This window comes from Kitasatospora sp. NPDC054939 (assembly GCF_053610105.1).
In genome coordinates this window covers 1-57,671 of record NZ_JBSGXP010000029.1, presented here as the reverse complement: position 1 = coordinate 57,671, position 57,671 = coordinate 1, and the positions used below count along the sequence as shown (strand labels likewise).

At 72.0% G+C, this 57,671-nt stretch carries 49 protein-coding genes and 4 tRNA genes (1 of these 53 running past the window's edge); 41 read left to right on the top strand and 12 right to left on the bottom strand.

Features of this window, described 5'->3' with window-relative positions; translation table 11 throughout:
• Positions 1-492, top strand: partial view of a response regulator gene (locus tag ACWGB8_RS11635; RefSeq protein WP_452212590.1) — the 3' portion only. 141 nt of this gene lie to the left of the window's left edge; only the last 492 of its 633 coding nucleotides appear in the window; its start codon lies off the left edge, out of view; its stop codon occupies positions 490-492.
• An 84-nt stretch (positions 493-576) separates the two neighbouring features.
• On the opposite strand, the gene ACWGB8_RS11630 is transcribed toward ACWGB8_RS11635, so the two are convergent.
• From ACWGB8_RS11630 to ACWGB8_RS11610, 5 genes are all read right to left on the bottom strand, one after another.
• Positions 577-1,887, bottom strand: a complete 1,311-nt coding sequence (locus tag ACWGB8_RS11630) for a DUF2254 domain-containing protein (RefSeq protein WP_452212588.1) — start codon at positions 1,885-1,887, stop codon at positions 577-579.
• 13 nt (positions 1,888-1,900) lie between these two features.
• A complete protein-coding gene (locus tag ACWGB8_RS11625) occupies positions 1,901-3,019 on the bottom strand; it encodes a M24 family metallopeptidase (RefSeq protein ID WP_452212587.1) in 1,119 nt (372 codons plus the stop codon).
• 66 nt (positions 3,020-3,085) lie between these two features.
• Positions 3,086-4,438 carry a M20/M25/M40 family metallo-hydrolase gene (locus tag ACWGB8_RS11620; protein ID WP_452212585.1) on the bottom strand — a complete coding sequence of 451 codons (1,353 nt, stop codon included), beginning with the start codon at positions 4,436-4,438 and terminating at the stop codon, positions 3,086-3,088.
• A gap of 68 nt (positions 4,439-4,506) precedes the next feature.
• Complete coding sequence (locus ACWGB8_RS11615) at positions 4,507-4,944, bottom strand: hypothetical protein (RefSeq protein ID WP_452212583.1); 438 nt, start codon at positions 4,942-4,944, stop codon at positions 4,507-4,509.
• Positions 4,941-6,485 carry an APC family permease gene (locus ACWGB8_RS11610; RefSeq protein ID WP_452212581.1) on the bottom strand — a complete coding sequence of 515 codons (1,545 nt, stop codon included), beginning with the start codon at positions 6,483-6,485 and terminating at the stop codon, positions 4,941-4,943. The genes ACWGB8_RS11615 and ACWGB8_RS11610 overlap by 4 nt, the downstream gene beginning before the upstream one ends.
• Positions 6,486-6,763: 278 nt before the next feature.
• Between ACWGB8_RS11610 and ACWGB8_RS11605 the strand changes: the two genes are divergently transcribed.
• Together ACWGB8_RS11605 and ACWGB8_RS11600 are read left to right on the top strand one after the other, a co-directional pair.
• Positions 6,764-7,252: a hypothetical protein gene (locus ACWGB8_RS11605; protein WP_452212579.1), complete on the top strand. Its 489-nt coding sequence runs from the start codon at positions 6,764-6,766 to the stop codon at positions 7,250-7,252.
• A gap of 206 nt (positions 7,253-7,458) precedes the next feature.
• Positions 7,459-8,220 (top strand): hypothetical protein, encoded by a 762-nt coding sequence (locus tag ACWGB8_RS11600; protein WP_452212577.1) that lies wholly within the window; start codon positions 7,459-7,461, stop codon positions 8,218-8,220.
• 97 nt (positions 8,221-8,317) lie between these two features.
• Here ACWGB8_RS11600 and ACWGB8_RS11595 read toward each other — a convergent pair whose 3' ends face one another.
• A complete protein-coding gene (locus ACWGB8_RS11595) occupies positions 8,318-8,806 on the bottom strand; it encodes a YajQ family cyclic di-GMP-binding protein (RefSeq protein ID WP_452212575.1) in 489 nt (162 codons plus the stop codon).
• A gap of 216 nt (positions 8,807-9,022) precedes the next feature.
• On the opposite strand from ACWGB8_RS11595, the gene ACWGB8_RS11590 reads away from it, so the two are divergent.
• Positions 9,023-9,103, top strand: a tRNA-Tyr gene (locus ACWGB8_RS11590).
• 537 nt (positions 9,104-9,640) lie between these two features.
• The gene (locus ACWGB8_RS11585) at positions 9,641-11,680 is read left to right on the top strand and encodes an APC family permease (RefSeq protein WP_452212573.1); all 2,040 of its coding nucleotides are present in this window, start codon (positions 9,641-9,643) and stop codon (positions 11,678-11,680) included.
• A gap of 355 nt (positions 11,681-12,035) precedes the next feature.
• On the opposite strand, the gene ACWGB8_RS11580 is transcribed toward ACWGB8_RS11585, so the two are convergent.
• Positions 12,036-13,301 carry a hydrolase gene (locus ACWGB8_RS11580; RefSeq protein WP_452212571.1) on the bottom strand — a complete coding sequence of 422 codons (1,266 nt, stop codon included), beginning with the start codon at positions 13,299-13,301 and terminating at the stop codon, positions 12,036-12,038.
• Positions 13,302-13,500: 199 nt separating this feature from the next.
• Here ACWGB8_RS11580 and ACWGB8_RS11575 point away from each other — a divergent pair.
• The 6 genes from ACWGB8_RS11575 to ACWGB8_RS11550 all read left to right on the top strand — a co-directional run bounded on the left by ACWGB8_RS11575 (position 13,501) and on the right by ACWGB8_RS11550 (position 16,040).
• A tRNA-Thr gene (locus ACWGB8_RS11575) sits at positions 13,501-13,573 on the top strand.
• A 42-nt stretch (positions 13,574-13,615) separates the two neighbouring features.
• A tRNA-Met gene (locus ACWGB8_RS11570) sits at positions 13,616-13,688 on the top strand.
• An 83-nt stretch (positions 13,689-13,771) separates the two neighbouring features.
• On the top strand, positions 13,772-13,936 hold the full coding sequence (gene rpmG, locus ACWGB8_RS11565) for a 50S ribosomal protein L33 (RefSeq protein WP_006604855.1): 165 nt from the start codon (positions 13,772-13,774) through the stop codon (positions 13,934-13,936).
• A 118-nt stretch (positions 13,937-14,054) separates the two neighbouring features.
• Positions 14,055-14,510 carry an FAS1-like dehydratase domain-containing protein gene (locus ACWGB8_RS11560; protein WP_452212569.1) on the top strand — a complete coding sequence of 152 codons (456 nt, stop codon included), beginning with the start codon at positions 14,055-14,057 and terminating at the stop codon, positions 14,508-14,510.
• 5 nt (positions 14,511-14,515) lie between these two features.
• A complete protein-coding gene (locus ACWGB8_RS11555; protein ID WP_452212567.1) occupies positions 14,516-14,938 on the top strand; it encodes a MaoC family dehydratase in 423 nt (140 codons plus the stop codon).
• Between the two features lie 61 nt (positions 14,939-14,999).
• The gene (locus ACWGB8_RS11550; RefSeq protein ID WP_452212566.1) at positions 15,000-16,040 is read left to right on the top strand and encodes a UDP-N-acetylmuramate dehydrogenase; all 1,041 of its coding nucleotides are present in this window, start codon (positions 15,000-15,002) and stop codon (positions 16,038-16,040) included.
• Here ACWGB8_RS11550 and ACWGB8_RS11545 read toward each other — a convergent pair.
• Together ACWGB8_RS11545 and ACWGB8_RS11540 are read right to left on the bottom strand one after the other, a co-directional pair.
• A complete protein-coding gene (locus ACWGB8_RS11545) occupies positions 16,030-17,133 on the bottom strand; it encodes an adenosine deaminase (protein WP_452212565.1) in 1,104 nt (367 codons plus the stop codon). The two genes, ACWGB8_RS11550 and ACWGB8_RS11545, sit on opposite strands and share 11 nt — an antisense overlap.
• A 104-nt stretch (positions 17,134-17,237) precedes the next feature.
• On the bottom strand, positions 17,238-18,485 hold the full coding sequence (locus ACWGB8_RS11540) for a pyridoxal phosphate-dependent aminotransferase (protein ID WP_452212564.1): 1,248 nt from the start codon (positions 18,483-18,485) through the stop codon (positions 17,238-17,240).
• A 245-nt stretch (positions 18,486-18,730) separates the two neighbouring features.
• Here ACWGB8_RS11540 and ACWGB8_RS11535 point away from each other — a divergent pair.
• The 19 genes from ACWGB8_RS11535 (at position 18,731) to ACWGB8_RS11445 (ending at position 41,941) form a co-directional block, all read left to right on the top strand.
• Positions 18,731-18,803, top strand: a tRNA-Trp gene (locus ACWGB8_RS11535).
• A 150-nt stretch (positions 18,804-18,953) separates the two neighbouring features.
• Complete coding sequence (gene secE / locus ACWGB8_RS11530; protein WP_452212562.1) at positions 18,954-19,286, top strand: preprotein translocase subunit SecE; 333 nt, start codon at positions 18,954-18,956, stop codon at positions 19,284-19,286.
• Between the two features lie 209 nt (positions 19,287-19,495).
• Positions 19,496-20,392 carry a transcription termination/antitermination protein NusG gene (gene nusG, locus ACWGB8_RS11525; RefSeq protein ID WP_452212560.1) on the top strand — a complete coding sequence of 299 codons (897 nt, stop codon included), beginning with the start codon at positions 19,496-19,498 and terminating at the stop codon, positions 20,390-20,392.
• Between the two features lie 161 nt (positions 20,393-20,553).
• Positions 20,554-20,988: a 50S ribosomal protein L11 gene (gene rplK, locus ACWGB8_RS11520; RefSeq protein ID WP_350511356.1), complete on the top strand. Its 435-nt coding sequence runs from the start codon at positions 20,554-20,556 to the stop codon at positions 20,986-20,988.
• A 77-nt stretch (positions 20,989-21,065) separates the two neighbouring features.
• Positions 21,066-21,788: a 50S ribosomal protein L1 gene (rplA, locus tag ACWGB8_RS11515; protein ID WP_452212557.1), complete on the top strand. Its 723-nt coding sequence runs from the start codon at positions 21,066-21,068 to the stop codon at positions 21,786-21,788.
• A 184-nt stretch (positions 21,789-21,972) separates the two neighbouring features.
• Positions 21,973-22,836: a hypothetical protein gene (locus tag ACWGB8_RS11510; RefSeq protein ID WP_452212556.1), complete on the top strand. Its 864-nt coding sequence runs from the start codon at positions 21,973-21,975 to the stop codon at positions 22,834-22,836.
• Between the two features lie 146 nt (positions 22,837-22,982).
• Positions 22,983-23,942 (top strand): hypothetical protein, encoded by a 960-nt coding sequence (locus ACWGB8_RS11505; protein WP_452212554.1) that lies wholly within the window; start codon positions 22,983-22,985, stop codon positions 23,940-23,942.
• An 88-nt stretch (positions 23,943-24,030) separates the two neighbouring features.
• A complete protein-coding gene (locus ACWGB8_RS11500) occupies positions 24,031-24,921 on the top strand; it encodes a hypothetical protein (protein WP_452212552.1) in 891 nt (296 codons plus the stop codon).
• 343 nt (positions 24,922-25,264) lie between these two features.
• On the top strand, positions 25,265-25,828 hold the full coding sequence (rplJ, locus tag ACWGB8_RS11495; protein ID WP_452212551.1) for a 50S ribosomal protein L10: 564 nt from the start codon (positions 25,265-25,267) through the stop codon (positions 25,826-25,828).
• Positions 25,829-25,916: 88 nt separating this feature from the next.
• Positions 25,917-26,300: a 50S ribosomal protein L7/L12 gene (rplL, locus tag ACWGB8_RS11490; RefSeq protein ID WP_452212549.1), complete on the top strand. Its 384-nt coding sequence runs from the start codon at positions 25,917-25,919 to the stop codon at positions 26,298-26,300.
• A gap of 734 nt (positions 26,301-27,034) precedes the next feature.
• Positions 27,035-30,511 (top strand): DNA-directed RNA polymerase subunit beta, encoded by a 3,477-nt coding sequence (rpoB, locus tag ACWGB8_RS11485; protein ID WP_452212547.1) that lies wholly within the window; start codon positions 27,035-27,037, stop codon positions 30,509-30,511.
• A 101-nt stretch (positions 30,512-30,612) separates the two neighbouring features.
• Positions 30,613-34,512: a DNA-directed RNA polymerase subunit beta' gene (locus ACWGB8_RS11480; protein WP_452212545.1), complete on the top strand. Its 3,900-nt coding sequence runs from the start codon at positions 30,613-30,615 to the stop codon at positions 34,510-34,512.
• Positions 34,513-34,705: 193 nt separating this feature from the next.
• Complete coding sequence (locus tag ACWGB8_RS11475) at positions 34,706-35,377, top strand: DUF4097 family beta strand repeat-containing protein (RefSeq protein WP_452212544.1); 672 nt, start codon at positions 34,706-34,708, stop codon at positions 35,375-35,377.
• An 82-nt stretch (positions 35,378-35,459) separates the two neighbouring features.
• Complete coding sequence (locus tag ACWGB8_RS11470; protein ID WP_452212542.1) at positions 35,460-36,632, top strand: sensor histidine kinase; 1,173 nt, start codon at positions 35,460-35,462, stop codon at positions 36,630-36,632.
• Complete coding sequence (locus ACWGB8_RS11465; protein ID WP_452212540.1) at positions 36,629-37,318, top strand: response regulator; 690 nt, start codon at positions 36,629-36,631, stop codon at positions 37,316-37,318. Before ACWGB8_RS11470 ends, ACWGB8_RS11465 begins: the two co-directional genes overlap by 4 nt.
• Positions 37,319-37,385: 67 nt before the next feature.
• Positions 37,386-38,141 carry an SIR2 family NAD-dependent protein deacylase gene (locus tag ACWGB8_RS11460; RefSeq protein WP_452212538.1) on the top strand — a complete coding sequence of 252 codons (756 nt, stop codon included), beginning with the start codon at positions 37,386-37,388 and terminating at the stop codon, positions 38,139-38,141.
• Positions 38,142-38,227: 86 nt separating this feature from the next.
• Positions 38,228-39,439, top strand: a complete 1,212-nt coding sequence (locus ACWGB8_RS11455; RefSeq protein ID WP_452212536.1) for a cytochrome P450 — start codon at positions 38,228-38,230, stop codon at positions 39,437-39,439.
• A gap of 94 nt (positions 39,440-39,533) precedes the next feature.
• Positions 39,534-40,532: an ADP-ribosylglycohydrolase family protein gene (locus ACWGB8_RS11450; protein WP_452212534.1), complete on the top strand. Its 999-nt coding sequence runs from the start codon at positions 39,534-39,536 to the stop codon at positions 40,530-40,532.
• Between the two features lie 83 nt (positions 40,533-40,615).
• The gene (locus ACWGB8_RS11445) at positions 40,616-41,941 is read left to right on the top strand and encodes a serpin family protein (protein ID WP_452212532.1); all 1,326 of its coding nucleotides are present in this window, start codon (positions 40,616-40,618) and stop codon (positions 41,939-41,941) included.
• A gap of 15 nt (positions 41,942-41,956) precedes the next feature.
• Here ACWGB8_RS11445 and ACWGB8_RS11440 read toward each other — a convergent pair whose 3' ends face one another.
• The 3 genes from ACWGB8_RS11440 to ACWGB8_RS11430 all read right to left on the bottom strand — a co-directional run bounded on the left by ACWGB8_RS11440 (position 41,957) and on the right by ACWGB8_RS11430 (position 45,353).
• A complete protein-coding gene (locus ACWGB8_RS11440) occupies positions 41,957-43,069 on the bottom strand; it encodes an ADP-ribosylglycohydrolase family protein (RefSeq protein ID WP_452212530.1) in 1,113 nt (370 codons plus the stop codon).
• A gap of 161 nt (positions 43,070-43,230) precedes the next feature.
• Complete coding sequence (locus tag ACWGB8_RS11435) at positions 43,231-44,538, bottom strand: DUF2786 domain-containing protein (protein ID WP_452212528.1); 1,308 nt, start codon at positions 44,536-44,538, stop codon at positions 43,231-43,233.
• Positions 44,539-44,645: 107 nt separating this feature from the next.
• Positions 44,646-45,353, bottom strand: coding sequence for a prepilin peptidase (locus tag ACWGB8_RS11430; RefSeq protein WP_452212526.1), 708 nt, complete (start codon positions 45,351-45,353; stop codon positions 44,646-44,648).
• Between the two features lie 335 nt (positions 45,354-45,688).
• On the opposite strand from ACWGB8_RS11430, the gene ACWGB8_RS11425 reads away from it, so the two are divergent.
• From ACWGB8_RS11425 to ACWGB8_RS11375, 11 genes are all read left to right on the top strand, one after another.
• Positions 45,689-46,324, top strand: a complete 636-nt coding sequence (locus ACWGB8_RS11425) for a DUF1707 and DUF4190 domain-containing protein (RefSeq protein WP_452212524.1) — start codon at positions 45,689-45,691, stop codon at positions 46,322-46,324.
• 424 nt (positions 46,325-46,748) lie between these two features.
• Positions 46,749-47,120 carry a 30S ribosomal protein S12 gene (rpsL, locus tag ACWGB8_RS11420; RefSeq protein WP_014144289.1) on the top strand — a complete coding sequence of 124 codons (372 nt, stop codon included), beginning with the start codon at positions 46,749-46,751 and terminating at the stop codon, positions 47,118-47,120.
• Positions 47,121-47,122: 2 nt separating this feature from the next.
• Positions 47,123-47,593: a 30S ribosomal protein S7 gene (rpsG, locus tag ACWGB8_RS11415; RefSeq protein ID WP_148644378.1), complete on the top strand. Its 471-nt coding sequence runs from the start codon at positions 47,123-47,125 to the stop codon at positions 47,591-47,593.
• Between the two features lie 39 nt (positions 47,594-47,632).
• Positions 47,633-49,738 (top strand): elongation factor G, encoded by a 2,106-nt coding sequence (gene fusA, locus ACWGB8_RS11410; protein WP_452212522.1) that lies wholly within the window; start codon positions 47,633-47,635, stop codon positions 49,736-49,738.
• Positions 49,739-49,933: 195 nt separating this feature from the next.
• Entirely contained in the window at positions 49,934-51,127 is a 1,194-nt protein-coding gene (tuf, locus tag ACWGB8_RS11405) for an elongation factor Tu (protein WP_452212520.1), read from the top strand.
• A gap of 176 nt (positions 51,128-51,303) precedes the next feature.
• Positions 51,304-52,263, top strand: a complete 960-nt coding sequence (locus ACWGB8_RS11400; protein ID WP_452212518.1) for a glycosyltransferase family 2 protein — start codon at positions 51,304-51,306, stop codon at positions 52,261-52,263.
• Between the two features lie 2 nt (positions 52,264-52,265).
• On the top strand, positions 52,266-52,694 hold the full coding sequence (locus tag ACWGB8_RS11395; protein ID WP_452212516.1) for a GtrA family protein: 429 nt from the start codon (positions 52,266-52,268) through the stop codon (positions 52,692-52,694).
• A gap of 266 nt (positions 52,695-52,960) precedes the next feature.
• A complete protein-coding gene (locus ACWGB8_RS11390) occupies positions 52,961-54,937 on the top strand; it encodes a hypothetical protein (RefSeq protein WP_452212514.1) in 1,977 nt (658 codons plus the stop codon).
• Between the two features lie 123 nt (positions 54,938-55,060).
• Positions 55,061-56,401, top strand: a complete 1,341-nt coding sequence (locus ACWGB8_RS11385; RefSeq protein ID WP_452212512.1) for a hypothetical protein — start codon at positions 55,061-55,063, stop codon at positions 56,399-56,401.
• A 103-nt stretch (positions 56,402-56,504) separates the two neighbouring features.
• Entirely contained in the window at positions 56,505-57,194 is a 690-nt protein-coding gene (locus ACWGB8_RS11380) for a glycosyltransferase family 2 protein (RefSeq protein ID WP_452212511.1), read from the top strand.
• Complete coding sequence (locus ACWGB8_RS11375) at positions 57,191-57,565, top strand: DUF2304 family protein (protein ID WP_452212509.1); 375 nt, start codon at positions 57,191-57,193, stop codon at positions 57,563-57,565. The genes ACWGB8_RS11380 and ACWGB8_RS11375 overlap by 4 nt, the downstream gene beginning before the upstream one ends.
• Positions 57,566-57,671: the final 106 nt, after the last annotated feature.

Genomic DNA, 57,671 nt, shown 5'->3' with positions numbered 1-57,671 from the left:
ACCGACGTCCGGATGCCGCCCGGCCAGACCGACGAGGGCCTGCGCGCCGCCGTCGCGCTGCGCGAGGCGCGGCCGGGGCTGCCGGTGCTGGTGCTCAGCCAGTACGTCCAGCGCTCGTACGCCGCGGAGCTGCTGGACTCCGGTGACGGCTCGGGCGTGGGCTACCTGCTGAAGGACCGCATCGGCCAGGTCGAGGAGTTCCTGACGGCGGTCGGCGCGGTCGCGGCGGGCGGCACGGTGGTGGACCCGGAGGTGGTGCGCCAGCTGCTGCGCCGCCGCCGCGACCCGCTGGAGCGGCTGACCCCGCGCGAGCGGGAGGTGCTGGCGCTGATGGCGGAGGGCCGTTCGAACGCGGCGATCTGCCGGGAGCTGGTGGTCTCCGAGGCGGCCGTCGGCAAGCACATCGGCAACATCCTGATGAAGCTGGACCTGCCCCCGGCGGCGGAGTCCCACCGCCGGGTGCTCGCCGTCCTGGAGTTCCTCCGGGCCTGACGCCCCGACCCCTGACGCCCCGAGGCCTGACGCCCCGAACCCCTCCCGGCCCGCCGGCCCGCGGCCCGAGCCGGCTGCCGGTGCTCACGGCAGCCCCAGCCGGGCGGCCAGCTCGCGGACCGCGACGAGGTCGGCCGGCTGGTGGATCCGGTCCCCGGCGTCCGCCAGGACGAGCCGGGCCTGCCCGGAGATCGCGGCGCGCCGTTCGCCGTCGGGGGGCACGGCGGTGGCCGCGGAGCCGAGCAGCCGCAGGAGGGCGAGGCAGACCGCGGGCTCCGCGCAGCCGTACCGGCGGGGCTGGGCGCAGGCGAGGTCCAGGTACTCGTCGAAGCGGTGGCCGGAGACGGCCACCCGCAGCACCCCGGCGCCGTCGTGGTACAGCCGGTCGCCGAGCGGCAGGGCGGCCAGCCGGTGCAGGACGGGGGTCAGCCGCTCCAGCAACTGGACGGCGCTGTAAGGGTCGTTGATGGCCGCGGAGAGCGTGCGCAGGGCGATGTCGACGAGCTGGCGGATGCCGAACGCGGTGTCCTGCTGGAGGGTGCGCTCGGCCCCGATCCGTACGCTGCGGCGCAGGGCGTGGGCGAGTGCCGCGGGGTCGGCGGGGGCGCCGCCGGACCGGCTCCAGACGACGGCGAACGGGAACGGACCGGTCACCAGGTGGTCGCCGACCCGGGGCAGTACGACGACCACCGCGTCCTGCCGGGCGGCCTCGGCGAGCAGCCGCTGGGGGTGGACGGTCTGCAGGTAGCCGGAGCGCGGGACGGCGAGCGCGGTGGCCCCGGGCGGTGGCCGCGGCCCCTCCAGGTCGGGGGCGGGGGCGCCGGGTTCCGGGACGGGCAGGGCGCGCAGGGTGTTGCCGGCCGTGGTGGTCATCACCGAGTCGATCCGGATCGAGTGCGCCACGTGGTGGACGAAGTAGACCAGCATGCCGAGGCTGACGAAGACCAGCACGATCGCCCCGGTGACGGCGATCCGCGGGAACTCCCCGCCCTCGGAGCCGTCCCGGACGCCGACCGTGTAGAGGCCGGCGGTGCTGTACGCGAAGGTGGCCACGAACACGGCCAGCACGACCTGGTTGGGGCGGTCGCGCAGGAAGTTGCGCAGCAGCCGGGGCGAGAACTGGGTGGAGGCGACCTGCAGCGCGACGATCGTCAGGCCCAGGACCAGCGCGATCACCGTGACCATGGTCGCGGCGATGGCGGTGAGCACCTGCCGGGCGTCGTCGGCGCTGCCGGCGAAGGCCAGCGGGTGCAGCCAGGAGTCCTCGTCGACCCCGAGCCGCGAGAGCACGCTGCCGGCGATCAGCGCCAGGACGACGGCCGCCAGCGGCAGTGGCCAGAGCGCACCGCGCAGGTACTCGCCGAGGGCCTCGCCCCGGTCGCGGATCGGACGCATCGGGCAACCTCCGCTAGGAGACGATCCCCAGCTCGTGCGGGGTGTTGTTGAACCGCCGCCCGCCGGTGGCGGTCACCGTCACGATGTCCTCGATGCGCACCCCGAACCGTCCCGGCAGGTAGACGCCGGGCTCGATCGAGAAGCACATCCCCGGCACCAGCGGCTGCTCCTCGCCCTCCACCAGGTACGGCGGTTCGTGCGTGGTGATGCCGATGCCGTGGCCGGTCCGGCGGACGAAGTACTCGCCGTACCCGGCCCCGGTGATCACCTGCCGGGCGATCCGGTCGATCTCCTGACAGGTCACGCCGGGCCGGACGGCCTCGAAGGCGGTCTGCTGCGCCGCCCGCACCACGTCGTGCACCTTCTGCACCTCGGCGGGGACGTCGTCGCCGACGTGCACCGTCCGGGTGGTGTCGGAGCCGTAGCCGTCCTTGAGGCCGCCGAAGTCCAGCACCACGGTGTCGCCCGCCCCGATCACCCGCTCGCCGGCCTCGTGGTGCGGGTTCGCGCCGTTCGGGCCGGAGCCGACCACGGTGAAGTCGACCTGGCTGTGCCCGTACTGGATCAGCAGCGCGCTCAGGTCGGCGGCGACGTCGGTCTCCCGCCGCCCGGCGAACCCGATCTCCAGGATCGAGCGGTACGCGGCGTCGGCGGCGCCCCCGGCGGCGGCCAGGCGCTCCAGTTCGTCGGCGTCCTTGACGGCGCGCAGCATCGGGAGGGCGGCGGTGAGCGAGCGGTACCGGCTGTCGGGCAGCGCGGACTGCAGGCCGAGCAGGTGCATCGCCCAGGCGGCGTCCGAGATGCCGTACCGCCCGGCCGGGTCCAGCAGCGGCGCGGCGGTCGCGTACGGGTCCTCGCCGTCGGACCAGTCGAGCAGCCGCAGGCCCGCGGTGCCGGGGGCGCGTTCGGCGTCCGGCCGCTCCAGCTTCGGGACGACCAGGGCGGGTTCGCGTCCGGCGGTGAGGACCAGTGCGGTCAGCCGCTCGGTGATCGCGGTCGGCTGGTACCCGCACAGGTAGACCAGGTCGGGGCCGGGGGCCACGACCAGCCCGGTCAGGCCGGCGGCTCCGGCGGCCCCGGTGGCCCGGCGCATCCGGGCGGCGTAGTCCTCGGTGGTGAACGGTCGTGGCATGGGGGTCTCCCGTCTCTCCCGATTCCCGGGGTGGTGCGCGGTGCGGGGCCGCTCGGTCGCAGGCCGCTACCGCCTCGCCGACTCGGCGTAGTGGCGCAGGAACAGCGCCTCGACGCGGGCCATGTGCTCGATCTCGGAGGGGTCGACGCTCTCGTTCGGTGCGTGGATCAGGCAGCGGGGCTCCTCCACCCCCATCAGGACGATCTCGGAGCCGGGGAAGGTCTGCGCCAGCACGTTGCACAGCGGGATCGAACCGCCCTGGCCGAGGAAGGAGATCGGCCGGCCGTAGACCTCCTGCATCGCCTGGTCGAGAGCCGCGTACGCGGGCCCGCCGGTCTCGGCGCGGAACGGCGCGCCGGTGCTCTCCGGTTCGACCTCCACCCGGGCGCCCCACGGCGCGGCGGCCCGCAGGTGGGCGACCAGTGCCTCCCGGGCCTCGGACGCGCCGGTGCCGGGCGGGATCCGCAGGCTGACCCGGGCCCGTGCGGTGGCGGGCACGGCGGCGGCCGAGCCGACCACCGGCGGGCAGTCGATGCCCAGCACGGTGACGGCCGGCCGGGCCCACAGCCGGTCCGCGACGCTGCCGGAGCCGGTCAGCGCGACGCCGTCCAGCACCCCCGCGTCGGTACGGAACTGCGCCTCGTCGTAGCCGACCCCGCTCCAGGTGCCGTCGCAGGGCAGCCCGTCGATCCGGGTGCCGCCGTCCGGGTCGCGCAGCGAGTCGAGCAGGCGGATCAGCGCGGCGAGGGCGTCGGGCGCGGGCCCGCCGAACATCCCGGAGTGCATGTCCCCGGCCAGGGTGGCGACGGTGACGACCACGGTGGTGACCCCGCGCAGCGAGGTGGTGGCGGTGGGCACCCCGACGGCGGCGTTGCCGGTGTCGCAGACCAGCAGCGCGTCCGCGTGCAGTTCGCCGGCGTGCGGCGGCACGTACGCCTCCAGGCCGCCGGTGCCCTGTTCCTCCGAGCCCTCGGCGACGAACTTGATGCCCACCGGGACGTCGTCGCCCAGCGCCCGCAGCGCGGTGAGGTGCATGACGATGTTGCCCTTGCAGTCGGCGCTGCCCCGCCCGTACCAGCGGCCGTCCCGCTCGGTCAGTTCGAACGGTGGGGAGGTCCAGGCGTCGTCGTCCAGCGGGGGCTGCACGTCGTAGTGGCAGTAGAGCAGCACGGTCGGGGCGCCGGGCGGCGGCGGGCGGTGGCCGATCACCGCGTGGCTGCCGTCCGGTGTCTCCTCCAGGTGGACGTCGCGCAGCCCGGCCTCGGTGAACGCGGCGGCGACCCACTCGGCGGCCCGGCGGCACTCCTCCGGCGGGTACTGGCGCGGGTCGGCGACGGACCGGATGGCCACCAGCTCGGCCAGGTCGCTCTTGGCGCGGGGCATCAGGTCGGTGATCCGCAGGGCGAGTTCGTCGGTCATGGGTTCGTTCTCCCGGATCGGTCGGGGCGGTCGTACCGGTCGGCTGCGGGTCGGGGCGGTCGTACCGGTCAGCTGCGGACGGTGTCGTGGAGCTTGAGGTCGTCGATGTCGTCCTGGATGTCGGCGAGCTCGTCCGGGCAGTACACCGAGAGCACGATCGCCTCCGCCTGGACCACCTCGCGGTCGGACAGGACCGGCCGCTGGCCCGGGCCGGACGCGCCGTTGGACATCGCGTTCTTCCACTGGGCCCGCTTCAGCGCGTCGCCCGGGTCCTCGCAGACCGCGCCGCCGTCGTCGCCGAGGGTGTGCACGATCTGGTCCTGGGAGGGCGCCGGGTAGCCGGCCGCCGAGAGCTTGCCCGACAGCTCCTGGGCCTTCTGGTTGGCCTGGTTGGTCTCGTGCAGCTGGGAGTACGTCAGCAGGCCGGTGATCAGCATCCCGACCAGCAGCACGATCGAGCCGACGTAGATCCACCGGTGGCGCGAGGCCATCATGCTCGGGCTCATTGCGCACCTCCTTCGGCACGGCGCCGCTCGTCGGCCTCCAGCGCGGCCGCCTCGGCCTGGGCGTCGGGCGAGCGCCACTCGGGCTTGCGCAGCTTCAGGAACAGGAAGGGGATCACCACGCCGAGCAGCAGCAGCCCGCCGCCGACGATGGCGACGTACGTCCAGACGCTGCCGCCGCCGAACTGGGAGGACGGCACGAAGCCGATCACCATCGCCGCCGCGGAGGACAGCAGGCCGACCACGCACAGCGGCACCAGCGCGGGCGCGCGGTAGCCCCGCGGGTGGTCGGGCCGGTCGCGGCGCAGCCGGATCGCGGCGAGGAACATCAGCAGGTAGACGATCAGGTACACCTGCGTGGTGATCACCGAGAAGATCCAGTACGCACTGGAGACATTCGGGATCAGCGCGTACGCGAGGGCGATGACCGTGGTGACCACGCCCTGGGTGACCAGCAGGTTCTGCTGGACGCCCTCCTTGTTGAGCCTCTGCAGGAACGGCGGGAGGTAGCCCTCCTGCCGGGAGATCATCAGCAGGCCCTTGGACGGGCCGGCCAGCCAGGTCAGCATGCCGCCGAGCGAGGCGGCCACCAGCGCGACCGCGATCACCGGGGTCAGCCAGCCGATCCCGAAGTACTGGAAGAAGGACTCGAAGGCCTGCATCACGCCGGCCGTCAGGCTCAGCTGGCTGGACGGCACCACCCAGCTGATCGCCAGCGCGGGCAGGATGAAGATCAGCAGCACCAGCCCGCAGGCCAGGAACATCGACCGCGGGAACTCCTTGGGCGGGTTCTTCAGCGAGGAGACGTGGACCGCGTTCATCTCCATGCCGGAGTAGCTGAGGAAGTTGTTGACGATCAGCACCAGGCTCGCCAGCCCGGCCCACTGCGGGAACAGGTGGGCGGCGTTCATCGGCGCCGCCGAGGCGTTGCCCTGGCCCAGGAACACCAGGCCCAGCACCACCAGCAGGGTCCCCGGGATCAGCGTGCCGATCACCAGGCCCCACGAGGAGAGGCCCGCCACCGCCTTCGTCCCCCGCGCGGAGACCCAGACGCCGGTCCAGTACAGCACCATGATCACGACCGCCGTGTACGGGCCGTTGCTGGCCAGGGCCGGGTTGACCACGTACGCGATCGTCGACGCCACGTAGGCCAGCAGCGACGGGTAGTAGAAGATCGTCATCGCGAACTGGCACCAGACGGCCAGGAAGCCGAGCGGCTTCGACAGGCCCTCCGACACCCAGCGGTAGACGCCGCCCTCCCAACCCGAGGCCAGCTCGGCCGAGACCAGCGCGGTCGGCAGCAGGAAGACGACCGCGGGGACGAGGTACAGGAACACGCAGGCCAGCCCGTACACCGCCATGGTGGGGGCGGAGCGCAGACTGGCCACCGACGCGGTCGTCATCAGGGCGAGCGTCAGCCAGGACATCCGGGGCGCATTGGCTATGCGGGCAGCCCTGGCCCCGGCCCGCGGCGGGGCGGCGGCCGGGCTCCCCTGGGTCGGTGGGCCGCCCGGGCCGGGCGAGGGCGCGTCCATGGCGCTCATGAGTCCTCCTCCGAGTCCTCCTCCGGGGTGCGGCCCGGAACGGCACCCGGGAGGTCCGGGCAGGCCGTACCCGGCCAGTTCACCCGCCTGCCCGGCGCGCCGCATGCGGCGTACACCCGCCCGGGTGAGCGCCCGTCACCGGCTGGCGGGAGCGCGAGCCGGTTCCCGCCCGGACCGCCCGCCCCTTCACGCCCCTTTCGGCCCCCCTTTCGAAGCCGTACGGACACGGATCCATAAACCGTGCGCGAATTGTCGGTGCGCTGCACGAGGATGGCGCAATGTCCTACGAACTCCAGGCACTGATAGCCCCGTTGGAGCTGCTCAGGATCGCCGCCGCCGAAGTGTCGGCCGCGCGGGTGGCGCCGCTGGCACAGGGGCTGGCCCTGATCCCGGCGACCGGGGCGTTCCTGGCCGCGATCGGAGCGGGCGGTGACGGCACCTCCTCCGCCGGGCACGGTTTCGACTGGTTCCCGGAGGGCTTCGAGCGCCGGCTCGCGGCCTGGTCCAAGGCGGGCCCGATCGCCTGCGTCCAGGCCGACTACTTCGGCGGCACCGGCACCCAGCTCGCCGCCGTCTGGTCCGACGGGCGGCTGGACCTGGGCCCGCTCACCAGCGGCGAGTTCGAACCCTTCCCGGCCGAGGGCAGCCCCATCTCGCAGGCCCTGCGCCGGATCGGCGCCCGCGCCGACGGCGGCGCGGTCGACGAGTTCGAGGCGGTCGGCCTTCCGGCCCATCGGCGTACCGACGGCTGGGTGCCCGCCGGCTGAGTGAGGCGCGGCACGCCCCGGGCGCCCCCGCGGCGCGCCTCGCCGTGCGGTTGCGGGGCCGCGAACCGTTCGGCCCACGACCGGTGGCCGGGCCGTACGGCCTGCCCCAACGTGTGAACCAGGCACCGCCCGGACCGGCATCCCGCCGGTCCGGGCGCACCGCCTCGGGCCCACCGCCCGTTTCACACCGAGAGGAAGCACCACCTATGCGTGCCACCTGGATGGCCGCCGCAATGACCGCAGCCGTCACGCTGATCCCGGTCACCACGGCGTCCGCCACCGCCGACGGCAACGACGCCGCGGCACTCCGCTCCACCGTCGGGCTCCCCGCTCTCCCCGCTCCACCCGCCCTGTCCCTCCCCGTCCAGGTCCCGCCGGTCGCGGCCCCGTCCGTGGCGGCTCCGCCCGTCGGGGTCCTGCCGGTGGACCTGCCCGCGGCCGACCTGCCCGCGCCCGGCCTCCCCGCGCCCGGCCTCCCCGCGCTCCCCGACCCGGGGGCCCTGCCGGATCCGACCGCCGCCCTCGGCGCGCTCGGCGGCCTCGGGGACCTCCTCGGCCTGGTCGGCGACCTGGTGGCCGCGGTGCTCCCGTCGTCCGGCACCCCGGACCTGGGGGTCCTCCAGCAACTGCTCGCCGGCCTCGACGGAATCGTCCAGGGCCTGCTCGGCCAGCTGCCCGTGCCCGTCCCGGCACCGCCGGCGCCGCCGCTGCAGCAGCAGCCGCGGACCACCCTCCCGGTCCCGGACCCGGCGGCGCCCGCCCCGGCGGCGCCCGCCCCGGCGGCCCCGGCCGCGCCCTCGGCCGCGTCGCCGGTCGCGCCCTCCGTCGCGTCGCCGTCCGCGGCTTCCGTGGAGCAGCAGGTCGGCGCCCTCCGGGCGAAGGCCAAGGCCCTGGTCGACGCCGCCGCGGCGGTCCAGGCGGACCCGGCGGCCGCCCGGCAGGCGGTCACCGGTCGCACCGCCCGCTGACCGCCGGGCGGCGCCCCCGCCCGCCGACACGGCAGCGGCCCCGGTCCCGAGTCACCTCGGGGCCGGGGCCGTCGTCGTTCCCCCGCGGGGGAGCCGCTCAGCGGTAGTTCACGAACTGGATCGCGAAGTCCAGGTCCTTGCCCTTGAGCAGGGCCTGCACGGTCTGCAGGTCGTCACGGCTCTTGGAGCTGACGCGGAGTTCGTCGCCCTGGACCTGGGCCTTGACGCCCTTGGGGCCCTCGTCGCGGATGATCTTGGCGACCTTCTTGGCATCGTCCTGGGAGATGCCCTCCTTCACGTTCGCGAAGATCTTGTACTCCTTGCCGGACAGCTGCGGCTCCTTGGTGTCCAGAGCCTTCAGCGACAGGCCGCGCTTGATGAACTTGCTCTGCAGCACGTCCAGCACGGCCTTCACCCGCTCCTCGCCGCTGGCCTTCATCTCGATCGTCTCGCCGGAGCGGCTGATCTCGGCGCCGACGTTCTTGAAGTCGAAGCGGGTCGCGATCTCACGGGAGGTCTGGTTGATCGCGTTGTCGACCTCCTGCCACTCGACCTTCGAGACGATGTCGAAACTGGAGTCGGCCATGGTGTGTTGGTCTCCTTGCTGCGCTGGCTTCACTGACACGGCCCGCCCACCGGGCGACCCGCCGCCCCAGCCTATCCAGCACGGCCCCGCCGCCGCCCCCGACAGTCGCGCGCCACCGCTTGATCATCACGTGACCTATCGAGTGGCGGAGCACCCCCCGGCATCGGGTATCGTTTACGGAGTCGAACGGGGCAGCCCCCGGGAGGCACAAATCCTGGCTGGTTGCCCGAGCGGCCAAAGGGAGCAGACTGTAAATCTGTCGCGCAAGCTACGCAGGTTCGAACCCTGCACCAGCCACTGGATTACCAGAACGGCCCCGGAGAGCGGAAACGCCCTCCGGGGCCGTTCTGTTGTGCGTACGTCCGTCGGGGTGAGCTTGTTGCACATTGCTTGCAATAACTTCGGGGAGGCAGCAGAGTTGGGGGCGGGGTGGGGCGGGCCGTTCAGCCCCGTTGCCGAGCAGTCCCGGTCGTCGCGCCCAGGTGTGCGCCGGGGGTCCTCCTTCCGGCTGATCGTCTTCCCAACCGGCGCCCGCCGGGACACCGGCCCGCCCACCCCGGTACCGGCCGACCCGCCCCGGCCCCCCCCGCGCTGCGCCGGCTGCGCCCCGTGCCGATTTGTCAGCTCCTGCGCTGAACGGCTGATTCGACCGGGCCCTTCCGGCGGTGTCCCGACGCCGCACCGCGACCCCGCAGCGGCCCCAAGTGCCCCGGGGTGCCGCTCTCATGGCCGCGCCCGCCCGCGGAACCACCCCTCCCGGCCGGCGCACCGGACCTGCGCGACACTCCGCGCGGGCCCGTGGCCGCGGCCCGGCCCGCGCATACGCTCGCCGGTGTGTTCAACCTGCCCCAGGCGCTCAAGCGCCTCGTGATCGGCCGGGCGATGCGCAGCGAGGAACTCGGCGGGACGCTGCTCCCCAAGCGCCTGGCACTGCCGATCTTCGCCTCCGACCCGCTCTCCTCGGTGGCCTACGCCACCCAGGAGATCCTGCTGGTGCTCACCGTCGGCGGCACCGCCTTCCTGTACCTGACCCCGTGGGTGGCCGCCGGTGTGGTGGCGCTGATGGTGGTCGTGGTGGCCTCGTACCGCCAGGTGGTGCACGCCTACCCGAGCGGCGGCGGGTCGTACGAGGTGGCGTCCAGGAACCTGGGGCCGCGGGCGGGCCTGGTGGTGGCGGCCTCGCTGCTGGTCGACTACGTGATGACGGTCGCGGTGTCGGTGGCGTCCGGCGTGGACAACGTCATCTCGGCGTTCCCGGCGCTGGACGACCAGCGGGTGCTGATGGCGGTGGGCTTCGTCGCGCTGCTGACGGCGATGAACCTGCGCGGGGTCCGGGAGTCCGGCAAGGCGTTCGCCGCGCCGACGTACCTGTTCATCACCGCGATGCTGCTGATGATCGGCACCGGGCTGATCCGCTGGGCCTTCGGCGACGCGCCGGTCGCGGCCAGCGCCCGGTACGGCATCGAGCCGGAGCCCGGCGAGGACGCGCTGGCCGGGCTGGGCCTGCTGATGCTGGGCCTGCGGGCGTTCGCCTCCGGCTGTACGGCGCTCACCGGCGTCGAGGCGATCTCCAACGGCGTGCCGGCCTTCCGCCGGCCGAAGTCGAGGAACGCGGCGACCACGATGGCCGCGATGGGCATCGTCGCGATCACCATGTTCTCCGGGATCACCGCGCTCGCCCTGCTCGCGGACGTGCACGTGGCCGAGGACGCGTGCCGCCTCACCGGCTTCCCGGACTGCACGACGGAGCCACAGCAGACCGTGATCGCCCAGCTGGCGGCGGCGGTCTTCGGGGGCGACGGCAGCGTGCTGTTCTACGTGGTCCAGGCGGCGACCGCGCTGGTCCTGATCCTTGCGGCCAACACCGCGTTCAACGGCTTCCCGCTGCTGTCGTCGATCCTGGCCGAGCACCGCTACCTGCCGCGCCAGCTGCACACCCGCGGCGACCGGCTGGCGTTCTCCAACGGCATCATCGCGCTCGCGGTCGTCGCCGGCGGCCTGCTCTGGCTGTACGACGCCAACGTGACCGACCTGATCCACCTGTACATCCTGGGCGTGTTCACCTCCTTCACGCTGTCCCAGATCGGCATGGTCCGGCACTGGAACCGGCTCCTGGCCGCCGAGACCGACCCCGCGGTCCGCTCGGCCGCCCACCGCTCGCGGGCCATCAACGCGCTCGGCGGGGTGACCACCGCGCTGGTGCTGGTGATCGTGCTGCTGACCAAGTTCACCCAGGGCGCCTGGCTGGCCGTGCTGGCCGCGGCGGTCCTCTGGGTGATGATGCGCGGCATCCGCCGGCACTACGACGCGGTCTCCGCCGAACTCGCGGTCGACGACCCGCACGCCGAGTCGGTGCGGCCGTCCCGGGTGCACGGCATCGTGCTGGTCTCCACGCTGCACAAGCCCACCCTGCGGGCGCTCGGCTACGCGCAGGCCTTCCGGCCGGACACCCTGGAGGCGGTCACCGTCGCGGTGGAGGCGGAGGGCACCGCGGAGCTCAGGGAGCTCTGGGCCCGGTACGGGATGGCGGTGCCGCTGAAGGTGCTGGACTCGCCGTACCGGGAGATCACCAAGCCGGTGGTGGCGTACGTCCGGGAGTACCGCCGCACCAGGCCCCGGGAGGCCGTGGCGGTGTTCATCCCGGAGTACGTGGTCGGCCACTGGTGGGAGCACCTGCTGCACAACCAGTCGGCGCTGTGGTTGAAGAGCCGGCTGCTGTTCACCCCGGGCGTGATGGTGATCAGCGTGCCCTGGCAGCTGTCCTCCTCCAGCCGGGCGTACCACCCGACCCGCCGGGCACCCGGTGCGGTGCGGCGCGGCGAGCCGGCCGTCCGGGCGGAGCACGAGAAGCTGACGGCGCCCGAGAACGCCTGACACCGCGGTCCGCGTGCGGTCCCCGGACCCGATCCGCCAGCGATCCGTCAGCGATCCGTCAGCGATCCGTCAAGGGGCCGAAGGGCCGCGACAGGAGGGCGTCAGGACCGTGTCCGGCGGCGGTTCGGGGGCGTAGCGTCACCGGTGTGGGAGAGGCCCCGCTCCGTGGGGGATGCCTGGGGCCGACCTGCCGCCGAACGGACTCACACCGACAGCCCGCCGGCGGCCAGTAGTGGGGGAGGGGCGCGCGGTGTTCGCCGCACCGCGCGCCCCTTGGTGACCGCGGGCCCCGCGACGACCGGGCCGGACCGCGACGACCGGGCCCGACCGCGGCGGTCGGGCCCGACCGCGGGGCTCAGCTCGGGCTGCTGCTCTGGCGCGGCAGGGCCAGCGCCACGGTGTCCGCGAACTCCCGGACCGCACTGGTGCGGCTGACGACCCGTCCGCAGTGCACCACCAGCCGGCTGTGGCCGCCGGCCAGCGCCCCGGCCAGGCTGTCCCCGCGCACCGCCAGCAGCTCCGCCGGGAACCCCGCGTCCACCCGCACCGGCGGCAGCCCCAGCGCCGCCCGGGCCCGGTTCGCCACCGCGTCGTACGCCGCCTCCACCGGCAGCGCCCCGCCCGCCGCCAGCAGGTACGCCGCCTCCAGCGGGTCCGCCCGCCCCACCGGGTTGGCCGGGTCGCGCAGCGAGCCGCTGCCCGCCGCCAGCGGCACCCGCGCCTCGGTCAGCTCCCGCACCAGCGCCGGCCGCAGTCCGGCGGCCCGCCCCTCCACCCCGGTGCAGCAGCCGTTCTGCGGCAGGCAGACCACCTGCACGCCGCTGGTCGCCAGGGCCGTGGACGCCCCGGGGGCGAGCGCGCTGCACGGCCCGAGCAGCACCCGCGGCCGCAGCGGCGCCAGGGCCCGGGTCAGCCGGGCCAGCTGCGCCGGGTCCGCGGCCGTGGTGTGCAGGTCCACCGGGCAGTCGGCCTCCCGGGCGGCCTCCAGCAGCGCCTGCACGTACCCGGCCGGGTCGGGGTCCAGCTCCGGGCAGCCGCCGGCGGCCGTCGCGCCCAGCTTGAGGGCCTCGCGCAGCTGCGCCCGCCCGTCGGCGCCGGCCCGTCCGGTGAGCAGCCGGGGCATGGCGACGGTCTGCAGCTCGGCGAGTCCGCGCAGGGCCTGTTGGGCGGTGAGGACGGCCTCCAGCCGGCGCAGCCCGTGCACGTCGCCGATCCGGACGTGGGTGCGCTGGGCGGTGGCGCCATAGCCGAGCGAGGTGAGCGCGGCCTCGGTGACCCGGCGGGTCAGGTCGCCGGGGGTCTCCGGCGGCGGGGCGGGCAGGGCGGCGGAGAAGGCGACGTCGTAGTGGGCGTGCGGTTCGGCGGGGGCGGGCAGCAGCAGGTAGCCGGTGAGGTCGATCCGGGCGCCGGTGGTGGCGGTGGGCATCCCGGGCAGGGCGGGCAGCGGGCCGAGGCCGCCCGCGGTGCCGACGGCCTGGATGCGGTCGCCGCTGATCCGGACGTCCACCACCCGGCCGTCGGCGAGCCGGGCGCCGGTGAGCAGCAGCACGGGGCCGTGTCCGAGCGGGTTGGCGGCAGGCCCCGGGCCGGGGTTCGGTCCGTCGGCGGGTGCGCTGTCCATAGGTGCCGACCCTAGGGCGCCGGGGCGCGGGGGGCCGGGAGGCGGGGATAAGTCGTATCGGGTCGGGGCGCGGGCCGTGCGGGCGGTTCGAACGCGCGCCCGTCCGGCCGCTCGTCCGTTCACCCCGTCGACCTGCGGTCTTGCCGTCGGGATACGGATTTCACCTCTGGGCGCGGAACGTGTAATCTCTTCCTCGTTCGCCCCTATAGCTCAGTCGGTAGAGCGTCTCCATGGTAAGGAGAAGGTCTGCGGTTCGATTCCGCATGGGGGCTCTGGTGAAAGGGAGTCGGCTTCGGCCGGTTCCGGCTCACTGTGGCGGTGTAGCTCAGTTGGTAGAGCAAGCGGCTCATAATCGCTGTGTCACCGGTTCAAGTCCGGTCACCGCTACCCCGCGTAGTCGGTCGGGGGATCACACTCCCGGTCGGCTACTCTTGTTGTGTTCTTACTCATTGTCCAAGGAAGGCACTCCCGTGGCTGCCACCGACGTCCGCCCGAAGATCACGCTGGCCTGCGTGGAGTGCAAGGAGCGGAACTACATCACCAAGAAGAACCGGCGCAACGACCCGGACCGTCTTGAGATGAAGAAGCACTGCCCCCGCTGCAACTCGCACACCGCGCACCGCGAGACCCGCTGACACCGTCACGGAACTCCGGGCCTGTGTGAACCAGGTCTCCGACTCCGGGCCGCATCCCTCATGTGGGGATGCGGCCCGGAGTCTTTTCGCTGTCGCCACTCTTACCGAGGAGTTGCCCATGGCTCTCGACCCCTCCTTCATCGGGCGGACCTATCCGCCCACCGAGCCGTACGAGGTCGGCCGGGAGAAGATCCGCGAGTTCGCCGTCGCCGTGGGTGACACCAACCCGGCGTACACCGACCCGGAGGCTGCCAAGGCGCTCGGCCACCCGGACGTCATCGCCCCGCCGACCTTCCCCTTCGTGATCACCTACGGGGCCGCCTCCCAGGTGGTCGAGGACCCGCAGCTGGGCCTGGACTACAGCCGGGTGGTGCACGGCGACCAGAAGTTCGCCTACACCCGCCCGGTGCGGGCCGGCGACCGGCTCTCGGTCGAGGTGACCATCGACAACATCAAGTCGCTGGCCGGCAACGACGTGCTCACCGTGCGCGGCGAGGTCTCGGACGCCAGTGGCGAGCACGTGGTGACGTCGGTCATGACGCTGGTGGCGCGCGCCGCCGGCGCGGGGGAGTGAGCAGCATGGCGATCAGCTTCGACGAGGTCGCGGTCGGCACCGAGCTGCCCGCGCAGTCCTTCCCGGTGACCCGCGCCACCCTGGTGCAGTACGCGGGCGCCTCGGGCGACTTCAACCCGATCCACTGGAACGAGAAGTTCGCCCTGGAGGTGGGCCTGCCGGACGTCATCGCGCACGGCATGTTCACCATGGCCTCGGCCGTCCGGGTGATCACCGACTGGGTCGGCGACCCGGCCGCGGTGGTCGAGTACGGCGTGCGCTTCACCAAGCCGGTGCCGGTGCCCAACGACGGCGTCGGCGCCGTCATCGAGGTGACCGGCAAGGTCGCCAAGCTGCTGGACGACCGCAAGGTGCAGGTCGACCTGGTCGCGACCAGCGGCGGCCAGAAGGTGCTGGGCATGTCCCGCGCCGTCGTCCGGCTGGCCTGAGCCCGACCGCGGAAGGAAGCCCCGGGCGGTGCGCCCGGGGCTTCCCCGTACGCTGGTGGGCGTGCAGGTAGAACTCGACGCCCCCCTCGCCCCGCTGACCACCCTCCGGCTCGGCGGCCCGGCCCGCCGCCTGGTGACCGCGACCACCGACGACGAGGTGGTCGCCGCCGTCCGCGCGGCCGACGCGGCCGGCGAGCCGCTGCTGGTCCTCGGTGGCGGCTCCAACCTGGTGATCGGCGACGCCGGGTTCGACGGCACCGTGCTGCGGATCGCCACCACCGGCTTCGCCCTGGACGGCGCCGCCCTGGAGCTGGCCGCCGGCGAGGTCTGGGCCGACGCCGTCACCCGGACGGTGGACGAGGGCCTGGCCGGGATCGAGTTCCTGGCCGGCATCCCCGGTTCGGCCGGCGCCACGCCCGTGCAGAACGTCGGCGCCTACGGCCAGGAGGTGGCGCAGGCGATCACCGAGGTGGTCGCGTACGACCGCCGGGCCGGGGAGACGGTCACCCTGGCGAACGAGGAGTGCCGCTTCGCCTACCGGCACAGCCGCTTCAAGGCCGAGCCCGAGCGCTGGGTCGTGCTCCGGGTCCGCTTCGCCCTGGAGCGCGCCGACGGCCGCTCCACGCCGGTCCGCTACGCCGAGACCGCCCGCCACCTGGGCGTCGAGCAGGGCGAGCGGGTCGCGCTGCGCACGGCGTACGAGGCGGTGCTGCGGCTGCGCGGCGGCAAGGGGATGGTGCTGAACGCCGCCGACCACGACACCTGGTCGGCCGGCTCCTTCTTCACCAACCCGGTGCTCGACGCCGTGCAGTACGCCGACTTCCGCACCCGCCCGGGTGCCGCGGACGCCCCGGCCTACCCGGCCCCGGACGGCGGCACCAAGACCTCGGCCGCCTGGCTGATCGACCGGGCCGGCTTCGGCAAGGGCTACGGCAGCGGCCCGGCCACCCTCTCCACCAAGCACACCCTGGCGCTGACCAACCGGGGCGCCGCGACGGCCGAGGACCTGCTCGCCCTCGCCCGGGAGATCCGCGACGGGGTCCGGGCGGCGTTCGGCGTCGAACTGGTCAACGAGCCGGTGATGGTCGGCGTCACGCTGTAGCGGCGACCCCGAACCCGGCCCCGGCCCCGGCCACGCCGACGACCTCGGCGGCGTCGGCCGCGGCGGCGGGCAGCAGCCAGCCGTCGATGTCCGCCAGCAGCTCCTTCCGCACGCTCTCCGGGGCCCGCGAGCCGCGCACCGACTGGCGGGCCAGCTCGGCGAGTTCGGCGTCGTCGAAGCCGAGCACCTCGCGGGCCAGGTCGTACTGGGCGGCCAGCCGGGTGCCGAACAGCAGCGGGTCGTCGGCGCCCAGCGCCAGCGGGACGCCCGCGTCGAAGAGACGGCGCAGCGGCACGTCCTCGGGGTGCTCGTAGACGCCCAGCGAGACGTTCGAGGACGGGCAGACCTCGCAGGTGACCTGACGGTCGGCCAGCCGCTGCATCAGCCGCGGGTCCTCGGCGGCCCGCACCCCGTGGCCGATCCGGCCGGCGCCCAGGTCGTCCAGGCAGTCCCGGACGGATTCGGGGCCGGCCAGCTCGCCGCCGTGCGGCGCGGCCAGCAGCCCGCCCCGGCGGGCGATGTCGAAGGCCCGGTCGAAGTCCCGGGCCAGGCCGCGGCGCTCGTCGTTGGAGAGGCCGAAGCCGACCACGCCCTCGTCGGCGTAGCGGACGGCCAGCCGGGCCAGCGTGCGGGCGTCCATCGGGGACTTCATCCGGTTGGCGGCGACCAGCACCCGGATGCCGACCCCGGTGGCGTCCGAGGCGTGCCGCACCGCGTCGAGGATCAGCTCCAGGGCCGGGATCAGCCCGCCCAGCCGGGGTGCGTACGAGGTCGGGTCGACCTGGATCTCCAGCCAGCGCGAGCCGTCCGCCCGCTCGTCCTCGGCGGTCTCCAGGACCAGCCGGCGGATGTCCTGCTCGTCCCGCAGCACCGAGCGGGCGGTGTCGTACAGCCGCTGGAAGCGGAACCAGCCGCGCTCGTCGGTGGCCCGCAGCTTGGGGGGCTCGCCGGAGCTGAGCGCCTCCGGCAGCCGGACGCCGTGCTTGTCGGCCAGTTCCAGCAGCGTGGCGGGGCGCATCGAGCCGGTGAAGTGCAGGTGCAGATGGGCCTTGGGGAGGTCCCTGACGTCGCGGGGGTTCTGCAGGCGTTCCATTCGCCGATACTGCCGTATTTCACCCCCCGACGGGAACCGCCCCCTCCACGTCCCCCGAAGGGGTGAAGGGGGCGGTACCGGTCAAGCGGGGATTGACCTGCGGGTCAGTCGCGGGCCTCGGCGAGCAGCTTCTGGATCCGGCCGACGCCCTCGGCCAGGTCGGCGTCGCCCAGCGCGTACGACAGCCGCAGGTAGCCCGGGGTGCCGAAGGCCTCGCCGGGGACGACCGCGACCTCGGCCTCGTCCAGGATCAGCGTGGCCAGCTCGGCGGAGGTCTGCGGGCGCTTGCCCCGGATCTCCTTGCCCAGCAGGCCCTTGACGGACGGGTAGACGTAGAACGCGCCCTCGGGCTCGGGGCAGAGGACGCCCTCGATCTCGTTGAGCATCCGCACGATGGTGCGGCGGCGGCGGTCGAAGGCGGTGCGCATCTCGTGCACCGCGGAGAGGTCGCCGGCGACGGCCGCGATCGCGGCGCGCTGGGCCACGTTGGAGACGTTCGAGGTGGCGTGCGACTGCAGGTTGGTCGCGGCCTTGACGACGTCCTTCGGGCCGATCACCCAGCCCACCCGCCAGCCGGTCATGGCGTAGGTCTTGGCGACGCCGTTGACGACGATGCACTTGTCGGCCAGCGCGGGCAGCAGCGCCGGCAGCGAGGTGAAGGTCGCGTCGCCGTAGACCAGGTGCTCGTAGATCTCGTCGGTGAGCACCCACAGGCCGTGCTCCAGCGCCCACTCGCCGATCGCCCGGGCCTCGGCCTCGGTGTAGACCGCGCCGGTCGGGTTCGACGGCGAGACGAACAGCACGACCTTGGTGTTCTCGGTGCGGGCGGCCTCCAGCTGCTCGACCGAGACCTTGTAGCCGGTGGTCTCGTCGGTCACGACCTCCACCGGCACACCGCCGGCCAGCTGCACCGACTCCGGGTAGGTGGTCCAGTACGGGGCCGGGACGATGACCTCGTCGCCCGGGTCGAGGATCGCCGCGAAGGCCTCGTAGATCGCCTGCTTGCCGCCGTTGGTGACCAGGATCTGGGCGGCGTCCACCTCGTAGCCGGAGTCGCGCAGCGTCTTGGCGGCGATCGCGGCCTTCAGCTCCGGGAGACCGCCGGCCGGGGTGTAGCGGTGGTTCTTCGGGTCGCGGCAGGCCTCGACGGCCGCCTCGACGATGTAGTCCGGGGTGGGGAAGTCCGGCTCGCCGGCGCCGAAGCCGATGACCGGACGGCCGGCCGCCTTGAGGGCCTTGGCCTTGGCGTCGACGGCCAGCGTGGCGGACTCGGCGATCGCGCCGATGCGGGCGGAGACCCGGCGGTCGGCGGGGCGGACGGAACTGTCGGGCTGCGGGGTGGAAGCGCTCATGCCTGCATGGTCGCAGACCCGGAGTGGGGCGGTCATGGCGGTTTCAGCATGCGTACCGGGCCGTCCGAATGACGGCCCCCGATGGCCGGAGCCGGTCGTCGGGAGAAGAGGTTCGACCAAACACCCTCGGACCACGTACACTCACTGCTCGACGGCCGACAGACCGCGGGGCTTCCACCACCTGTGCATACAGCGGTGGCAGATGCGGTAGGTTGGTGGTCACTACCGGCACCGCGAGGCGCCGTAGGGCAATAGCTCAATTGGTAGAGCACCGGTCTCCAAAACCGGCGGTTGGGGGTTCAAGTCCCTCTTGCCCTGCTGCTTGATCCGTTATCAGCCCGTTCGCTCCACAGAGCGAGCGGGCTTGATGCGGAGAGGGCACCGAACAGCACCGCTTTAGCCGGCCGCTCGTGCCCCCACCGGGTGCGCAGTGAAGGCTCGGCAGGACCCGGATTCAGGTGAGGACGAGTGACGGAGACCACGGGCTCCACCGCAACGCCTGAGAGCGGCAACCCCGAGGGGGCCGACGGCGCTGGCGAGAACACGCCCGCCGACGGCGAGTCGCGCCGCGGCAAGCGGGGCGACAAGAAGTCCGGCAAGCGTGCCAAGAAGGGCTTCTTCGCCCGCCTCGCGCTCTTCTACCGCCAGATCATCGCCGAGCTGCGCAAGGTCGTCTGGCCCACCCGCAGCGAGCTGACGAACTACACCACCGTCGTGGTCGTCTTCGTCGTGGTGGTCATGGCCCTGGTGGCCGGCCTCGACTACGGGTTCTCCAAGCTCAGCCTCTGGGTCTTCGGCTGACCGGGCCGACCCACCCCCGACACCTCCCCGACCCGGGCCGGATCTCCGGCCCGGGTCGAGCTGTCGGCGCCGAACGTACGTGGCCGCTACCGTTGACTCGGTACTGTTGAAGTCTCCGAGACGCATTCCGGCGCGCCCGCGGCAGCGGAGCGGCGCCGAGCGTCCCGGAGCGCGCCACCTTCACCATCTCCAGGAAAGAAGCAGCCACCGTGTCTGAGTCCCCCCTGTACGACGCCGACGAGACCGTCCGCGAGGCGGATGTCGCCGCCGAGCTGGACGCGGCCGAGCTGGCTGACGACGTCGAGTCCGCCGAGCAGATCGTCGACGCCGCGGACAGCGACGAGGACGAGGTCGAGGCGTACGACGAGGCCGAGGCCGGCGAGCCCGCCGAGGAGGCCGCGCTGCACGAGGAGTCCGACGAGGAGCCCGTCGAGGAGGCGGCCGAGGAGCCCGTCGAGGAGGCGGCCGAGGCCGTCGCCGAGCCGGAGGTCGAGGTCGAGGTCGACCCGGTCGCCAAGTTCCGCGAGGACCTGCGCTTCATGCCCGGCGAGTGGTACGTGATCCACACCTACGCCGGCTACGAGAACCGGGTGAAGCAGAACCTGGAGCAGCGCGCGGTCTCGCTGAACGTCGAGGAGTACATCTTCCAGGCCGAGGTGCCGCAGGAGGAGGTCGTCCAGATCAAGAACGGCGACCGCAAGACCATCCGCCAGAACAAGCTCCCCGGCTACGTCCTGGTGCGCATGGACCTCACCCCCGAGTCCTGGGGCGTCGTGCGCAACACCCCGGGTGTCACCGGCTTCGTCGGCAACGCCTACGACCCGTACCCGCTGACCCTGGACGAGGTCGTCAAGATGCTCGCCCCGGACGTCGAGCGCCAGGCCGCCAAGGAGGCCGGCAAGGCCTCGCCGGTCCGCCCGGTCGAGGTCCAGGTGCTCGACTTCGAGGTCGGCGACTCGGTCACCGTCACCGACGGCCCGTTCGCGACCCTGCAGGCGACCATCAACGAGATCAACCCGGACTCGAAGAAGGTCAAGGGCCTGGTGGAGATCTTCGGCCGGGAGACCCCGGTCGAGCTCTCCTTCGACCAGATCCAGAAGAACTAGTACGCCCTCCGACTTCGGGGCGGGGCCGCGGCCCCGCCCCGAAGTCGTTTTGGTCCAGCGGCGCATCCGCGTTAGCCTGGTCCGATGTGTGTGCTGGCGACCGGGTGTCGCCCCGTTCCCGCACGCACCAGCAATCACCTCTCGGAAGGACCCGGAGAGAAATGCCTCCCAAGAAGAAGAAGGTCACGGGGCTTATCAAGCTCCAGATCAACGCCGGTGCGGCCAACCCGGCTCCGCCGGTCGGCCCCGCGCTGGGCCAGCACGGCGTCAACATCATGGAGTTCTGCAAGGCCTACAACGCTGCGACCGAGTCGCAGCGCGGCATGATCGTGCCGGTGGAGATCACGGTCTACGACGACCGCTCCTTCACCTTCATCACGAAGACGCCGCCGGCCGCGCGCCTCATCCTGAAGGCCGCCGGTATCGACAAGGGCTCCAGCGAGCCGCACAAGACCAAGGTCGCCAAGCTCACCAGCGCCCAGGTCCGCGAGATCGCCACCACCAAGATGCCCGACCTGAACGCCAACGACCTGGACGCGGCGGAGAAGATCATCGCCGGCACCGCCCGGTCGATGGGCATCACCGTCGAGGGCTGACAGCTCTTTTCGTTCCCAGTGGTAGGGCCGAGCGCGGCCCGTGCATACCACGACTCCATCACCATTCAGGAGCAGCAGTGAAGCGCAGCAAGGCTCTGAAGGCCGCGGACGCCAAGGTCGACCGCGAGCGCCTTTACGCCCCCCTCGAGGCCATCCGCCTCGCCAAGGCGACCAGCACCACCAAGTTCGACGCGACCGTCGAGGTCGCCATGCGTCTGGGCGTCGACCCGCGCAAGGCCGACCAGATGGTCCGCAGCACCGTGATCCTCCCGCACGGCACCGGTAAGACCGCCCGGGTCCTGGTCTTCGCGACCGGCGACCGTGCCGAGGCCGCGCGTGCTGCGGGCGCCGACATCGTCGGCTCCGACGAGCTCATCGACGAGGTCGCCAAGGGCCGCCTGGACTTCGACGCCGTCGTCGCCACCCCGGACCTCATGGGCAAGGTCGGCCGCCTCGGCCGCGTGCTCGGCCCCCGTGGCCTGATGCCGAACCCGAAGACCGGCACCGTCACCCCCGATGTCGCCAAGGCTGTCAACGACATCAAGGGCGGCAAGATCGAGTTCCGCGTCGACAAGCACTCGAACCTGCACTTCATCATCGGGAAGGCCTCCTTCTCCGACGAGCAGCTGGTCGAGAACTACGCCGCCGCGCTGGACGAGGTGCTCCGCGCCAAGCCGTCCGCCGCCAAGGGCCGCTACATCAAGAAGACCGCGGTCACCACCACCATGGGCCCCGGCGTCCTGGTGGACCCGAACCGCACCCGCAACCTCCTGGTCGAGGAGGACCCGGCCGCCGTCTGAGCCTCCCGCTCCGACCGGTAGCCGCGTCCTGGGCGCAGCAGCAGTCCGTACGACGGGCCCGTACCCCCTTCCGGGGTGCGGGCCCGTCGTCGTTCCCGGACGGTCCGGGGCCGGGGCCGGTGGGGAACACGTGAACGAGTCGTCGTACGCTCGCCCGGACCGCCCCGCCGACCGTCGGAGTGCCGTGACCGCCCACCGTCCCGCCGCCCTGGCCGCCACCCTGCTGCTGCTCGCCGGCACCACCGCCTGCAGCCTGCTCGCGGTGCCCGCCGACCGGATCCCCAAGGAGTCGGGGTCCGGCGTCCGCCCGCCGAAGCAGGTGCTGATGTCCGCCGCCCAGCGGCTGGACGACGTCGGCGGCGCCCGCATCGAGACCGTCGAGGAGGGCCCGGCCGGCCGCCGCAGCGCCGCCGGGACCCTGCGGTGGGGCGCCCAGGACACCGCCGAGCTGACCCTCACCGACGAACGGGGCACCGCCAGGCTGACCGGCCGGGACGGTTCCTTCGAGCTGGTGTACGAGGGCGGTGCGACCGCGCCGCGGCGCGCCGAGCGGACCGGTGTCGAATCGCTGGACGCGCGCGGCCCGGACAGCCCGGGCGACTACCGGGGCGGCTGGCCGACCGCGCTGGTCTCCAACCCCGGCGGCCCGGCGCACGCGATGGGGCTCACCGGGAAGCTCACCCCGCTCGGCGGCGAGCAGCTCGCCGGCACCACGGTGGCGCACTACCGGGGCGAGGCGCCGGTCGCCGCGTACTTCGGCGCCGACCAGGGGCTGGTCGGCGCCCGGCTGGCCGCCGTGCTCGACCACTACCGGCAGCGCGGGGTGACCACCGTCGCGTACGACTTCTGGGTCGCCCCGGGCGATCGGCTGCTGCGGCTGCGGGAGACGGTGCGGGGCAGCGCGGGAACCGTGGTGCGGACGACGGACGTCTCCGACGCCGGGAACGCGCCGCAGTCCCCGGCCGCCGAGCCGCCGCCGTCCACCACCGCGCCCGCACCGGAGGCGGGGACCCCGGGGGCCTCGGGGGAGCCGACCGCGGCGCCGTGAGGCCGGTCCGTCCGGGAAAACGGCTGCCGGACCGTCAGCGCGTTCGGTTAGAGTCCGCTGGGCACGACCCGAGATCCGCAGCCCCCGGCTCGTCGCCGTACCGCCCCGGGCGCAGCGTGCGCCGGGGCATCCTCGGAGGGGAAGACATGGCTGGAATCCGCAAGAGCTCCGTGGCCGTCGTGATGGCGGCCCTGGCCCTGACCGCGACCGCCTGCGGTGGGGACAAGGACAAGACCGAGGCGGCGCCGACCGCCGCGCAGACCCCGGCGGCCTCGCCGTCGCAGGCCGGGGCGCCCACCTCGAAGGCCCCGGCCGACCCGCCGGCCAAGCTCTCCCCGGCCGCCCTCCTGAAGCTGGTCGGCGAGAAGACCAACGCTGCGAAGTCGGCCAAGGTCAAGCAGGAGGTGGAGATCGGCGCCAACGGCGTGCTGGTCTACAACGGCGCCATCTCCTGGGAGGACGGCATGCTGGGCGAGCTGACCGTCGACGCCGGCGACAGCCCGCTGGGCAAGCAGATGTCCCCGCTGACCGGCTCCACCACGCTGAAGTACCGCTACCTCAAGGACGCGATGTACCTGAAGCTGGGCACCCGGGCGGTCAGCGAGTTCAACGGCCGGCACTGGCTGCGCTACGGCTACGACGACCTGAGCAAGGTCCTCGGCGCCGGCGGCGACTCGCTGAAGAACCAGCTCCGCAACGCCGACCCGCAGGCCGGCGTCCGGGCACTGATCGCCTCGGGCAAGGTCACCGAGGTCGGCGAGGTCACCGTGAACGGCACCCGGGCCACCCACTACAGCGGCGAGCTCACCGCGGACGACCTCGCCACCGCGACCTCGCGCGGCCTGGACCACCAGCAGATCAAGGACATCAAGGACCAGTTCCAGACGGCCGGGATCACCACCGAGCACGTCGAGGTGTGGATCGACACCGAGACCCAGCTGCTGGTCCGGCGGCTGGAGAAGGCCGAGACCGCCAACGGTCCGGTCAAGGTCACCGTCGACTACTCCGACTACGGCACCAAGGTCGACACCGTCGAGCCGGCCGCGTCCGACTCGGTGGAGATCACCGAGCTGCTGAAGCAGGCGCAGGGGGGCGGCGCGAGCTGACCCCGGCGCGGGTGGCAAGGTGGCTCGGAGCAGGGCCGCACGAAGCGGGCGGTCCGTGGTGACCGGGACCAGGGGAAGTGGGGAAGCGATGGCGGCGTGGCGGCGGACGGCGGTCCTGTCGGCCGGCGTGCTGCTGGCGGCCGGCCTGGCGGCCTGCGGCGGCGGTGACGCCGGCCCGGCCGCGTCCGGCTCCCCGTCGGCGAGCGGCACCGCCTCCCCGAGCGGCCCGGCCCGGCCCACCACCACCCGGCCCACCCAGGCCAAGCCCACCGACCGCTCGCCGCACGGCGTCCTGCTCTCCGCGCAGATCGCCGCGCAGACCGCCCGCCGGGCCAAGGTGAACTACCGGCTGGGCGCCGACGCCGGGGCCGGCCCGCTGTTCTGGGCGCCGAAGACGGCGCTCCAGGTGAAGCGGACCACCCCGGCCGGGGCCGAGCAGCTGATCGTCGTCGACACGGTGGCCTACCAGGGCGGCGACGCGGGCACCGCGGCCCGGCACGGCGGCCGGCACTGGGAGCGGTTCAGCGGGGCGCCGGCCGCCGACGGCCACCGGGAGATCCCGTACGCCGGGCTGATCGACCTGATCAGCCCGGTGTCGGTGCTCGCCGCCGCCACCGCCGAGGGGGTCGCCCCGGTGCACCTCGGCGAGGAGCAGTTGGACGACACCGAGGTCGAGCACTACCGGGTCACCACCAACGCCGACCGGTACGCCGCCGCGCAGACCCAGCTGTCCCCGGCCCGCCGGGAGGGCCTGCGGGCGGCGCTCACCCCCGGCGGTTCGGCCGTGCTGACCCTGGACCTCTGGCTCAACGACAAGGACCAGCTGGTCAAGGTGCACCGCACCGGCAGCGGGGAGTCCGGCCGGACCGACGACACCGTGCTGTACTCCGACTACGCCGGAGCGCTCTCCGCCCAGGCCCCGGCCGAGGCGGACACGGTGGACACCGGGACCCGCAGCACCTCCCCGCTGGAGCGGTGAACGGGACGATTTGCACGGGCTTTCCCCCTGCGGTTACAGTTGCCGAGCCAAAGACCGCTGGTTGTCGCCGTACGCCCGCAAGGGAGTACGGGGCCGAAGGATCTGCGACCCGTCGCAGCAGCCCGCGCAGGTTTGTCTGGAGCTTGGACTTCCGGGTCCGGGTGGCTTCCGCGTGATGCCGCCCGTCCGTCGAGGTCCTCCCGAGCCCCGTGCGCCTGCGCACCGGGGCTCATCTGCTTTTCTGCAGGAGCTTTCCTTCCCAGGCCGCCGGTCGGTCCGAGGCAACGATGGTCGACTTTCGCGGTCGGCCCGACTTCGACATCACGGAAGGAGGCGTAAGCCTATGGCTAGGCCCGACAAGGCTTCTGCCGTCGCCGAGATCGCGGACAAGTTCCGCGCCTCGAACGCGGCCGTGCTGACCGAGTACCGCGGTCTGACGGTGAAGCAGGTCAAGACCCTGCGTCGCTCGCTGGGCGACAACGCCCAGTACGCCGTGGTGAAGAACACGCTGACCAAGATCGCTGCCAACGAGGCCGGGATCACGGAGCTCGACGACCAGTTCACCGGTCCGACGGCTGTTGCCTTCGTCACCGGTGACCCGGTGGAGTCGGCGAAGGCTCTGCGTGACTTCGCCAAGGACAACCCCGCTCTGATCATCAAGGGCGGTGTCCTTGATGGCAAGGCGCTGTCCGCCGATGACATCAAGAAGCTCGCGGACCTCGAGTCCCGCGAGGTGCTGCTCGCCAAGCTGGCGGGTGCCCTGAAGGCCAAGCAGTCCCAGGCTGCCGCGCTCTTCCAGGCCCTGCCGTCGAAGCTCGTCCGCACTGTGGACGCGCTGCGCGACAAGGTCGAGCAGGGCGGTGCCGGTACGCCGGCTCCCGCCGCCGAGGACGAGGCCGCGGAGTAATTCCGCAGGCTCACGCCTCGCTGCGGGCCCGTGCCCGCCCAACCCGTACATACGGCACCACCTGCCGATTTAGTGGAAGGACGCCATCATGGCGAAGCTGACCCAGGACGAGCTGCTCGCGCAGTTCGAGGAGCTCACCCTCATCGAGCTCGCTGCCTTCGTGAAGGCCTTCGAGGACAAGTTCGACGTCACCGCTGCCGCCCCGGTCGCCGTTGCCGCCGCCGGTGTCGCCGGCCCGGCCGCCGAGGCCGTCGAGGAGCAGGACGAGTTCGACGTCATCCTCGAGGGTGCCGGCGACAAGAAGATCCAGGTCATCAAGGAGGTGCGCACCCTGACCTCCCTCGGCCTGAAGGAGGCCAAGGACCTCGTTGACACCGCTGGTGCCAAGGTCCTGGAGAAGGTTGCCAAGGACGTTGCCGAGAAGGCCAAGGCTGCCCTTGAGGCCGCCGGCGCCAAGGTCACCGTCAAGTGACTCTCCCCCGGCCCTAGCGGCCGGGAGGCGCCCCCACGCCCCCTCCGAGGGGCGGGAGCTCCGAGGCCGGGCCGATCACCCTTGCGGGTGGTCGGCCCGGCCTCTGCGTTTCCCGGGTCCGGCGTTTGCGCTTCCCGGGCCCCGCCCCTGGGCGATCCCGGGTTCGGACGGGCCGGCGCGGGCGCGCGGGGCGACCGGGAACCACCGGTGTGGCCCACAGGGCACTCGGCACTGTCGGTTCGGACCGGTATGGTGATCGCTGTCGTCGGGAGCGCCTCCCACCACGGGTTCTGTAACGTCCGGGGGTGCTCGCCCGATAGACAGGTCGAGGCCCGCACCGGAGGCGGGCCCTTGACGAACCAGGCGCGGCGCGCGATTCTCAAGGCGAGCCCGCCCGGTTGGTCTGCTGCCGGAGGCATAACCGGCGGCTCCGGAGGGAAAGTGACTCCTCGTGAGTCCAGGGCCCGGACAGTGTCCGGGCCGGTGCGGTACCAGTGCAGTACCCGGGGAGCGTCCGCGCCTCCCGGCTACCGGGAGGAGTCTCCGATTCGGTCTCCGAATCAGAGCTGGACAGCAGTGTGCCTTTTGGCTACACTGTCCCTTTGCGCTGCCTGTTAGCTGCTCCGTGACTCGTCGCCCGGAGCGTGCACTGCCCTGAGCTGGGAACTCTCCCTCTTCAAGGCCCCGGCTGGTACGCGCGTAGTGAGCTCCGAGCCCTCGGAAGGACCCCCCTCTTGGCCGCGCCGCGCAACGCCTCGAACAATTCCGCCGCATCCACCGCCCCGCTCCGCGTCTCGTTCGCGAAGATCAAGGAGCCCCTTGAGGTCCCGAACCTCCTCGCCCTGCAGACCGAGAGCTTTGACTGGCTGCTCGGCAATGCGGCCTGGAAGTCCCGGGTCGAGGAGGCGCTGGACAACGGTCTGGACGTCCCCACGAAGTCCGGTCTGGAGGAGATCTTCGAGGAGATCTCCCCGATCGAGGACTTCAGTGGGTCGATGTCGCTGACCTTCCGCGACCACCGTTTCGAGCCGCCGAAGAACTCCATTGACGAGTGCAAGGACCGCGACTTCACGTTCGCCGCCCCGCTCTTCGTCACGGCCGAGTTCACCAACAACGAGACCGGTGAGATCAAGTCCCAGACGGTCTTCATGGGCGACTTCCCGCTCATGACGAACAAGGGCACGTTCATCATCAACGGCACCGAGCGTGTCGTCGTCTCGCAGCTCGTCCGCTCGCCGGGCGTGTACTTCGACTCCACCCTGGACAAGGTGTCCGACAAGGACATCTACTCCTGCAAGGTCATCCCCTCGCGCGGTGCCTGGCTGGAGATGGAGATCGACAAGCGCGACATGGTCGGCGTGCGCATCGACCGCAAGCGCAAGCAGTCGGTCACCGTGCTGCTCAAGGCGCTCGGCTGGACCAACGAGATGATTCTCGAAGAGTTCGGCGAGTACGAGTCGATGCGCGCCACCCTGGAGAAGGACCACACCCAGGGCCAGGACGACGCGCTGCTCGACATCTACCGCAAGCTGCGCCCCGGCGAGCCGCCGACGCGCGAGGCGGCGCAGACGCTGCTGGAGAACCTGTACTTCAACCCGAAGCGCTACGACCTCGCGAAGGTCGGCCGCTACAAGGTGAACCGCAAGCTCGGCAACGCCGAGTCGCTGGACTCCGGTGTGCTCACCGAGCCCGACATCATCAACGCGATCAAGTACCTGGTCAAGCTGCACGCCGGCGAGGCCGAGTGGCGCGACGACTCCGGCCGCGACATCGTGGTCGAGGTCGACGACATCGACCACTTCGGCAACCGCCGCCTGCGCAACGTGGGCGAGCTCATCCAGAACCAGGTCCGTACGGGTCTCGCCCGTATGGAGCGCGTCGTGCGCGAGCGCATGACCACCCAGGACGTCGAGGCGATCACGCCGCAGACCCTGATCAACATCCGGCCGGTCGTCGCCTCCATCAAGGAGTTCTTCGGCACCAGCCAGCTGTCGCAGTTCATGGACCAGACGAACCCGCTGTCGGGCCTGACCCACAAGCGCCGTCTGTCCGCCCTCGGCCCCGGCGGTCTCTCCCGTGAGCGCGCCGGCTTCGAGGTCCGTGACGTGCACCCCTCGCACTACGGGCGCATGTGTCCGATCGAGACCCCCGAAGGCCCGAACATCGGTCTGATCGGGTCGCTCGCCTCGTACGGCCGGGTCAACGCCTTCGGCTTCATCGAGACCCCGTACCGCAAGGTCGTCGACGGCGTCGTCACCGAGAAGGTCGACTACCTCACCGCCGACGAGGAGGACCGCTACGTCATCGCGCAGGCCAACGCCCCGCTGACGAACGACCTCCACTTCGCGGAGCCCCGCGTCCTGGTCCGCCGCCGCGGCGGCGAGATCGACTACATCCCGGGCACCGAGATCGACTACATGGACGTCTCGCCGCGCCAGATGGTGTCGGTCGCGACCGCCATGATCCCGTTCCTGGAGCACGACGACGCCAACCGCGCGCTCATGGGCTCGAACATGATGCGCCAGGCGGTGCCGCTGCTGAAGAGCGAGGCCCCGCTGGTCGGTACGGGCATGGAGTACCGCTGCGCCGTGGACGCCCAGGACGTCATCACCGCCGACAAGGCCGGTGTCGTCCAGGAGGTCTCCGCCGACTACGTCACCGTGGCCAACGACGACGGCACGTACACCACGTACCGCGCCGCCAAGTTCACCCGCTCCAACCAGGGCACCGCCTTCAACCAGAAGGTGCTCGTGGACGAGGGCGCCCGGGTCGAGGCCGGCCAGGTGCTGGCCGACGGCCCGTGCACCGACCAGGGCGAGATGGCGCTCGGCAAGAACCTCCTCGTGGCGTTCATGTCGTGGGAGGGCCACAACTACGAGGACGCGATCATCCTGTCGCAGCGCCTCGTGCAGGACGACGTCCTCTCCTCGATCCACATCGAGGAGCACGAGGTCGACGCCCGTGACACCAAGCTCGGCCCCGAGGAGATCACCCGGGACATCCCGAACGTCTCCGAGGAGGTCCTCGCCGACCTCGACGAGCGCGGCATCATCCGCATCGGCGCCGACGTCGTCACCGGCGACATCCTGGTCGGCAAGGTCACCCCCAAGGGTGAGACCGAGCTGACCCCGGAGGAGCGCCTGCTCCGCGCGATCTTCGGCGAGAAGGCCCGTGAGGTCCGCGACACCTCGCTGAAGGTCCCGCACGGTGAGTCCGGCAAGGTCATCGGCGTGCGCGTGTTCGACCGCGAGGAGGGCGACGAGCTCCCCCCCGGCGTCAACCAGCTGGTCCGCGTCTACGTCGCCCAGAAGCGCAAGATCACCAACGGTGACAAGCTCGCCGGCCGCCACGGCAACAAGGGTGTCATCTCCAAGATCCTGCCGGTCGAGGACATGCCGTTCCTGGAGGACGGCACCCCGGTCGACATCATCCTGAACCCGCTGGGTGTCCCGTCCCGAATGAACCCGGGACAGGTCCTGGAGATCCACCTCGGCTGGCTCGCCCAGCAGGGCTGGGACGTCTCCGGCCTCGCGGACGAGTGGGCCCAGCGCCTCCAGGCGATCGGCGCCGACACGGTCGAGGGCGGCACCAACCTCGCCACCCCGGTCTTCGACGGCGCCCGCGAGGACGAGATCACCGGTCTGCTGGACCACACCACCCTCACCCGTGACGGTGAGCGCCTGGTGAACTCCACCGGCAAGGCCCGGCTGTACGACGGCCGCTCCGGCGAGCCGTTCCCGATGCCGATCTCGGTCGGCTACATGTACATCCTCAAGCTGCACCACCTGGTCGACGACAAGCTGCACGCCCGTTCGACCGGCCCGTACTCGATGATCACCCAGCAGCCGCTCGGTGGTAAGGCGCAGTTCGGTGGTCAGCGCTTCGGTGAGATGGAGGTGTGGGCCCTTGAGGCGTACGGCGCGGCCTACGCGCTGCAGGAGCTGCTCACCATCAAGTCCGACGACGTCCTCGGCCGCGTGAAGGTGTACGAGGCGATCGTCAAGGGCGAGAACATCCCCGAGCCCGGCATTCCCGAGTCCTTCAAGGTCCTCATCAAGGAAATGCAGTCGCTCTGCCTCAATGTGGAGGTGCTGTCCTCGGACGGCCAGTCCATCGAGATGCGGGACTCCGACGAGGACGTGTTCCGCGCTGCCGAGGAGCTCGGCATCGACCTGTCCCGGCGCGAGCCGAGCAGCGTCGAAGAGGTCTGACGGAGGTGGGGCCGGCTCCCTCGCCGGGAGCCGGCCCGCCCCCAGGCCCCCCTCAGACCAAACGAACGACTCTCGACTTACGAAAGAGGGCTTGACGACCAGTGCTTGACGTCAACTTCTTCGACGAGCTCCGCATCGGCCTGGCCACCGCCGACGACATCCGCCAGTGGTCGCACGGCGAGGTCAAGAAGCCGGAGACCATCAACTACCGCACCCTGAAGCCCGAAAAGGACGGACTCTTCTGCGAGAAGATCTTCGGTCCGACCCGGGACTGGGAGTGCTACTGCGGCAAGTACAAGCGCGTCCGCTTCAAGGGCATCATCTGTGAGCGCTGCGGCGTCGAGGTGACCCGCGCCAAGGTGCGCCGTGAGCGGATGGGCCACATCGAGCTGGCCGCCCCGGTCACCCACATCTGGTACTTCAAGGGCGTGCCGTCCCGTCTGGGCTACCTGCTCGACCTGGCGCCGAAGGACCTCGAAAAGGTCATCTACTTCGCCGCCTACATGATCACCTGGGTCGACGACGAGCGCCGCCAGCGCGACCTGCCGTCCCTGGAGGCGCACGTCTCCGTCGAGCGCCAGCAGATCGAGAACCGCCGCGACGCGGACCTCGAAGCCCGCGCCAAGAAGGCCGAGACCGACCTGGCCGAGCTGGAGGCCGAGGGCGCCAAGGCCGACGTGCGCCGCAAGGTGCGCGAGGGCGCCGAGCGCGAGATGAAGCAGCTGCGCGACCGCGCGCAGCGCGAGCTCGACCGCCTCGACGAGGTGTGGGCCCGCTTCAAGAACCTCAAGGTCCAGGACCTGGAGGGCGACGAGCTGCTCTACCGCGAGCTGCGCGACCGCTTCGGCACCTACTTCTCCGGCTCGATGGGCGCGGCGGCCCTCAAGGACCGCCTGGAGACCTTCGACCTGGCGGAGGAGTCCGAGCGCCTGCGCGAGATCATCCGCACCGGCAAGGGCCAGAAGAAGACCCGTGCGCTCAAGCGCCTCAAGGTCGTCTCCGCGTTCCTGCAGACCACCAACAAGCCCAACGGCATGGTGCTGGACTGCGTCCCGGTCATCCCGCCGGACCTGCGTCCGATGGTGCAGCTGGACGGTGGCCGCTTCGCGACCTCCGACCTGAACGACCTGTACCGCCGCGTCATCAACCGCAACAACCGCCTGAAGCGCCTTCTCGACCTCGGTGCCCCCGAGATCATCGTGAACAACGAGAAGCGCATGCTGCAGGAGGCCGTCGACGCGCTGTTCGACAACGGCCGCCGCGGCCGTCCGGTCACCGGCCCGGGCAACCGCCCGCTGAAGTCCCTCAGCGACATGCTGAAGGGCAAGCAGGGTCGTTTCCGCCAGAACCTGCTCGGCAAGCGCGTCGACTACTCGGCCCGTTCGGTCATCGTCGTCGGCCCGCAGCTCAAGCTGCACCAGTGCGGTCTGCCCAAGGCCATGGCGCTGGAGCTCTTCAAGCCGTTCGTGATGAAGCGCCTGGTCGACCTGAACCACGCGCAGAACATCAAGTCGGCCAAGCGCATGGTCGAGCGCGCCCGCCCGGTCGTGTGGGACGTCCTCGAAGAGGTCATCGCCGAGCACCCCGTCCTGCTGAACCGTGCGCCCACCCTGCACCGCCTCGGCATCCAGGCCTTCGAGCCGCAGCTGGTCGAGGGCAAGGCCATCCAGATCCACCCGCTCGTCTGCACCGCGTTCAACGCGGACTTCGACGGTGACCAGATGGCCGTCCACCTGCCGCTCTCCGCGGAGGCGCAGGCCGAGGCCCGCATCCTGATGCTGTCCTCGAACAACATCCTGAAGCCGGCCGACGGTCGCCCCGTCACCATGCCGACCCAGGACATGGTGCTGGGCCTGTTCTTCCTCACCTCGGACCGCGAGGACGTGAAGGGCGCCGGCCGCTCCTTCTCGTCGACCGCCGAGGCGATCATGGCCTTCGACGCCCGCGAGCTGGCCGTCCAGGCCCCGATCGAGCTGCGGCTGCCGGTCGGCACCGTCCCGCCGCGCGGCTGGACCCCGCCGGTCGACCCCGACGGCGGCGAGGGCACGTACTGGACCGAGGGCGAGTCCTTCCGTCTGACCACCACCCTGGGCCGTGCGCTCTTCAACGAGCTGCTGCCCGAGGACTACCCGTTCGTCGACTACGAGGTGGGCAAGAAGCAGCTCTCCGCGATCGTCAACGACCTGGCCGAGCGCTACCCCAAGGTCGTCGTCGCGGCGACCCTGGACAACCTGAAGGCGGCCGGCTTCCACTGGTCGACCCGTTCGGGTGTCACCGTCTCGATCTCGGACGTCATCGTCCCGCCGAGCAAGCCCCAGATCCTGGAGGGCTTCGAGGCGAAGGCGGAGAAGGTCCAGAAGCAGTACGAGCGCGGTCTGATCACCAACGACGAGCGCAAGCAGGAGCTCGTCGGCATCTGGACCCAGGCGACCAACGAGGTCGCGGACGCCATGGCCGCGAACTTCCCGAAGACGAACCCCATCTTCATGATGGTCGACTCGGGCGCCCGTGGAAACATGATGCAGATGCGCCAGATCGCCGGTATGCGTGGTCTGGTGTCGAACGCCAAGAACGAGACGATCCCGCGTCCCATCAAGGCGTCCTTCCGCGAGGGCCTGTCCGTGCTGGAGTACTTCATCTCCACCCACGGTGCCCGTAAGGGTCTGGCCGACACCGCGCTCCGCACCGCCGACTCCGGCTACCTCACCCGTCGTCTGGTCGACGTCTCCCAGGACGTCATCATCCGCGAGGAGGACTGCCGGACCGAGCGCGGCCTGAAGCTGTCGATCGGCTCGGTCGGCGCGGACGGCGTGCTGCGCAAGGCCGACGACGTCGAGACCAGCGTCTACGCCCGCATGCTCGCCGAGGACATCACCGTCGACGGCAAGCTCCTCGCCACCGCGAACACCGACCTCGGTGACGTGCTGATCGACGAGCTGATCCGCCACGGCGTCGGCGAGGTCAAGACCCGCTCGATCCTGACCTGCGAGTCGGCCGTCGGCACCTGCGCCATGTGCTACGGGCGCTCGCTGGCCACCGGCAAGCTGGTCGACATCGGTGAGGCGGTCGGCATCATCGCCGCCCAGTCCATCGGTGAGCCCGGTACCCAGCTGACGATGCGTACCTTCCACACCGGTGGTGTGGCCGGTGACGACATCACCCAGGGTCTGCCGCGTGTCGTCGAGCTCTTCGAGGCCCGTACCCCCAAGGGTGTGGCCCCGATCTCGGAGGCGCAGGGCCGGGTCCGCATCGAGGACACCGAGAAGACCCGCAAGCTGGTCGTCACGCCGGACGACGGCACCGACGAGATCGCCTACCCGGTCTCGAAGCGTGTGAAGCTGCTCGTCAGCGAGGGCGAGGCGGTCGAGGTCGGCCAGAAGCTGACCATGGGTGCCACCAACCCGCACGACGTGCTGCGGATCATGGGCCAGCGCGCCGTCCAGGTCCACCTGGTCGCCGAGGTCCAGAAGGTCTACAACTCGCAGGGTGTGTCGATCCACGACAAGCACATCGAGATCATCATCCGGCAGATGCTCCGCCGCGTGACGATCATCGAGTCGGGCGACGCCGAGCTGCTCCCGGGCGAGCTCGTCGAGCGCGGCCGCTTCGAGCAGGAGAACCGTCGCGTGGTCTCCGAGGGCGGTCACCCCGCCTCCGGCCGTCCGCAGCTGATGGGTATCACCAAGGCCTCGCTGGCCACCGAGTCCTGGCTGTCGGCCGCCTCCTTCCAGGAGACGACCCGGGTCCTCACCGACGCGGCGATCCACGCCAAGTCGGACCCGCTGCTGGGCCTCAAGGAGAACGTCATCCTCGGTAAGCTCATCCCGGCCGGTACGGGTCTGCCCCGCTACCGCAACATCCGGGTCGAGCCGACCGAGGAGGCCAAGGCCGCGATGTACTCGGCCGTCGGCTACGACGACTACGACCTGTCGCCCTTCGGCGCCGGCTCCGGCCAGGCGGTCCCGCTGGACGACTACGACTACGGTCCGTACACCGGCTGAGTCGCGTCACCGCCCGGCCACGGGCATTGATCGCAGGGCGGTCACCCTCCACGGGGTGACCGCCCTGCGGCGTTTCCGGCGATTCCTCGCCCGTGCGGGGGAGGCCGAGGAATGGGCCGGGCGGGCGAGGCGGGGGAGGGCCCTCGTGCGGGATGGTTTCGGTAACGGAAACCGAGTGCGAAGGGGTCGGGAGATGAAGCGGGTACTGGGTGCGCTGGCGATCACCGGAACGGTGCTGCTGGGGACGGCGGCCTGTGTCGGGGAGGACGCCGACCAGGAGAAGGTCGACCGCTACGGCGTGTCCGAGGCGGTCAGTGCGCTGGTGGTCGAGGGGCGGACGGGCCCGGTCGTGGTCAAGGCGGGCGGGGACGTCCAGGTCGTCGAGAAGAAGACCTACAAGGGCGAGGCGCCGAAGACCACCCACGCGGTGAAGGACGGCACGCTGACCCTGACCTACCCCGACTGCAAGGACTGCGGGGTCGCGTACGAGGTGACCGTCCCGGCCGGGACGAAGGTGGCGGTGAAGACCGGCACCGGCGACGTGAAGCTGGTCGGGCTGGCCGGCGAGGTGGCGGTGAAGACCGGCACCGGGGTGGTCGAGGGCACCGACCTGGGCTCGCAGAAGGCCGAGGTCACCACCGGCACCGGCGGCATCAACGTGGCGTTCAAGGCGAGCCCGGTCAGCGTGGTCGCCAAGGCCGAGACCGGCGACGTCCAGGTGAAGGTGCCGTCCGGCGAGTCGTACAAGGTCGACGCCAACGCCGCGACCGGCGGCGAGAAGGTGGACGTGCCCCGCAACGACGGGTCCTCGCGGAGCATCTCGGCGCGGGCCGAGACCGGCCGGGTGACGGTCACGGGTGGCTGATCGACCCGTCCCCGCGGTCCTGCCGGTAGGGCATGATCTTCTCCGCGGGGGAGGGCTCCCCGGCTACCGGGGAGGGGTGGACGTGGACCGGTTCACATGGCTGCGGGCCTGGCGGACGTGGTTCGCCGGGATCAACCCGTACGTGACGGACACCCTGCTGGCGCTCTGCTCGGCGGCCGTCTCGCTCTGGGTGGTGTACCACGACGTGGTGGACCACCCGTGGGGCGTCTACCTGCTCGCGCTGGGCACCGCGGCGCCGCTGCCCTGGCGGCAGCGGGCGCCGATGACGGTGATGGCCCTCAGCGGCGGGGTGTCGGCGGTCGTCTCGGTGGTCGCCCACTCGGCGATGCCGCAGCTGCCGCTCTACCTGGTGATCGCCACCTACACGGTGGCGGACCGGGCCAAGGACTGGCAGCGCTGGGTGGCGCTGGCGGTGCTGGTGGCCGCCAACATGGTCGGCACCCGGTCGCTCAACGGGATGCTGTTCTCCGTCCTCACCTCCGTCGGGGCCTTCGTCTTCGGCTCGCTGGTGCGCGAACTGCGCCGACTGGCCCGGGTGGAGGCCGAGCGGGCGGACGAGGCCGGCCAGCGGGCGGTGGCCGAGGAGCGGGCCCGGATCGCCCGTGAGATGCACGACATCCTCGCGCACGCCGTCTCGCTGATGGTGATCCAGGCCGAGGCCGGCCCGCTGGTGGTGCACAGCGACCCGGACCGCGCCGTGAAGACCTTCGACACCATCGCCGACTCGGGGCGCGACGCCATGGTCCAACTGCGGCGGGTGCTCGGGGTCCTGAAGGAGGAGGGCGCGGCCCCGCAGCTGGCCCCGCAGCCCCGGCTGACGGAACTCCCGGCGCTGGCCGAGCGGGTGCGCGCGGCCGGGATGCGGGTGGAACTCGAACTGGAGGCGGGCGGCGCGGCGCTGCCCGCCGAGGTGGAGGCGGCGGCCTACCGGATCGTGCAGGAGGCGCTGACCAACACCGTCAAGCACGCGAGCGCCGACCGGGTGGAGGTGCGGGTGGTCCGCGCGGGCGAGGTGCTGGAGGTCGTGGTGTCGGACAACGGGCACGGGGTGCGGCGCCGGCCCGAGCGCGCGGTGAGCGACTGGTCCGGCGGACGGGGCCTGGTCGGCATCCGGGAGCGCGCCGCGGCGGTCGGCGGACGGGCCGAGGCGGGGCCCGGGGCGGACGGCAGCGGGTTCCTGGTGAACGCCCGGCTGCCGCTGGGCGCGGGCGAGTTGGAGAAGGTGGGCGGATGAGCGTGATACGGGTGGTCGTCGCCGACGACCAGGAGCTGGTGCGGGCCGGGTTCAGCATGATCCTGGACGCGCAGCCGGACATCGAGGTGGTCGCGGAGGCGTCCAACGGCGCCGAGGCGGTCGAGGCGGTCCGCGCGCACGGCCCGGACGTGCTGCTGCTGGACGTCCGGATGCCGGTGATGGACGGGCTGGAGGCCGCCCGGCGGGTCTGCGCCGAGTCCCCGTCGACCAGGGTGATCATGCTGACCACCTTCGACATCGACGACTACGTCTTCGACGCGCTGTACGCCGGGGCGAGCGGCTTCCTGCTCAAGGACGTCCGCCGGGACGACCTGGCGCACGGCGTCCGGATGGTGGCCTCCGGGGAGGCGCTGCTGGCGCCCTCGGTGACCCGCCGGCTGATCGGGGAGTTCGCGGCCCGCCGCCCGGGCGGGGACGCGCAGTCGGCCCAGGCCGTCCGGGCGCCCTCCCGGCTGCTGGAGGTGCTGACCGGGCGCGAGCAGGAGACCCTGCGGCTGCTGGCCCGCGGACTCTCCAACGCGGAGATCGCCACCGAACTCACGGTGAGCGAGCACACGGTGAAGACACACGTCAGCAACGTCCTGAGCAAGCTGGGCCTGCGGGACCGGGTGCACGCGGTGGTCTTCGCCTACGAGGCGGGCGCGGTGGTGGCCGGCGAGGGCTGAGACCGCCGCCCCGGGCCGCCGCGATTTCCGGTGGCGCGCCGGGCGGGCGGGCCGTACCGTCCGGGGCATGACCGCCAAGCGCCCGCTGATCGCCGTCCTCACCGGCGCCGGGATCTCCACCGACTCCGGCATCCCCGACTACCGCGGCCCGCAGGGCCTCTGGCAGCGCGACCCGGACGCCCAACAGCTCGTCACCATCGGCCCCTACCTGGCGGATCCGGAGGTCCGCCGGCGGTCCTGGCGGATGCGCCGCGAGGTCGGCGCACTCGCCGCCGAACCCAACGACGGCCACCGGGCCCTGGTCGAACTGGAGCGCTCCGGACTGCCGGTACGGGTGCTCACCCAGAACGTCGACGGGCTGCACCAGCGGGCCGGGCTGCCCGCCCGCAAGGTGCTCGAACTGCACGGCACCGCCCGCGAGGTGAAGTGCCAGGACTGCGGCGTGCGCGGCCCCATGGGACAGGCGCTGGAGCGGGTGGAGGCCGGCGAGACGGACCCCGCCTGCACGGCCTGCGGCGGCGTGCTGCGGCCCTGCACCGTGATGTTCGGCGAATCCCTCGACCCGGTGGTGCTGCAGCAGGCCGACTCCATCGCCCGGGCCTGCGACCTGTTCGTCGCCGTCGGCACCAGCCTCCAGGTCTTCCCGGTCGCCGCGCTGCCGTACAACGCGGTGAAGAGCGGTGCCCGGCTGATCGTGATGAACGGCGAGCCGACGCCCTTCGACGAGGCCGCGGCCGAGGTGATCCGGGAGCCGATCTCCCGGGCGCTGCCGGCACTGGTCCGGCGGCTGCGCGGGGACGCCGGCCTGCCGTCGGGGGAGTAGCCCCCCCCGGCGGGCTCTGGACCGAACGGGCCGTCTGCGTACGATGATCATCCGGCTACCCCCCTCACGGCTGGAGTGATCGACCGATGACGACGGCGAAGTTCGACCCCTGGTCCGCGGCGTTCGTGGCCCACCCCTACGACGCGTACGCCGAACTGCGCGCACACGCCCCCGTGACGTACTTCGAGCCGACCGGCCAGTGGCTGGTCTCCCGCCACGAGGACGTCAGCGCGCTGCTGCGGGACCGCCGGCTGGGCCGCACCTACACCCACCGCTTCAGCCACGAGGAGTTCGGCCGGCCCGCGCCCGACCCGGCGCACGAACCGTTCCACACCCTCAACGACAACGGGCTGCTCGACCTGGAGGCCCCCGACCACACCCGGATCCGCCGGCTGGTCTCCAAGGCCTTCACCCCGCGCATGGTCGAGGGGCTGCGGCCCACCGTGCGCCGGACGGCCGGCGAACTCGTCGACCGGCTGCTCGCCGACGGCGGCGGCGACCTGATCGCCGCCGTCGCCGAGCCGCTGCCGGTCGCCGTCATCGCCGAGATGCTCGGCGTCCCGGAGGCCGACCGGCACCTGCTGCGGCCGTGGTCCGCCGACATCACCGGCATGTTCGAGCTCAACCCGACCGAGGAGGCCGCCCGCCGGGCCGTCACCGCGAGCACCGAGTTCTCCGACTACCTGCGCGCCCTGATCCGCGAACGCCGCGCCGACCCCGGCGACGACCTCATCAGCGCGCTGATCCAGGCGCAGGACGGCTCCGACGCGCTCAGCGAGCAGGAACTCGTCTCCACCTGCGTGCTGCTGCTCAACGCCGGCCACGAGGCGACCGTCAACACCACCGGCAACGGCTGGTGGGCGCTCTTCCGCAACCCCGGCGAACTCGCCCGGCTGCGCGGCGCGGTGGACGACCTGCTGCCCACCGCCGTCGAGGAGCTGATGCGCTGGGACACCCCGCTGCAGATGTTCGAGCGCTGGGTGCTGGAGGACATCGAGGTCCGCGGCACCACGATCCCGCGCGGCTCCGAGATCGCCCTGCTCTTCGGCTCCGCCAACCGCGACCCCGCCCGCTTCGCCGACCCCGACCGGCTCGACCTCGGCCGCACCGACAACCCGCACATCACCTTCGGCGCCGGAATCCACTTCTGTCTCGGCGCTCCGCTTGCCAGACTTGAGCTCACCGAGTCCTACGGGGCGCTGCTGCGCCGGGCCCCCGGCCTGCGGCTGGTCCGCGAGCCCGCCTGGCAGCCCGGCTACGTCATCCGCGGGCTCGAAGAACTGCTGGTCGAAATCTAGGCTCTGTCCGGTCGGTCCTGTCGGCGCCCGGCAGGATCGGCCGGGCAGAGTCTAGACACGGGATCCGCACGACGGACCACGGGGGAGGGGCCACATGGGCAAGGCGACCGGAGCACTGCTGGGGCTGGCGATCGGGGACGCCCTCGGGCGGCTCACCGAGTTCAGCACGGTCGAGACGATCGCGTCGAGCCACCCGGACTGGCGGCACCTGCCGCTGCCGGCGAAGGCCATGGTCACCGACGACACCCAGATGACCCTCGCCCTCGGCCGCGGCCTGCGCACCGCCCTGGAGCGCGGGCCGCTCACCCCGCTGCGCCTGGAGCGGCCGGTGCGCGAGGAGTTCGTCGACTGGTGGCGCTCCCCGGAGAACAACCGCGCCCCCGGCGGCACCTGCATGCGCGCCTGCCAGCGGCTCAGCACCGCCGACCGCCGCTGGCAGGACGCCAGCGACCTCGGCTCCAAGGGCTGCGGGGCCAACATGCGGGTCGCCCCGATCGGCCTGATCCGCGACCTGGACGCCCGCACCCTCGCCGGTGCCGCCCAGCTGCAGTCCGGGCTCACCCACGGCCACCCCACCGCGCTCGCCGCCAGCGACCTCACCGCGTACGCCGTCCGCAAGCTCGCCGAGGGCCTGCCGCCCGCCGGCCTGACCGCCGTCCTGCGGGCGTACGCGCTGGCCAACCGCGGCCGCTACGACGCGTACTGGCTCGGCGACCTCGCCGCGCAGGCCCACGACCCCTCCCCCGAGCACTTCATCACCCGCGGCTGGGACGAGTGCCTGGCCGTCCTCGACCGGGTCGACCGGGCGGTCGCCGCCGGGGACGTCGAGACCGACCCCTGCCTGGCCACCGGCGAGGGCTGGATCGCCGAGGAGGCCCTCGCCACCGGCCTGCTCTGCTTCCTGCTGCTGCCCGAGGACCCGGTCGCCGCCGTCCGCCGCGGCGCCTACTCCTCCGGCGACTCCGACTCCATCGCCTGCCTGGCCGGCGCCTTCGCCGGCGCCCACCTCGGGGCCGACGCCTGGCCCGCCGACTGGGTCGAGCGCATCGAGTACCGCGACGAACTCCTCGCCCTCGGCGCGCTCTGGGACTGAACCGCGGACCGGGCCCGGGCCGGCGGTCCCCGACCACCCGCCCCGGCCCGGAACCGGCCCGGCACCCGCCGCGTCGAACCGCCATGACACACCCTCACCGCCGCCGCCCGGCCGCCCTGCTGCTCGCCGCCGCCCTCGCCGCGCCGCTGCTCACCGGCTGCGGCGCGACCGACGCCCGCCGCGAGGCCGTCGTCCTGGTCCGGGCCGCCGCGCCCGCGACCCCGCCGACCGCCGACCCGGCCCGGCTCACCGCCACCGCCGACGCCACCACCGCGTTCGGCCTCGACCTGTACCGCGCCCTCGCCGCCGCCCCCGGCGGCAAGGACCGCAACCTGGTGCTCTCCCCGACCGGCCTGTCCACCGTGCTCGCCATGCTGCTGCCCGGCGCCAAGGGCGCCACCGCCGAGGAACTCGCCCGGGCCCTGCACACCGACCTCGCCCCGGCCGACTACGCCCACGCCACCGGCGCCCTCAACCGCAGCACCACCGCCGGCGCCAAGGGCCGGCTCGTCCTGCGGCAGACCGACAACCTCTACGTCCGGCAGGGCCTCGACCTCGCCCCCGGCTACCTCGACACCCTCGCCGGCGCCTTCGACACCGGCGTGCGCACCACCGACTTCGCCAAGGACCCGGACGCCGCCCGCAAGGCCGTCAACCAGCAGGTCGAGAAGGACACCGAGGGACGGATCAAGGAACTCCTCGGCGCCGGCACGGTCACCCCCACCACCCAGCTCATCCTCACCGACGCCCTCTACCTGAAGGGCGAGTGGGCCGCGAAGTTCAAGAAGGCCGACACCGCCGACCGCCCCTTCCACCGCCTCGACGGCACCACCGCGAACGTCAGCAGCATGCAGCGCACCGGCCGGCTCCGCTACGCCGAGGGCACCGGCGGCATCCTCGGCCGCCCCTGGGCCGCCGTCGAACTCCCCTACGCCGACAGCACCCTGGCGATGGACCTGATCGTCCCCGCGCAGGGCGGCTTCGACGCCTTCGTCCGCGCCCTGGACGGGGCCCAGCTCGACGGCATCCTGGACACCCTCGCCGAACGCAAGGTCGACCTCACCGTGCCGCGCTTCCGCTTCGAGACCGGCGGCAGCCTCGTCCCCGCGCTGCGCGCGCTCGGGGTGAACGCCGCCTTCGACGCGGCCGACCTCAGCGGCATCCCCGCCCCCGGCAGCAAGCAGCCGATCAAGGTCGGCGACGTCGTGCAGCGGGCCACCGTCGAGGTCGACGAGGAGGGCACCGTCGCCGCGGCCGGCAGCGCCGTGGTCGGCGAGGCCGGCGCCGCACCCGCCGTCCAGGACCCCGTCCGGCTCCGCATCGACCGGCCCTTCGTCTTCCTGATCCGCGACACCGCGACCGGCCGCCCGCTCTTCCTCGGCCAGGTCACCGACCCCGCGGCGCACTGAACGCGCGGGAGTCCGTCAGTGCGGCGGGTAGCGGTCCTCCAGCGCCGGGTGCGCCGGATCGCGGCTGCCGAACAGCACCACCAGGTCGTCCGCGACCCGCAGCAGCACCTCCCGGCCCTCCACCGCCTCCGTCCAGTCGCCCGGCAGCGCCGCCGCCCCGTACACGGCACCGACCAGGTTGCCGCAGACCGCGCCGGTGGAATCGCTGTCGCCCGAATGGTTCACCGACAGCAGCAGCGCCTCCCGGGCCGGATCGGGCCCGGGAGCGGCGGCCAGCGCGCAGTACACCGCGATCGCCAGGCACTCCTCGGCGATCCAGCCCAGCCCGACCCGCTCCACCGCGTCCGCCGACGGCCCGCCCTCCTCGGCCACCCGCACCGCCCGGCGCAGCGCCCGGACGGTCTCCTCCGAGCGCGGCTGCTCGGCCGTCTGCTCGATGGTCTCCCCGACCGCCGTCCACAGCGGCGCGCCGCCCGCCACCCGCTCGACCAGCGCGGCGAACGCCCCCGCCGCCAGATAGCCCGTCGGATGCCCGTGGGTCAGCTGCGCGCACTGCGCGGCCAGCCCGAACGCCTGCTCCGGCCCCAGCCGCGCCAGCCCGAACGGCGCCGAACGCATCACCGTCCCGCAGCCCTTGGAGTGCGCGTTGATCGGCCCCGGCCGCCCCGGCGCCGACGGCGGCTCGAACTGCCGGTGGTACGCCGTCCCGCTCAGACAGGCGTTGCCGGGAGCCCGCCGCGCGTACAGGAACGGCTGCCGCAGCAGCCAGCCGTCGTACGGCACCCCCGGCTGCGTGCTGTCCGGCGACCCGTGCTGCTGCGTCAGCAACCAGCGCTGGTACGCGCCGTGCACCGCCTCCGGGACCGAACCGCCGCCGCCCGTCCACCCGCGCACGAAACCGCGGATCAGGCCCTCCGCCGTGAACAGCGTCATCTGGGTGTCGTCGGTGACCTCGGCGATCCGGCCGCCCGTCGGCAGCCCCGTGACGCCCTCCGGGCCGTACTGCTCCCGGATCTGGTACAGCTGCTGGAACTCCACCGGCCAGCCGAGGGCGTCCCCGACCGCACCGCCCAGCAGCGCACCGCGCACCCGGTCCGTGTAGCGCGCCTCGGTCACGGTCGCCGACACTTCTCCCCCTCGCCTCTACCGGCGTCCGTTGTATCACTGTCACCCGGGCCGCCCCGCGGGGCACGGCGGGCGGCGACCGGGGCCGCGACGGCGCACCGGGAGGAGCCGTGGACGACCGGCGGAGGCGGTGTGACGGGCCCGCCGGGAACCGCCGGCCGGCGTCAGCGGCGCAGCTCGCCCGCGCCCGCCCCCAGCGCGGCCCGGTCGGCGGCGGCCCGGCCCGCCGCCCAGCCCTCCCCGTCGCTCACCCGCACCCGCTGCGACACCAGCTTCGGGAACATCCGGCCGACCTCCTGGTCCACCGCCTCCGTCCGCGCCGCCAGCGCCGGCAGCAGCCGCTCGTCCGGCACCAGGCGCTCCTCGGTGCCGTCCTCGCGCACATGCCGCCCGGCCGCCGCATCGCTCGTCGCCCGCTCGGTGGCCGCCGCCAGCCGCTCCCGGATCCGCGCCGCGTACGCCACCAGGAACGACTGCCGGAACGCCTTCGTCCGGGAGGCGCCGTCCAGGTGCTGGCGGGCCCCCTCCCGGTTCACCGCCGCCGTCGCCTGCACCAGCAGCGAGGTGTACAGCAGCTCCACGCCGTCCAGATCGGCGTCGAAGCCGATCACCGTGCAGAACCCGAACTCCTTCGCCCACACCACCCGGCACCGGTTGGCCGCCGCCACCGCGTCCAGCAGCATCGTCTTCGGGCCCTCGTACGGGTTGTCCACCCCGATCCGCAGCGCACCCGGGGCGTTCCCGGCCGGAGCGCCGACCGCCAGCAGCGCCTCGTCGATGCTGTGCTGGGCCATCAGCTGCTGCGCCTTCGCCGTCAGCGCCTCGGCCTCCTCCGGGAACTCCGTCGACTCGGCCTTCGCCAGCAGCGCCCGGATCCGCGACAGCATCCGCGGCTCACCCGGCACCGGGCCCGACGCGGCCCGCTCCACCCGCGGCGCCCGCCCGGGCACCGGGCCGACCGGGGCGATCGGGGGCAGCCGGCCCCAGCTGCGCAGCAGCTCCAGGACGGCGGTCGCCGCGGCGAAGCGGTCCAGCCGGTGCGCGTGGGCGAAGGCCGGCAGGTACCTCTCGTCGTCCGCCCACCACGGCTCGGCCTCCAGCTCGCGCACCTGCTCCCGCCAGCGGCGGTCCAGCGCGGCGGCCGGGTACCGGCGGCCCTCCGCGGCGATCAGGTCGACGGCCAGCGCCAGGTGTACCGGCTTCAGCTCGCGGCGCACCACCCGCGCCAGGTCCGCGGGACGCCAGCCGGCCGACCAGCAGCGGCCCACCGCGGTGTCGGCGTACGCCAGCAGCGCCCGGCCGACCGCGGGCCACTGCGCGGCGGAGGCCGCCAGCAGGGAGGCGCCGGTGTCCAGCGCGAGGTCCAGCCCGTCCTCCGGGGCCACCACGACCTGCCGGACCGCCTCCTCCAGCAGCCGACCCTCGGCCGAACCGGACGCCGTGTCCCGGCCGCTCCTGCTGCGCTTACCCACGATGTCTCTTCCGTTCCGGTCGAAGCCCCTGCCCATGATGCCGGAGCGCCGGACCGCCCGGCGGCGCGGCGGGGGGAGGGGGGAGGGGAGGTGGCGCCTGCGGCGGGTCAGGCGGCGGCGGTGAGGGCGGCGAGGGTGCCGAGGAGCATGAAGGGGCCGAAGGGGAGGGGGTCGTCGCGGCCGGCCCGGCCGGTGAGCAGGAGGGCGGCGCCCCAGAGGCCGGCCAGCAGGAAGCCGAGGAAGAGCCCGCCCAGGACGGCGCCCCAGCCGTACCACCCCAGCACCGCCCCGAGCGTCGGCGCGAGCTTGGCGTCGCCCAGGCCGATCGGCGCGACCAGGGCCAGCACCCCGTAGAAGGCCCCCATCGCCCCGGCCGCCGCGAGGCAGCGCAGCAGCACGTCGGGCCGTCCCTCCAGCAGGGCGGCCGTGGTGAGCAGGACCGCCGTGCCCAGGAAGGCGGGCAGCGTCAGGGCGTCCGGCAGCCGGTGCACGGCCGCGTCGACGAAGCCGAGTGCCACCCCCGCGGCGGCCACCCACCACAGCACGGCGACCAGCCCGGGCGGCAGCCCGTCCCGCGCGTTGAGCAGCCCGAACGCCGCGACCGCCGCCAGCTCCGGCAGCCACGGCGCCGGTCCCACCCGCTCCCGGCAGCCCCGGCAGCGTCCGGTCGGCGCCGGCAGCCGCAGCGGCGTCCGGCAGGCCGGGCAGGCGTCCCGCAGCGGTTCGCCGTACGGGACGGCGTACCGGACGGCGGCGAGCCGCAGGAGCGGGGCGAGCAGCAGGCCCGCCGTCGCGCCGAGCAGGGGCCCGGTCACCGTTCGACCGCCGTGGCCGGAATCACGGGCAGCCGCCGCAGCGGTCGGGGCGGTGACGCCTGCATGGGCACCTTCTCACTCGGGTGGTGGACGAACGGTCGGGGTGCGGAGCGGGTCCGCGGGCCGATTTCCGACCGGCCGGGCGCGGCGCCCGCCCCTACCGGCGATCCTCCCGGCTGCGCCGGACGGGTGCAACGGACCGTCACTCCCGGGGTGTCCGGGAACCGGTGACAGACCGGTGGCGGAGAACGGCAACTACTCACGGCCGCCGTTCGTCCTGCACTATGAACACGATGAGGGCGCGCAGGGCGCGCAGGGGTGTCGGGAGGTGGCGGATGGCCGTTCAGCCGTGGGGCCAGCAGGGCTCCGGTCACGGCGGCCCGCCGCCGCGCGTACCGGGCAACCCGTACGCCGGCCCGCAGTGGCCCTCGCCCGTGCAGCCCGCGCCGGCCCCCGCCGCCCCGGTACAGCTCCCGCAGTCCGCGATGCGCGCCGCGCACACCGACCGGGACCGCACGGTGGACGTCCTGAAGGCCGCGTACGCCGAGGGCCGGCTGAGCTCCGACGAGTACTCCCAGCGCTTCGACGCGGCCAGCCGTGCGCAGACGTACGGCGAGCTGGCGCAGATCGTGGCGGACCTCCCGTCCGGGCCGATGGTGGCGCCGATGAGCCCGCCGATGGCGGTGCCGGTGGCCGTCCCGGTGGCGGTGCCGGCGACCTTCCTGCCGGCCCCGGTGCCCGCGCCGCCGACCAACGGCGCCGCGGTGACCTCGCTGGTCCTCGGCCTGCTGACGGTGACCACGATGGGGATGACCGGCCTGCCGGCGGTGATCACCGGCCACATCGCCAAGTCCCAGCTGCGCACCCGCCACGAGAGCGGCGACGGGATGGCCACCACCGGGCTGGTGCTCGGCTACCTCTCGCTGGTCGGCTGGCTGTTCTTCCTGCTCGCCGTGACCGCGTCGTTCTGAGTCGGCCGGGGCCGACCGCGGGCCGCCCCGGGTGGCGGCGGCGGGTGGACTGTGATAGAGCGGCAGGGAGGGCGTCCGGCACCGGGGCGCCGCGGGTGCGACACCCGGCCGACACCCGGCCGTCCGCCACGACCTGCGACGTTCCATTTGTTTTGACCGAGCCCGATGCGCTAGGTACGCTCTGACCTTGTGCCTGGGGTGTCCCCGGGTCCTTGTGCGTGCATGCACACCGGCCGCCGCGCCAAGCCGGAGCGCCCTCCAGCGCCCCGCGCGTGAGCGCCGTCGCTGTACATCAGCTCATGGGATTCCGTGCCGGAAGAAACCCAACACACCCGACCGCGTGGGTCGAACCACGGGGTCGTGTGGACGGGAAACACCGCAGGTTAGTTCCACCAAGCCTTGGCACACAGAAAACGGAGAAACGGTGCCTACGATCCAGCAGCTGGTCCGAAAGGGCCGGCAGGACAAGGTCGAGAAGAACAAGACTCCCGCGCTGAAGGGTTCCCCGCAGCGCCGTGGGGTCTGCACGCGTGTGTACACGACCACCCCGAAGAAGCCGAACTCGGCGCTTCGTAAGGTCGCCCGTGTGCGCCTCACCAGCGGGATCGAGGTCACCGCTTACATCCCGGGCGAGGGCCACAACCTGCAGGAGCACTCCATCGTGCTGGTCCGCGGTGGTCGTGTGAAGGACCTTCCTGGTGTCCGCTACAAGATCATCCGCGGTTCGCTCGACACCCAGGGTGTCAAGAACCGCAAGCAGGCCCGCAGCCGCTACGGCGCCAAGAAGGAGAAGTAAGAATGCCTCGTAAGGGCCCCGCCCCGAAGCGCCCGGTCATCATCGACCCGGTTTACGGCTCCCCGGTCGTCACCCAGCTGGTCAACAAGATCCTGCTGCACGGCAAGCGCTCCACCGCCGAGCGGATCGTCTACGGCGCCCTCGAGGGCGTCCGTGAGAAGACCGGCTCGGACCCGGTCGTGGCGCTGAAGCGCGCGCTGGAGAACGTCAAGCCGGCTCTTGAGGTCAAGTCCCGCCGTGTCGGTGGCGCGACCTACCAGGTTCCGGTCGAGGTCCGTCCGGGCCGCGCCAGCACCCTGGCGCTGCGCTGGATGGTCGGCTACTCCCGCGCCCGTCGCGAGAAGACCATGACCGAGCGTCTGATGAACGAGATCCTCGACGCCAGCAACGGCCTGGGCGCTTCCGTGAAGCGTCGCGAGGACACTCACAAGATGGCCGAGTCCAACAAGGCCTTCGCGCACTACCGCTGGTAGTCCCAACCCCGTCACTAGACAGAGAGAGAACGAGCCACCATGGCTGCAACCTCCCTTGACCTTGCCAGGGTCCGCAACATCGGGATCATGGCGCACATCGACGCGGGCAAGACCACCACCACCGAGCGGATCCTGTTCTACACCGGTGTCTCGTACAAGATCGGTGAGGTCCACGATGGCGCTGCCACCATGGACTGGATGGAGCAGGAGCAGGAGCGCGGCATCACGATCACGTCGGCCGCGACGACCTGTCACTGGACGGTCGACGGCGTCGACAACACCATCAACATCATCGACACCCCGGGTCACGTCGACTTCACCGTCGAGGTGGAGCGCTCGCTGCGCGTCCTCGACGGTGCCGTCACGGTGTTCGACGGTGTCGCCGGTGTCGAGCCCCAGTCCGAGACCGTGTGGCGGCAGGCTGACCGCTACGGCGTCCCGCGCATCTGCTTCATCAACAAGCTGGACCGCACGGGCGCGAACTTCTTCTTCTGCGTCGACACCATCGTGGACCGCCTCGGCGCGACCCCGCTGGTGATGCAGCTCCCGATCGGTGCCGAGTCGGACTTCAAGGGCGTCGTCGACCTCGTCCGCATGAAGGCGCTGGTCTGGTCCGCCGAGGCCGCCAAGGGCGAGATGTACGACATCGTCGACATCCCGGCCGAGCTCCAGGAGCAGGCGGAGGAGTACCGCGAGCAGCTGCTCGACACGGTCTCCAACGTCAGCGACGAGGTGATGGAACTCGCCATGGAGGGCGAGGACGTTCCCGAGGAGCTGCTGTACACGGCGATCCGCAAGGGCACCCTGGAGTCGGCCTTCACGCCGATCTTCTGCGGTACCGCGTTCAAGAACAAGGGCGTCCAGCCCCTGCTCGACGCGGTCGTCAAGTACCTGCCGTCGCCGCTGGACATCGAGTCCATCGAGGGCACCAAGCCCGGCGACGACGAGGTCAAGATCTCCCGCAAGGCCTCGGACGACGAGCCGCTCGCCGCGCTCGCGTTCAAGATCATGTCGGACCCGCACCTCGGCAAGCTCACCTTCGTCCGGGTCTACTCGGGCCGCCTGGAGTCCGGCACCTCGGTGCTGAACGCCGTCAAGGGCAAGAAGGAGCGCATCGGCAAGATCTACCGCATGCACGCGAACAAGCGTGAGGAGATCGACTCGGTGGGCGCCGGCGACATCATCGCCGTCATGGGCCTGAAGCAGACCACCACCGGTGAGACGCTGTCCGACGAGAAGCACCCGGTCATCCTGGAGTCCATGGACTTCCCGGCCCCGGTCATCCGCGTCGCGATCGAGCCCAAGTCCAAGGGCGACCAGGAGAAGCTGGGTGTCGCCATCCAGCGTCTCGCGGAGGAGGACCCCTCCTTCCAGGTCAACACGGACGAGGAGACCGGCCAGACCATCATCGCGGGTATGGGCGAGCTGCACCTTGAGGTGCTGGTCGACCGTATGCGCCGTGAGTTCAAGGTCGAGGCCAACGTCGGCAAGCCGCAGGTCGCGTACCGCGAGACGATCCGCAAGGGTGTCGAGCGCATCGACTACACGCACAAGAAGCAGACCGGTGGCTCCGGCCAGTTCGCGAAGATCCAGATCGCGATCGAGCCGATCGAGTCCGGCGAGGGCTACGAGTTCGTCAACAAGGTCACCGGTGGCCGCGTGCCGAAGGAGTACATCCCCTCGGTCGACGCCGGTTGCCAGGAGGCCATGGAGTTCGGCGTGCTCGCCGGCTACCCGCTGCAGGGTGTCCGCGTCACGCTGCTCGACGGTGCCTCGCACGACGTCGACTCCTCCGAGCTCGCGTTCAAGATCGCCGGCTCGATGGCCTTCAAGGAAGGCGCCAGGAAGGCCTCCCCGGCCCTCCTGGAGCCGATGATGGCCGTCGAGGTCACCACGCCCGAGGACTACATGGGCGAGGTCATCGGCGACATCAACTCTCGCCGTGGCCAGATCCGGTCCATGGACGAGCGTCACGGTGCCCGCGTCGTCTCGGCGCTGGTGCCCCTCTCCGAGATGTTCGGCTACGTCGGTGACCTGCGCAGCAAGACCTCTGGTCGCGCGAGCTACTCGATGCAGTTCGACTCGTACGCCGAGGTTCCGCGGAACGTGGCGGACGACATCATCGCCAAGGCCAAGGGCGAGTAACGTCCCGACATTCGGGACGATAAGGACCCCTTAGGCTATTAGGAGGCGTCCCGGGAGGATCCGGTCGGATTCTCCCGGGGGCCTCCGGCCCCCACCCGCGGGACGGCATGGGATGCCCCGGCATCCCGTACCCAACCCGATCAAAGACCAACTGACGTCAGCACGGCGTACAGAACTGTCCTCAGGAGGACTGCAGTGGCGAAGGCGAAGTTCGAGCGGACGAAGCCCCACGTCAACATCGGCACCATCGGTCACATCGACCACGGTAAGACCACTCTTACCGCGGCGATCACCAAGGTGCTGCACGACGCGTACCCGGACATCAACCCCTTCACGCCGTTCGACCAGATCGACAAGGCGCCGGAGGAGCGGCAGCGCGGTATCACCATCTCGATCGCGCACGTCGAGTACCAGACCGAGGCGCGTCACTACGCCCACGTCGACTGCCCGGGTCACGCGGACTACATCAAGAACATGATCACCGGTGCGGCCCAGATGGACGGTGCGATCCTCGTCGTCGCCGCCACCGACGGCCCGATGCCGCAGACCAAGGAGCACGTCCTCCTGGCCCGCCAGGTCGGCGTCCCCTACATCGTCGTCGCCCTGAACAAGGCCGACATGGTGGACGACGAGGAGATCCTGGAGCTCGTCGAGCTCGAGGTCCGTGAGCTCCTCTCCGAGTACGAGTTCCCGGGCGACGACCTGCCGGTCGTCCGCGTCTCGGCGCTGAAGGCGCTTGAGGGCGACAAGGAGTGGGGCGAGAAGCTCCTCGGCCTGATGCACGCCGTCGACGAGGCCATCCCGACCCCGGCCCGCGCCGTGGACCAGCCGTTCCTGATGCCGATCGAGGACGTCTTCACGATCACCGGTCGTGGCACCGTCGTCACCGGTCGTATCGAGCGCGGTATCCTCAAGGTCAACGAGACCGTCGACATCATCGGCATCAAGGACACCAAGACCACCACCACGGTCACCGGTATCGAGATGTTCCGCAAGCTGCTCGACGAGGGCCAGGCCGGTGAGAACGTCGGTCTGCTCCTCCGTGGCATCAAGCGCGAGGACGTCGAGCGCGGCCAGGTCATCATCAAGCCGGGCTCGGTCACCCCGCACACCGAGTTCGAGGCCCAGTCCTACATCCTGTCGAAGGACGAGGGTGGCCGCCACACCCCGTTCTTCAACAACTACCGCCCGCAGTTCTACTTCCGTACCACGGACGTGACCGGCGTCGTGACCCTCCCCGAGGGCACCGAGATGGTCATGCCGGGCGACAACACCGCCATGACCGTCGTGCTGATCCAGCCGATCGCCATGGAGGAGGGCCTGAAGTTCGCCATCCGTGAGGGTGGCCGCACCGTCGGCGCCGGCCAGGTCACCAAGATCCTCAAGTAATTGACGGTCTAGACCTGCCTGTACCGTTCAGGCGAACCGAAGGGCCCCGCACACCGTGTGTGTGCGGGGCCCTTCGGCATTCAGGGAGCCCTCACGCGCTCTCACGGGGGGCTCACGACCGGCTGCTATTCTCGGCCCAATCGAGCCTCCGGGGTAGCGGAAAGCAGGACCGACCCATGTCAACGGCACCACTGTTGTCGGTAGTGATGCCGATCTACAACGAGCAGGAGGCGCTCCCGCTGACCGTCGCGCGGCTGCGGCCGATACTCGACGGGCTCGGCGTCGACTACGAGGTGGTCGGCGTCGACGACGGCAGCACCGACGCCACCCCGGTCCTGATGCAGAAGATCCGTCAGGACTGGCCGCACTTCCGGATCGTCCGCTTCTCCCGCAACTCCGGCCACCAGGCCGCCCTGACCGCCGGCATCCACCGGGCCTTCGGCGCCTACGTGGTCTCCATCGACGCCGACCTCCAGGACCCGCCGGAGAAGATCCCCGAGATGCTCGCGCTGGCCCGCGAGCAGGACTTCGACATCGTCTACGGCGTGCGCGGGGACCGCGGCACCGACACCTTCTTCAAGCGGCACACGGCCGGCGCCTACTACTGGCTGATGCGCAAACTGGTCGGGAAGCGGATGCCCAACCAGGCCGGCGACTTCCGGCTGCTCAGCCGGGCGGCCGTGGACGCGCTCAAGCAACTGCCCGAGCAGCAGCCGGTGTACCGGATGCTGGTGCCCTGGCTCGGCTTCCCCAGCGGCGAGGTGGTGTACGTCCGCGAGGAGCGGGTGGCCGGCGCGACCCACTACCCGCTCTCCAAGATGCTGGGCCTCGCGCTGGACAGCGTGACCAACTTCTCGGCCAGCCCGCTCCGCCTGGCCACCTGGCTGGGCCTGCTGAGCTTCCTGGTCTGCATCGCCCTGGCGGTCTACACCACCGTCTCGTACGCGCTGGGCTCGACCGTGCCCGGCTGGTCCTCGCTCTTCATAGGGATGCTGTTCATCGGCGCCGTGCAGCTGGTCTGCGTCGGCCTGCTCGGCGAGTACGTCGGCCGGATCTACTCGGCGGTCCAGGCGCGGCCGGCCTACTTCGTCGGCTACGACTCGGCCGAGGACGAGTGGCAGGACAAGGGCCGGTGACGGTGACCGAGGAACCCCCCGGCGCGCGCCCGGCCACCGCCCCGACCCGGCGCCAGCTGCCGTCCTTCCTGGTCATCGGCGTTCTGAGCACGCTGTTCTACCTGTTGCTCTTCGTGGTCGCGCGGTGGTTCACCGGCCCGCAGGCCGCCAACCTGATCGCCCTCGCGGTGAGCGCGGTCGCCAACACCGCCGCCAACCGCCGGTTCACCTTCGGGATCACCGGCAGCGAGGGTGCGCTGCGTCACCAACTCCAGGGCGCGGTGGCGTTCCTGATCGGACTGGGGCTCAGCAGCGGGGCGCTCGCGCTGCTCGACGCGCTGGTCCCGGACGCTTCACGACCGGTCGAGGTGGCCGGCCTGGTGGTCGCGAACGGCCTGGCCACGGTGGCGCGGTTCCTGCTGCTCAAGGTCTGGGTCTTCCGGACGCGCTGACCGGACGGGCCGACCGGACGCGGCGAGGGGGTCCGGACGGGCTGACAGGGACCGTTCGCGTTCGGTGCAGTAACTCCCTGTCTATATGATTCTCCTTCGAACCCTGACCGCGCTGGCGCCGGATCACCTCCGGCGAAGGGGAAGCCGCAACAGGGACGTGACCGAAGGGGCACTTCGAGGTGTCGACCGTACTTCCCGGGCCCGCGAGAGCGCCCGGCGGCCCGACCGTACCCGTGCAGGGCGGAGCGGGAGCGTCCCCGGCGGACGTGCCGCGGCGCAGGAACCCGCTGCACCTGGCCGCGGGCCTCGCACTCTCGTGGGCGGTGCCGGCCGCCCTGGTCGGCCTCGGCCTCGGGGTCCTGCTGCTTCCGCTGCTGCTGCTGGCCGTGGCCAGTGTGGTCCGGGTCGGCGGGGTGCTGCTCGACCGGCTCTTCGTGGCCGGCCTGATGGTGGCCGGCTCGGTGCTCACCTTCGGCCTGCTGTTCTCGGTCTGGCCCTGGGGCCTGGCCCCGATCGCCACCACCGGCCTGATGTTCAGCGTGGTGACCGCGGCCGGCTGGCTGGCCCGGCGCCGCCCCCGGCTGCCGCTGCGCTTCCGCGGCTCCGACCTGCTGGTGCTGGGCACGGTCTACGGGGTCTGGCACTACCTGTTCCACCCGCTGGCCGGGAAGTCCGCCGCGGAACGGGTGGCGTTCTTCGCCACCTCCGAGGACCGCCTCTCGCACTTCTCCTTCTTCTCCGCGATCCAGAACGTCGGGGGCTTCAACTTCCTCCACCAGCAGGAGGCCAGGGGCTACCTGATCCCGCCCTCCGAGGTGACCTACCCGCAGGGCTCGCACTTCCTGCTGGCATGGACCGACGCGCTGGTCCACTCCTCCGCCGCGCCGGGCGCGATGCTCGCCACCGTCGACCGCTACTTCCTCTACGTCCTGGCGGCCTACGCGCTGCTGTGCGGCGCACTGGTCTGGGGCGCGCGCTGGATCGGCGGGCCGCGGCTGCGGGGCTTCGCCTGTGCGGCGGTCTGCGCGACGGTCGGTGCGATCATGCTGGCCAGCAACTACATGGACCTGGTGATCCACGGCTTCGACTCGACCTTCATCGGGATGCTCTGCATCACGGTGGCGCTGGCGGTCGTCGTCCGGCCGGCCATGGGGGTGGCCGAGTTCCTGGTCGCCGCGGTGTCCGGGCTGGTCGCCGTCACGTACTGCTACAACATCTACGGCGCCTTCGTCGGGGTGGCCGTCCTGGGCGCCGTGCTGGCGCACCGCCGGAAGTTCGCGGGCCGGTGGTGGTGGGTGGTGGGCGCCGGGGTGCTCGGGCTCGCGGTCGCCGCGCTGCCGAGCGCGCTCTCGGTGCTCGGCGCGCTGGACGTGGGGAGCGCCTCCAACATGAGCGGCCCGAGCGTGGCCGCCGACCGCGCGGTGCTGATCGGCTGCCTGCTGCTGGGGCTGCTCGCCGCCGTCATGCCGCGCAACCTGCGGACCGCCACCGGACAGGCGCACCTGGCGGTGCTGCTCGGCACCTGCGGGCTGCTGCTGGCCTTCGCCGCGTACCAGCTGCTCAGCATCGGCCGGTACTCGTACTACTTCCACAAGATGACGGCCATCGGCGTGGTCGTGGGCCTGCTCTCGCTCGGTGCGGTGGGGACGCTGCTGCGTCCGCCGTTCCGCGGTGCGAGCCGGGCGCCGAAGCGCCGGGCCGCCGAGCTGGCGCTGTCGGGCCTCAGCGTGGCCACCGCGCTCAGCCTGTTCGCCGGCGTCCAGTGGGGCTTCCTGAGCGCCAAGCCCGACCTGGCCGCCTGGTACTCCAACCCGCTGGTCGCGTGGGGCCGCGGGGAGTACCGCTCCGACATGGGCCCCAAGGGCGTCGAGGCGCTGCAGGTGCCGGGAACCGACGGGCCGGTCATCGCCCTCTTCTCCAACGACGACTACAAGAACCTCAAGGCGACCTGGCTCGCCTCGCTGCTGAACCGGCGCGGGGGTGACATGGCGGCGCTGTACGAGATCCACTGGGTGTCGATCGGCGGCGCCCCCGTCAAGGAGGAGGACTACCAGCGGTCGCTGGGCAGGCTGAAGGGGGCCGTCGACCGGCTGCCGGCCCGCCCGACCATCCTGACGGCCGATCCGGCCGTCGGCGAACGGATCAAGCGGGACCTGGCCGCCCAGGGCGTCCAGGTGACGGTGCACAGCGACCCGCAGAACCTGTGGACGCAGCCGTGGGGACGGACCTTCCCCGGTGTCTGACGGGCCATACCACGGTCACAGGTGATTCACGGTGACCCGCTACTATTCACAGCAATCGCACGGCCGGGCCGACCTCGTGCGGAGACGGTTGCCAAGGTCGGCCGTGAACTCGGTGATCATGTGATGAAGAACCCGATCGCCAAGCTGCTGGGGATCCTTCCCCCGGGGGCCCGGCTCGTGGTCGGCGGCACGGTCGTGCTCGGAGCCTCGGCGTACGTGTACATGGCCCTGGTGGGCTACAGCCTCGGCACCGCGGGCGCGGCCAGGGTCACCATGCTCTGGACGATCGTGATGTCGGTCGGCTGGGGCCTCTTCCAGCCGGTCGAGCTGGAACTGACCCGGATCGTCGCGGCGCGCAAGGTGTCCGGCGAGGGGGCGCTGCCCGCGGTACGGCGGATGCTGGTCTTCGCGCTCGGACTGCTCGCCGCGGTCTGCGCGGCGCTGGCCGTCTTCGCCGGGCCGATCGCGGACCTGCTCTTCGGCGGCGACAGGTCGCTCGTCCTGGCGCTGGCCGGCGGCATGGCGGGCCTGGCGGTGAGCTCGGTCTCCCGCGGCGCGCTGGCCGGCCTCGGCCTGTTCGGCCCGTACGGCACCCAGCTCGCGGTCGACGGCGCGCTGCGGATCGGCCTCGCCGCGCTGGCCGCGGTCGCCGGGCTGCACTCCGCGCTGGCCTTCGGCCTGATCCTGGTGGTCGCCCCGACGCTGGCCGCCCTGGTGGGCCTGCGCGGCATCCTGGCCGACCGGGCGCCCGGCCCGGCGGTGTCGCTGCGCGAGCTGACCCGCGGCATGGGCCTGCTGATCGCCTCCGTGCTGCTCTCCCAGCTGGTGGTCAACGCGACCGTGGTCTGCGTCCGCCTGCTGGCGCCCAAGCACTCGCTGGCCTCGGACGCGCTGGTGTTCGCGCTCGGCCAGGCCGTGGTGATGGCCCGGGTGCCGCTCTTCGCGTACAGCGCGCTGCAGGCCTCGATGGTCTCGGCACTCTCCGGCGCCGCGGCGGCGGGCGACCACGGGGAGTTCCGCAAGGTGCTGACCCGGACCACCGCGGTGGTGACCGCGATGTGCATCGGCGGCGGGCTGCCCGTGATCGTCCTGGGCGCCTGGCTGAACCCGCTGCTCTTCAACGCGCAGGACCTGCTCGACCCGCTGGACTTCACCTGGTTGGTCCTGGGGACGCTGTTCTACGTACTGGCCACCGTCTTCGGCCAGGCGCTGATGTCGAGCTCGCAGCACCGGCGCCAATTGGTGGGCTGGGCGGCCGGTTCCGTAGCATTGGTGGGCGTCGCGCTCGCCCCCGGTGCCGTCGGCCTGCGCGCCGAACTCGCCTACCTGGCCGGAGCGGCCGTCAGCGCCGTCCTGATGCTGTGGTCGCTGTACCGCGCACTCCCGACCCGCTCCTCCGCCGCCGGGCTCTCGAAGCCGCGGCCGGACGGGCACCTCGCCGACGAGCCGATCCGGGCCGTGTGATGGTGGGGACCGAACCCGTGATTGGCCGACGACGCCCATGAGCATCACCGACAGACCGACCGAGGTACGCCACCGCGTGCCGTTCGCAGAGCATGGAGCCCCTGTGTCCCAGTACGACAACGTATGGCTGGTGATCCCGGCCTACAACGAAGGCCAGGTGATCGCCGAGGTCGTGGAGGGGGCACGCAAGACCTTCCCGAACATCGTGGTGGTCGACGACGGGTGCACCGACGACACCGCCAAGCACGTGATGACGACCGGGGCCCACCTGGTCCGTCACCCGGTGAACCTCGGGCAGGGCGCCGCGCTGCAGACCGGTCTGAAGTACGCGCTGGAGCAGGCGGGGGCCGAGTACTTCGCCACCTTCGACGCGGACGGCCAGCACCAGACCGGCGACGTCGAGAAGATGGTGGCGCTGCTGCGCGAGGGCGAGGCGGACATCGTCCTCGGCTCCCGCTTCATCGAGCAGACCGGCCAGGTGCCGTGGATCAAGCGCGTCGTCCTGCGGACCGCCGCGGCCGTCAGCCCGACCGCCCGCAAGCTCAAGCTCACCGACGCGCACAACGGCCTGCGCGTGATGAACCGCGAGGCGGCCGGCCGCATCCGGATCACCATGAACGGCATGGCCCACGCCTCGGAGATCGTCTCCTTCCTCGCCGGCTCGGACCTCCGCGTCGCCGAGGTGCCGGTGGACATCCTGTACACCGAATACTCTCGCGCCAAGGGTCAGTCCCTGATCAACGGCGTCAACATCCTCTTCGACATCTCGCTGCGGGAGCGTAACCGCCGATGACTCACCTCTGGATCCAGTTGATCCTCGTCCTGGCCGCCGTGGCCATGGCGCTCCTGTTCGTCCGGCGCTGGGACGCCGCGAACACCCGGGCGTGGAAGCGCATCGCCTTCTCGCTCTTTGTGATCACCAACATCGTCGCGATCCTGTGGCCGGCCGGGGTGACCAAGCTGGCGACCGCCCTGGGCGTCGGCCGCGGCACCGACCTGGTGCTCTACCTGATGGTCATCGCGATGGGCTTCCTGACCCTCAACACCTACCTGCGCTTCCGCTCGCTGGAGAAGAAGCTGACGGACCTCGCCCGCACCGTGGCGATCACCGAGGGCCAGCGCCACAACACCGAGCGCCTGGACGCGGTCGCCTCCGACCACTGAGCCGCTCCCGCCCGGCGCGCCGGGCGGGACGGCCCACGGCCGAGGGCCGGTACCCCCGCGGGGGGACCGGGGGGTTTTAAACATATCCGAGCCCACGAGACCCCTC

What these genes read in the sequence shown, in the direction of transcription:
- rpsG (WP_148644378.1), top strand. Translation starts at nt 47,123, where the DNA reads ATGCCTCGTAAGGGCCCCGCCCCGAAGCGCCCGGTCATCATCGACCCG.
- ACWGB8_RS11620 (WP_452212585.1), bottom strand. Translation starts at nt 4,438, where the DNA reads ATGACCGACGAACTCGCCCTGCGGATCACCGACCTGATGCCCCGCGCC.
- ACWGB8_RS11555 (WP_452212567.1), top strand. Translation starts at nt 14,516, where the DNA reads ATGGCGATCAGCTTCGACGAGGTCGCGGTCGGCACCGAGCTGCCCGCG.
- ACWGB8_RS11500 (WP_452212552.1), top strand. Translation starts at nt 24,031, where the DNA reads ATGGCGGCGTGGCGGCGGACGGCGGTCCTGTCGGCCGGCGTGCTGCTG.
- ACWGB8_RS11425 (WP_452212524.1), top strand. Translation starts at nt 45,689, where the DNA reads ATGGCCGTTCAGCCGTGGGGCCAGCAGGGCTCCGGTCACGGCGGCCCG.
- rplL (WP_452212549.1), top strand. Translation starts at nt 25,917, where the DNA reads ATGGCGAAGCTGACCCAGGACGAGCTGCTCGCGCAGTTCGAGGAGCTC.
- ACWGB8_RS11615 (WP_452212583.1), bottom strand. Translation starts at nt 4,944, where the DNA reads ATGAGCCCGAGCATGATGGCCTCGCGCCACCGGTGGATCTACGTCGGC.
- ACWGB8_RS11400 (WP_452212518.1), top strand. Translation starts at nt 51,304, where the DNA reads ATGTCAACGGCACCACTGTTGTCGGTAGTGATGCCGATCTACAACGAG.
- fusA (WP_452212522.1), top strand. Translation starts at nt 47,633, where the DNA reads ATGGCTGCAACCTCCCTTGACCTTGCCAGGGTCCGCAACATCGGGATC.
- ACWGB8_RS11580 (WP_452212571.1), bottom strand. Translation starts at nt 13,301, where the DNA reads ATGGACAGCGCACCCGCCGACGGACCGAACCCCGGCCCGGGGCCTGCC.
- ACWGB8_RS11600 (WP_452212577.1), top strand. Translation starts at nt 7,459, where the DNA reads ATGCGTGCCACCTGGATGGCCGCCGCAATGACCGCAGCCGTCACGCTG.
- ACWGB8_RS11630 (WP_452212588.1), bottom strand. Translation starts at nt 1,887, where the DNA reads ATGCGTCCGATCCGCGACCGGGGCGAGGCCCTCGGCGAGTACCTGCGC.
- ACWGB8_RS11560 (WP_452212569.1), top strand. Translation starts at nt 14,055, where the DNA reads ATGGCTCTCGACCCCTCCTTCATCGGGCGGACCTATCCGCCCACCGAG.
- ACWGB8_RS11460 (WP_452212538.1), top strand. Translation starts at nt 37,386, where the DNA reads ATGACCGCCAAGCGCCCGCTGATCGCCGTCCTCACCGGCGCCGGGATC.
- ACWGB8_RS11450 (WP_452212534.1), top strand. Translation starts at nt 39,534, where the DNA reads ATGGGCAAGGCGACCGGAGCACTGCTGGGGCTGGCGATCGGGGACGCC.
- ACWGB8_RS11475 (WP_452212544.1), top strand. Translation starts at nt 34,706, where the DNA reads ATGAAGCGGGTACTGGGTGCGCTGGCGATCACCGGAACGGTGCTGCTG.
- ACWGB8_RS11545 (WP_452212565.1), bottom strand. Translation starts at nt 17,133, where the DNA reads ATGGAACGCCTGCAGAACCCCCGCGACGTCAGGGACCTCCCCAAGGCC.
- ACWGB8_RS11605 (WP_452212579.1), top strand. Translation starts at nt 6,764, where the DNA reads ATGTCCTACGAACTCCAGGCACTGATAGCCCCGTTGGAGCTGCTCAGG.
- ACWGB8_RS11505 (WP_452212554.1), top strand. Translation starts at nt 22,983, where the DNA reads ATGGCTGGAATCCGCAAGAGCTCCGTGGCCGTCGTGATGGCGGCCCTG.
- ACWGB8_RS11625 (WP_452212587.1), bottom strand. Translation starts at nt 3,019, where the DNA reads ATGCCACGACCGTTCACCACCGAGGACTACGCCGCCCGGATGCGCCGG.
- ACWGB8_RS11375 (WP_452212509.1), top strand. Translation starts at nt 57,191, where the DNA reads ATGACTCACCTCTGGATCCAGTTGATCCTCGTCCTGGCCGCCGTGGCC.
- ACWGB8_RS11465 (WP_452212540.1), top strand. Translation starts at nt 36,629, where the DNA reads ATGAGCGTGATACGGGTGGTCGTCGCCGACGACCAGGAGCTGGTGCGG.
- ACWGB8_RS11595 (WP_452212575.1), bottom strand. Translation starts at nt 8,806, where the DNA reads ATGGCCGACTCCAGTTTCGACATCGTCTCGAAGGTCGAGTGGCAGGAG.
- rplJ (WP_452212551.1), top strand. Translation starts at nt 25,265, where the DNA reads ATGGCTAGGCCCGACAAGGCTTCTGCCGTCGCCGAGATCGCGGACAAG.
- ACWGB8_RS11610 (WP_452212581.1), bottom strand. Translation starts at nt 6,485, where the DNA reads ATGAGCGCCATGGACGCGCCCTCGCCCGGCCCGGGCGGCCCACCGACC.
- ACWGB8_RS11540 (WP_452212564.1), bottom strand. Translation starts at nt 18,485, where the DNA reads ATGAGCGCTTCCACCCCGCAGCCCGACAGTTCCGTCCGCCCCGCCGAC.
- ACWGB8_RS11455 (WP_452212536.1), top strand. Translation starts at nt 38,228, where the DNA reads ATGACGACGGCGAAGTTCGACCCCTGGTCCGCGGCGTTCGTGGCCCAC.
- ACWGB8_RS11445 (WP_452212532.1), top strand. Translation starts at nt 40,616, where the DNA reads ATGACACACCCTCACCGCCGCCGCCCGGCCGCCCTGCTGCTCGCCGCC.
- rplK (WP_350511356.1), top strand. Translation starts at nt 20,554, where the DNA reads ATGCCTCCCAAGAAGAAGAAGGTCACGGGGCTTATCAAGCTCCAGATC.
- ACWGB8_RS11385 (WP_452212512.1), top strand. Translation starts at nt 55,061, where the DNA reads ATGAAGAACCCGATCGCCAAGCTGCTGGGGATCCTTCCCCCGGGGGCC.